The organism is Pseudomonas sp. GV047 (genome assembly GCF_003058245.1).
Classification (GTDB): domain Bacteria; phylum Pseudomonadota; class Gammaproteobacteria; order Pseudomonadales; family Pseudomonadaceae; genus Aquipseudomonas; species Aquipseudomonas marginalis.
On the sequence record NZ_QCWA01000017.1, the window covers coordinates 1 to 55,914 of the forward strand.

Sequence of the window (55,914 nt, forward strand, 5' to 3'; positions counted from 1 at the left end):
CGCCACTACGACTATGACGCCTTCGGCAACCTGATCCGCGAACGGCGTGGCCGTGGGCACGCACTCGTCACCGAATACCGCTACGACTGCCAGCACCGGCTGATCGGCATCACCCAACCCAACGGCCAAACCGCCAGCTATCGCTATGACCCGTTTGGGCGGCGCATCAGCAAAACCGTGGACGGCATCACCACGGAGTTTTTCTGGCAAGGCGACAGGCTGATTGCCGAACACCATGCAGACCGCCATCGCAGCTATCTCTACGAACCCGACAGCTTTCGCCCGCTGGTTTTGTTGGAAGGCTTCGGCCCAAAAGACACCAAGCCCTATCACTACCAACTCGACCACCTCGGCACACCGCAGGAACTCACCGACCCCGACGGCGAAATCATCTGGTCCGCGCACTACCGCGCCTACGGCCAGATCAGCCGTCTCGACAAAGGCACAATCGACAACCCGCTACGTTTTCAGGGGCAGTACTTTGATCAGGAAAGCGGGCTGCACTACAACTGCCATCGCTACTACAATCCGGATATTGGGTGTTACCTGACGCCTGATCCGGTGAAGTTGGCGGGTGGGATCAACGCGTATCAGTACGTGCCCAATCCTACGGGGTGGATTGATCCGCTGGGCTTAAGCACCTGCCCTGGTGACGAATGCAAGCCTAACGCTCCTCCTATTTTTCCGAAGCCTAGCGTTAATGAAGGCGCGCCCGCTCTACCTCAACTGCCGAGCACTCAGCGACAGGCGAGAATAGATGAACTGACAGAGGTAAATGCAAAACAAAAAGTACTGGGTTGGGAACAGGAATACGATATGCACTCGGTTGAAAAGCATGGCCCAGAGATACCAGACAACGCTTTAAGGCAACGATCTATTGATGGAACGAATCCAACCACAGGGGAGAGGGAAACTATCAGTTCCAGCTCCCAATTTAAAACCTGGAGAATGCAGCTTCACGCTCTAAACAAAGCCATGGGTAGGATGCAAAGCAATTCACCATCTCCTACAGGTCTTGATGGAGCGGGTAACCCAGTAGTTATAGTCGAGCTACCCGGAGCTGGACGAGGCTACAAACCTAACCGGCGGGACGCAAACGATCCTAAGTACATTGAAAATATGGACAGAGCGGAGGTCAGATTTGATATAAACAATCCAACTCGGCCATTTACCGCATTCCCTAAGTGAGCAGAAAATGCTGAAATGCCCATTCATGAATACACCTTACATTCCTAACATTTCTCATATATTGGGAGCCTTATCGATATACGACCTTGAGGATACAGTTGGCAAAGAACTATGGAAGTACGACCCTAACAATGAGAAAGACAGAGAGATAATTATTATTTCTTTTGTCCTGAAGAAACTTATGCATTTGTCATACAGACATCGCTTCGTATTGATGTCTGCACTCCGAGATGTGCTAGACAAACCCGACTTTGACTTTTCGAAAGAATTCGAAAGCGATTACGACGAATACATAACTATGGCTTGGGACGAAACAGAAATCGCCGACCCTAGAGGCTTCTTCGCCGATATCTACCGTTTAGCCAATGAGGTCTGGAAAGACGACCTGCAAAAAGCCAGCCTCGAAGACCAGTCAACGTGGTAGCGCTACCATTCTCCCTGACACCCCAACGCCCCCTGTGGCGAGCGAGCTTGCTCGCGTGGGGCCGCGAAGCGGCCCCAGTCAAGGCAATACGGTGTTTCAGGTAGATTGGCGGTGTCTGGTTTAGGGCTGCTACGCAGCCCAACGCGAGCAAGCTCGCTCACCACAAGTGTTCGCTCACCAGGGGGGGGTTACGTTGCCCTTAGATCCCAGCCAACGCCAAGTCCATAGCAAAGTAAGTAAAGATCAAATCCGCCCCCGCACGCTTGATCGATCCCAACGTTTCCCGCACAACCCGATCCTCATCGATCGCTCCCGCCTGGGCGCCGAACTTGATCATCGCGTATTCGCCGCTGACCTGGTACGCCGCCACCGGCAGGCGCGAGGCTTCGCGGATGTCGCGGATGATGTCGAGGTAGGCACCGGCCGGCTTGACCATCAGTGCGTCCGCGCCTTCCTGTTCGTCCAGCAGCGATTCGCGCACGGCTTCGCGGCGGTTCATCGGGTTCATCTGGTAGCTTTTGCGGTCGCCCTTGAGCGCGCTGCCGCCGGCTTCGCGGAAGGGGCCGTAGAGGGCCGAGGCGAATTTGGTGGAGTAGGCCATGATCGGGATATGGGTGAAGCCGGCCTCATCCAGCGCACGGCGGATGGCCTGGACCTGGCCGTCCATGGCGGCCGAGGGGGCGATCACGTCGGCCCCGGCGCGGGCGGCGGCAACGGCTTGTCTGCCGAGGTTGACCAGGGTCGCGTCGTTGTCGACATGGGCACCGTGCATCACGCCGCAGTGGCCGTGGTCGGTGTATTCGCAGAAGCAGGTGTCGGACATTACGATCATGCCCGGCACCGCGTCCTTGATGATCGAGGACATCCGCGAGACCAGGCCGCGTTCCTTCCAGGTGTCGCTGCCGTTGGCGTCCAGGTGGTGGGACACGCCGAAGGTCATCACCGACTTGATACCGGCACGGGCATAGCGCTCGATCTCGGCAGCCAGCTTCTTTTCCGGGATGCGTTGCACGCCGGGCATGCTGGTGATCGGCACGAAGTCGTCGATGTCTTCTTCGACGAAAATCGGCAGCACCAGGTCGTTGAGGGTGAACTCGGTTTCCTGGAACAAGCTGCGCAGCTCCGGGGAGCGGCGCAGGCGGCGTGGACGGGCTTGGGGGAACTGGCTGGTCATGGCTGTCCTGAAAAAGTGGCGGGAAATCTTTGGGGCGAAAGCTTATGCCCCAAGGCCCCGGCAGCACAAATGCCCAGGGGCCAACAGTGTATTGCGGGGGTCGTAATAATGTATTGATCTAGAGCTGTAGTCGCCCGTCGATGCACACCGCGACAGCGCCACCGACCCAGATTTCATCACCCTGGCGTTCGACCCGAATCCGCCCCGCACGCCCCATGGCCGTGCCCTGGCTGACCACGTAGCACTCAGGTGCGAGTCCTTCGCTGAGCAGCCATTGCGCGACGCCGGCATTCAGGCTGCCGGTGGCCGGGTCTTCCTGGGCCCCGTCGCCTGCGACAAAGGCACGCACCTCAAACTGCGCGTCCACGTCGTCAGCCGGGTTGCAAGGCGCAATCACGCCGACGGCCAGTCCCAGCAGCTGCGAATAGTCCGGCTGCAAGGCCAGGACCTGATCACGGTCAGCCAGCATCACCGCGAGCCACCCCGCGCCATTGTCGACCCACTGGCTGCGCACAATGGCCCCCGGCACCAGGCCCAATCCCAGGCGAACGCGCTCCAGCAACGCGGAGTCCACAGCGCCGGCGCGCATCAACGGCGGTGCAATAAACGCCAGTTCATCGCCTTGACGCCGAATACGCACCAGGCCGATTTCACACTCCTGGATAATCTCCTCGCCTTGGGGCACCCCACCGGCCTTGAGCCACGCATGGCAACTGCCCAGCGTCGGGTGCCCGGCGAATGGCAGCTCCTGCAAGGTGGTAAAGATCCTCACCCGGTAGTCCGCCCGAGCATCGCGCGGTGTCAGCAAAAACGTGGTTTCACTGAGGTTTGTCCATTTGGCGAAGTCAGCCATCTGTTGGTCGCTGAGGCTGTCGGCACCCAGCACGACGGCCAGCGGATTGCCCTTGAGCGACACGCTGCTGAATACATCCAGTTGTTTGAAATCGAAAGTCGGCATGTGTCAGCTCGGAATATTCAGGCCACGGATGACCGCCGGCCGGGCGACAAAGCCGTCCAGCGCGCGCAGTACGTTAGGGAAGTCGGCAATGCCCACCAGATCGCCCGATTCATAGAAACCGATCAGGTTGCGAATCCAGGGGAAGGTGGCGATGTCGGCGATGCTGTAGTCGTCGCCCATGATCCAGGTGCGGCCGAGCAGGCGTTTTTCCAGCACGTCCAGCAGGCGACGGGATTCCGCGGCGTAACGGTCGCGGGGGCGCTTGTCTTCGTAGTCCTTGCCGGCAAACTTATTGAAGAAACCCAGTTGGCCAAACATCGGACCGATGCCCCCCATCTGGAACATCAGCCATTGAATCGTTTCATAACGTGTCGCCGGATCTTCGGAAAGCAACCGGCTGGATTTTTCCGCCAGGTAGATCAGGATTGCGCCTGACTCGAACAGCGCCAACGGCTGGCCCGCCGGGCCGTCGGGGTCGATGATCGCGGGAATTTTGTTGTTGGGGTTCAGGGACAGGAACTCGGGGGAAAACTGGTCCTGGGTCTCGAAACTGACCTTGTGCGCCTCATAAGGCAGGCCCAGCTCTTCGAGCATGATCGAGACTTTTACCCCGTTGGGCGTGGGCAACGAGTACAGTTGCAGGCGCTCCGGATGCCGGGCGGGCCATTTGCTGTTGATCGGGAACGCGGCGATCGGGTTCATCGGGAAACTCCCTGGCGGAAAGCCCCCATGATAATCATCTGACCCACGTCCTGCATGGGTCATCAATGCGCAACATCAGCGGGCTATTATCCCCCGTGGGCGAACCAATACGCCCGCGTGCACTCTTAAGTGCGCTCAAACGGTGAATGGAGGCACCTCGCTGTACCGACACGGAATACCCGCAGGACGCCCCAGGCGTCATTGGGGCCAGGCTTGTCCGCCTTAACGTGACGCACGAAGACTCGAACCCATAATGACGATCAAGCCTCTGCGCCTTGTGCAACGACTGCAACACTACGCCTACATCCTGTTACCCCTTTTGCTGGTGAGCGGCGCCATGGTTGCCGCCCTCGACGCCCGTGAAAGCCGCGCCCAACCGGTGGACGGCGTACAAACCCTGGTGTTCCTGCGCCACGCCGAGAAACCGGCCGGCGGTCTGGGCCAACTCAATTGCCAGGGGTTGAACCGAGCAATGAACCTGGCCACCCTGCTGCCGGAAAAATTCGGCAAGGCCAACTTCGTGTTTGCCGCCAACCCGACGCGCAATGTCGAGGAAGGTGAGCTGGACAATTCCTACAGCTATATTCGCCCGTTGATGACCATCAGCCCCAGCGCCATCAAGCTGGGCCTGCCGGTGAACATCAAGTTCTCGGCCAACGACACCAGCGACCTGGCCGACGAACTGGTGGAAGACAAATACCACAATGCCACCATCTACACCGCGTGGTCCCACGGCTACCTGCCGGAGTTGATCAACAAGGTGGCCAGTGAGGCCTCCGGCGAAAAACACACGATTACCGACGACTGGTCCGGCAGCGACTACGACACGCTGTACGTACTGACGCTGACCTGGCACAACGGCAAAGCCTCGCTGCTCAGCCGCAACTACAAGCAAGGCCTGAACGACGGTGAAGAAACCTGCCCGCAGCCAACACAGGTGAGTGCCGATAGCTGAGGGCGTATGATGCACCGCTATTGACTCATCTGCGGACCCTCCTCCATGCCCAACCTCGCCTCCACCCAGCCCGTCCGGGGCTGGTCGTTCTGGTGGAAACCTGCCCTGTTCCTACTGGTAGCCTGTGTCGGCCTCTACTACGTGAAGTGGTCGCCCTACTACTTCAAGGCGTTTGTTGCCGCTGACAACCACAGCATCGGCGCCTCGATCCTCAACGATCAACAAAGCTCGCCATTGGCAGCAGCGCTGGCCTACGCCCAGGTGTATTTCCTGGCGATCTGGAAGGCTGCCGTACTGGCGGTGATCCTCGGCTCGCTGCTGCAAGTGCTGATCCCCCGCGACTGGTTGCTGCGCCTGTTTGGCCGTGCCGGCCTCGGCTCGACCTTGCGCGGCGGGCTGTTTGCCTTGCCGGGGATGATGTGCAGTTGCTGCGCGGCGCCCGTCGCGGCAGGTATGCGCCGCCAGCAGGTGTCGGTGGGCGCGGCACTGGCCTTCTGGATTGCCAACCCGGTGCTGAACCCGGCCACGCTGGTGTTCATGGGCTTTGTGCTGGGCTGGGGCTTTACCGCCTTGCGGCTGGTGGCGGGCATTGTGCTGGTGGTCGGCGTGTCACTGGTGGCACAACGCATCGCACGGCCGGACCAGGTGCCGGAAGTTGCCTTGGACGCGGTGGCCGAGGCCAGCCAGGTCGAAGCACAACCCTTCTTCAGTCGCTGGCTGCGTACCCTGTGGCAGCTGTTCTGGAGCACCATACCGATCTATATCCTGGCGGTGCTGGTGCTCGGTGCCGCACGGGTGTGGCTGTTCCCCCACGTGGACGGCGCCATGGCCAACAGCCTGGTGTGGCTGGTGCCCCTGGCGATTGTCGGCACGCTGTTTGTAATCCCTACAGCGGCAGAAATCCCCATCGTACAAACCATGATGACCCTGGGCATGGGCACCGGCCCGGCCGTGGCCTTGCTGATGACCCTGCCCAGCGTGAGCCTGCCGTCGCTGTTGATGCTGCGCAAGGATTTCGATGCGCGGGTACTGGTGACGGTGGCCGGGCTGACCATGCTGGTGGGCGTGGTGTGCGGGTTGATCGGCGCGCTTATTCTCTGAGGGCGCGCTCGCGCAGATAGGCCGTGACTGCGCCCTGCTCTCCCGCAAACTCGATGCGTGCGCCTTTGCTTTCACGCTGGAAGGCGTACATCGGGTCGTAATACTCGCGCAACAGCCCCTCAATCCAGGCGCGATGCAGGTCCACGGCGCCGCTGCGCAGCTGTTCCGCCAGGGCATCCTGCATGATCGCCTGCAACCGCTGGAAGCGCTCGCCGCCCAGGCGCTTGTGGATATTGGCCAGGCTCTGGGTCAGGCGCTCGGCAAACAGCGCCTGGCCCTGCTCACCAAACACCGCGATGAATTCTGCGCACAGGTCAATCACGTAATCGCGCAGGATGCGCTCGACACGGCCTTCGACGCTGTCTTCCAGCCACACCATCGGAAAGGTCTGCATGCCCTTGTGCAACGGCAACGGCAGCGCGCAGCTGCCGATCATGCGGCTTTCATCCTCGACCACGAACTGCTCGATACCGCCCGCACGTTTTTTCAGCAGGTCCACCGCCAGGCGGTTTTCGAAGTCGATAGTGGAGGGTTGCGCCGTGGCGCGTTTGCCGAAGCTGGAACCGCGGTGGTTGGCATGGCCCTCCAGGTCCAGGGCGTTGCGCAACTGGCCCAGCACCTCGGTCTTGCCGGTACCGGTCATGCCGCCCAGCAGCACGAAATCACATTGAGCGGCCGCCTGGTCAAGGGTCTCCAGCAGGAAGGTCCGCATGGCCTTGTAGCCACCGCCGACCCGCGGGTACTCGATGCCGGCTTCGGTCTTCAACCATTGCTGCACGATCTGCGAACGCAGCCCGCCCCGGAAGCAATACAAGTAACCATCAGGATTGGCCTGGGCAAACCTTGCCCATTGTTCGATGCGTTCAGCCTTGATCGCCCCCGATACCAGCTCATGCCCCAGCACAATCGCGGCTTGCTGGCCCTGCTGCTTGTAGCAGGTGCCGACGCGTTGACGCTCGTCATCGGTCATCAGCGGCAGGTTGATCACGCCGGGGAACGCGCCCTTGGCGAATTCGACCGGCGCGCGGGTATCCATCATCGGCCGGTCGTTGAGGAAAATGTCGCGGTAATCGGTGATGTCAGTTGCCATCAAACCACCTCTACCGCGTGGGTCTGTCGCTCAACCAATTGGCCGATCGGCTCAAGGCTCAAGCCCAATTCAGCCGCCGTCGCGCGGAACTCGGCGTCGCCTTCAGGCGTGACCGCGATCAGCAGGCCACCGCTGGTCTGCGGGTCGCACAGCACGCGTTTGTGCAATTCCTGCAGACGCCCGACCTTGCTCGAGTAGCTGTCGAAGTTGCGCAAGGTGCCACCCGGCATGCAGCCCTGGTCCAGGTAGTCCTCGATCCCGGGCAGACGTGGGACTTTGTCGTATTCGATGCGTGCGGTCACGGCGCTGCCGTCCGCCATCTCCACCAAATGGCCCAACAGACCGAAACCGGTGACATCCGTCATTGCCGTCACACCGGCCAGCTTGCCGAAACGGCTGCCGGGTTTGTTGAGGGTGCACATCCAGTCACGGGCCAGGCCGATATCCGCCTCACGCAACTTGCCCTTCTTTTCGGCGGTGGTGAGGATGCCGATGCCCAACGGTTTGGTCAGGTACAGGCGGCAGCCCACGGTGGCGGTGTCGTTGCGCTTCATATGGCGCTTTTGCACGATGCCGGTGACGGCCAGGCCGAAGATCGGCTCGGGCGCGTCAATGGAGTGCCCGCCCGCCAACGGAATACCGGCTTCGTCGCACACCGAGCGGCCGCCACGGATCACTTCACGGGCGATCTCCGGCGCCAGCACGTTCACCGGCCAGCCAAGAATGGCGATGGCCATCAACGGGTCGCCGCCCATGGCGTAGATGTCACTGATGGCATTGGTGGCGGCGATGCGGCCGAAATCGAAGGGATCATCGACAATCGGCATGAAAAAGTCAGTGGTAGAGACCACGCCGCGCTCATCGTCGATGGCATACACCGCCGCGTCGTCGCGGGAGGCGTTGCCCACCCACAGGTTGGGGTCAAGGTTCTGCGCGCCGCTGCCCGCCAGGATCACTTCCAGCACCTGGGGCGAAATCTTGCAGCCACAACCCGCGCCATGGCTGTACTGGGTAAGGCGAATCGGCTCGTTCATGGTGGACCTCAAGCTATCAAGTGGGCGGATTCTAACAGACAGCAAAAGGCCGGCAGGGCTCTTGTGAGCACAGCCGGCCTTTGGGGTTGCAGCGTTACTGCCGGGCAGCGAGCAGACGCTTGTGACGGTTGCGCCGAGCGATGTTCAGGCACTCGATGGCCGCCGAGAAGGCCATGGCCGCGTACACGTAGCCTTTAGGCACATGGGCGCCGAAGCCTTCGGCGATCAGCGTCATGCCGATCATGATCAGGAAGCCCAGGGCCAGCATCACCACGGTCGGGTTGTCGTTGATGAACTTGGCCAACGGCTCGGCCGCCACCAGCATCACGATCACCGAGGTCACCACGGCGATGATCATGATCGGCAAGTGCTCGGTCATGCCCACGGCGGTAATGATGCTGTCGATGGAGAACACCAGGTCAAGCAACAGGATCTGCCCGATGGCCGCAGCAAAGCCGATGGCCACGACATTGCCAGCGCTGGCTTTCTCTTCAGGCTCCGGGTCCATGCTGTGATGGATCTCGGTGGTGGCCTTCCAGACCAGGAACAGGCCACCGGCGATCAGGATCATGTCCTTCCACGAGAACGCCTGGCCGAGCACTTCGAACACCGGCGTAGTCAATTGCACGATAAACGCAATGGTGCTCAACAGGCCAAGGCGCAACACCAGTGCCATGCTGATACCGATGCGTCGCGCCTTGGCCCGATGTTTCTCCGGCAATTTGTTGGTGAGGATCGAGATAAAGATCAGGTTATCGATGCCCAGCACGATTTCCATCACGATCAAGGTGGCCAGGGCAATCCAGGCGGTAGGGCTGGCGGCCAGTTGTAAAAGGTAATCCATAGGTCAGTCCTGACGTTGTGCTGGGGAGATTAGGTTTCTTTGGTGTTCGATTCAGACTCGTTTTCTTCCTGATCATCCTTTTTTTGTGGATTGATCAGGCCATTTGTCGCTTCACTCAACGCCTGCTCGGCAGCTTTCTGGGTGTCATCGATGGCTTGCTTGGCCGACTCGGTGGCCTTGCCCATGACCTGTTGCGCGCTTTTTTCGACCTGATCGCAACCGCTGATCATCACCAATGAAAGCGCAAGCAACGATGCCGCGCCCAGGGAATTGAGTTTCATGATGTCTTCCTCGTTAGAACCATTGGGTCCAAATAGTGGCCCCGCGATAGCGAGGCATTCTATGCAGGCAAACAGTTCAGGAAAATTCGTATTTTTCTCGCGTATACTTCGGTTTTTACGAAGTGATGATCATCATGCTCAATTACCGACAGTTGCATTACTTCTGGGTAGTGGCCAAGACCGGCAGCATCGTGCGCGCCTGTGAGCAACTGAACCTCACGCCCCAGACCATCAGCGGGCAGATCAGCCTGCTGGAGCAAACCTACGGGATTGCGCTGTTTCAGCGGGTAGGCCGCCAGCTTGAACTCACCGAAGCCGGGCGCCAGGCCCTGCCCTATGCCGAACAGATGTTCCAGACCGGCAATGAACTGGAGGCGATGCTGCGCGCGCAGCCCAATGAGCAACAGATCCTGTTTCGGGTCGGGGTGGCGGATGTGGTGCCCAAGTCCATCGTGTACCGGCTGATCGCGCCGACCATGGAATTGAGCGAGCCCCTGCGCATTACCTGCCGTGAAGACAAACTCGAGCGTTTATTGGCCGACCTGGCGATCCAGCGCCTGGACCTGGTGATCTCCGACAGCCCCATGCCCTCGCACCTGGATATCAAGGGCTACAGCCAGAAACTGGGGGAATGTGGGATCAGTTTTTTCGCCACCCAGGCATTGGCTGACAGGTACGCCGGTGACTTCCCACAGTGCCTGCACGGCGCGCCCCTGTTGATCCCCGGCGCGGAAACCGTAGTGCGCAGCCGTTTGCAGCGCTGGTTTGCCGAGCAGCAGATCCTGCCCAGGATCATCGGCGAGTTCGATGACAGCGCCTTGATGCAGGCCTTTGGCCAATCCGGCAGCGGGATCTTTATCGCGCCCAGCGTGATCGCCGATGAAGTAGTGAGCCAGTACGGGGTGGCGTTGATTGGCCAGACCGATGCCGTCACCGAGTCGTTCTACGCGATCTCGGTGGAACGCAAGGTCAAGCACCCCGGCATCGTGGCGATTACCGAAGGTGCACGGCGTGAGTTGTTTACCGCCCTGCCCTGAGCGTTCAGGCGTTGGACGCGACCGCTGGCCTGGCGGTCATCAGCCACAGCGCCAGCAGCATCGACACCAGGATAAACCCGGAAGCGGCAAAGCCCAGGCTGCCGAGGCCGAGGGTGTCGATCACATGCCCGCCGACCATGGCCCCCAGGCCAATGCCCAGGTTGGCCCCGGCGATATTCAACGACGCCGCAAACGCCGGCGCATGGGGTGCGGCCTTCATCAACCGCACATGGCTGACCAGGAACAGCGCCGCCTGGGTCACGCCCCACACCGCCATCGCCGCCGCCAGGCCGACCGTGGAGTGGATCGCCGGTACCAGCGCGACCATGCCGGCGATCATGAAACCGCAGAACACCATGGAAGCGATCAGCGGGTGACGGTCCACCGCACGCCCGCCCAGGGAGTTGCCGATCAGCCCCACTGCGCCAAAGCCCATCAGGCACCAGCCCACCAGCGTGCCGTCGAAACCGGCCAGGCGCTCAAGGATGTCCGCCAGGTAGGTATACGCCGTGAACATGCCGCTGAATACCAGGACCGACAACAGGATATGGCCTTGCATCAGCGGGTTGCGCAGGATCTTGAACTGCGAGCGCAACGACACCTGGTCGTTCTTCGGTTGGGTCACCGGCAGGTAGATAAACAGCAGCAAGGCCTTGGCCAGTGCGACCACGGCGAGGATCGCAAACGCGGCGCGCCAGCCGAACATATCGGAAATCAGCGTGCCCACTGGAATCCCGAACACCGTGGCGCAGACGATGCCGAAGCCGATCTTTTCGATGGCGCGCCCGGCGTATTCGGGGCCGACGATATCCACTGCGGTTTCACTGGCCAGGGCCCAGAACACCGGCAGGCCCAGGGCCGGGATCAAGCGCGCCAATGCCATCACCCAGATATTCGGCGCCAATGCGGCCACGGTATTGGCCACGCCGAACAGGAGCAGGATGCTGATAAACAGACGCTTGCGGGGGAAACGGGCGCAGTAAGCCGTCAGAAACGGACCAAAGGCCGCCACGGTAAACGCAAACAAGGTCACCAGCAGGCCGGCCTGGGACACGCTGACGTTGAGGTCCCGGGCAATGGACGGCAACAGGCCGACGATAACGAATTCTGTGGTCAGCACGGTAAAACCGGCGGCCGACAGCAGCAGGATGGGAAACAGCATGAAAACTCCAGAAACGGCGACATCAACGACAGCCCGAAGGGCCCGCTGACGGAGAGGAAAGGTGAGAGGGCAGAATCTTAACAGAGTATGTCCGGCTTTTGCGAAGCCCCGGCGACCCAATGCCGCAGCGGCCGGGACAGGTCCAGCGGCATGCTAGACTTCGCGCCCTGCTTCCTACAGCCCTTTCCGCCTGCATTGCTGTGCCCTTAAAAAAACTAGAGACAACCTTCATATGACTGCTGCCCCTTCCCTTTTCCAACGCCTGGCCCGCATCAGCCTGGTCACGCAAATCGTCATCGGCTTGATCGCCGGCATCCTGCTGGCCCTGCTCTTGCCGGAGGCGGCCAAGGCCACCGGGTTTATCGGCAAGGTATTTGTTGCCGCGCTCAAGGCCGTGGCGCCGATCCTGGTGTTTGTGCTGGTGATGGCGTCGATCGCCAACCATAAACACGGCCAGGAAACCCATATCAAGCCGATCCTGTTCCTGTACCTGCTGGGCACCTTTGCCGCCGCCGTGGTGGCGGTGATTGCCAGCATGTGGTTTCCCTCATCGCTGGTGCTCGCTACCCATGACGCCACCGTGAGCGCTCCCGGCGGCATCGGCGAGGTCTTGCAAAGCCTGCTGTTGAGCGTGGTGGACAACCCCATCAGCGCACTGATGAACGCCAACTTCATCGGCATCCTGGCCTGGGCCATCGGCATGGGCATTGCCATTCGCCATGCCGGCGAAACCACCCGCACGGTGCTCGACGACCTGTCCAACGGTGTGACCCTGATCGTGCGCGTGGTGATCCGCTTCGCCCCGCTGGGTATCTTCGGCCTGGTGGCCTCGACACTCGCCACTTCGGGCTTCGGCGCCCTGCTCGGCTACGCCCACCTGCTGGTGGTGCTGATCGGCTGCATGCTGTTCGTGGCACTGGTGGTCAACCCGGCCATCGTGTTCTGGAAACTGCGCCGCAACCCGTTCCCGCTGGTGCTGATGTGCCTGCGCGAAAGCGGCATCACCGCGTTTTTCACCCGCAGCTCCGCAGCGAATATCCCGGTGAACCTGGCCTTGAGCAAACGCCTGGGCCTGCATGAAGACACCTACTCGGTGTCGATTCCACTGGGTGCCACGATCAACATGGCCGGTGCTGCGATCACCATCACCGTGTTGACCCTGGCGGCCGTGCATACCCTCGGCATTGCCGTGGACCTGCCGACCGCCGTGCTGCTCAGCGTGGTCGCGGCGATCTGTGCCTGCGGCGCGTCGGGTGTGGCCGGCGGCTCGCTGCTGCTGATTCCCCTGGCATGCAGCCTGTTCGGTATCCCCAGCGAAATCGCCATGCAGGTGGTGGCCGTAGGCTTCATCATCGGCGTGTTGCAGGATTCGGCGGAAACCGCGCTCAATTCGTCCACCGATGTGCTGTTTACCGCGGCCGCGTGCCTGGGCAAGGAAGAGCAGTCGGCTTAAGCGCCAGGCGTAAAAAAGCCCGGGGTGGTTCAGGAATGAACCACCCCGGGCTTTTTTTCGAGCCTTAGAAAGCGCCCATGTAGTCACGCTTGCCCACTTCCACACCGTTGTGACGCAGCAAGGCGTATGCGGTGGTGACGTGGAAGAAGAACTGCGGCAGGCCGTAGGTCAGCAGGTAGGACTGGCCGCTGAAGCGCTTCTCTTTCGGCGTGCCTGGGCGGGTGATGATCTCGATGCCTTCCTTGCCGTCGACTTGCTCGGGCTTGATGGTGTCGACAAACGCCAGCACCTTGGCGATCAGCGCTTGCAGGTCGGCGAAGGTGACTTCGGTATCTTCGTATTTCGGCACTTCGATCTCAGCCAGGCGTGCGGAAACGCCCTTGGCGAAGTCGACGGCGATCTGCACCTGGCGCACCAGTTGGAACATGTCCGGGAACAGGCGTGCTTGCAGCAAGGCGTTGGGTTCGATGTTCCTGGCGGTGGCGTGGGCTTCGGCTTTGTTCAGCACATCGCTCAGGGCGCTGAGCATTTGCTTGAAGACGGGGATGGAGGCGGCGTACAGGGAAATAGTCATGGCAGTCTCATGGGTAATGGCAGGGTTGGAACCAGCGGCGATTATAGACACGCCAGGCGCTTGTCTTTTATTTTTTCCGGCTTAGGCTAGGCGGGGGCGTTCTCAATTAGTTTCCCCGCCGCGCTGGGGAAACTAATTGAGAGCGCTCCCATTCACAGCATAGGGAAAGCGCGATGACCGCCGAGCACGACACCGACACCCCTGAGCCGCGCCTGAACAGCACGGAAATTCGCGTCCTGGGTTGCCTGATCGAAAAACAGGCGACCAACCCGGAAACCTATCCCCTGACCCTCAACGCCCTGGTCCTGGCCTGCAACCAGAAGACCAGCCGCGAGCCGGTGATGAACCTGAGCCAGGGCCAGGTTGGCCAGAGTCTGCGTGCGCTGGAAGGCCAAGGCTTCACGCGCCTGGTGATGGGCAGCCGCGCCGACCGCTGGGAGCATCGCGTGGACAAGGCGCTGGAACTGGTGCCGGCCCAGGTGATCCTGACCGGGCTGATGTTCTTGCGTGGGCCGCAGACGGTCAACGAACTGCTGACCCGCAGCGGGCGCATGCATGACTTCGAGGATGCCGAGCAGGTGGTGCACCAGTTGGAGCGCCTGATCGCCCGCGGGCTGGCGCTGCTGGTGCCGCGCCAGGCAGGGCAGCGGGAAGATCGTTATACCCATGCGCTGGGGGATCCGGCGGACATCGAGGTGATTATCGCGGCGCGGGGAAGCCCGGTGGAGCGCTCTGCCGGCGCAGTCTCGCTGGATCGTATCGAAGAGCTTGAAGCACGAATTGCAGCTCTGGAAGAGCGATTGGCGCAGCTGGAACAGGCCTGACACGGTCAACCAGTGTGGGAGGGGCTTGCTCCCTCCCACATTTAGAGCAGCAGCGGCCTTCAGTTGCGGGCGAAGGCTACGGCCGCCTGGAACTGTTCATCCGTAGGCCGCACGCCGGTGTACAGCACGAATTGCTCCAACGCCTGGATCGCAATCACCTCCAGCCCAGTGATCACCCGCTTGCCTTTGGCCCGTCCACGCACGATCAGCGGCGTTTCGGCGGGAATCGCCACCACATCGAAGACAGTGTCCGCGGCATCCACGGCATCCGCGTCGAACGCCAGGGCATCCGCCTCGGCCCCGCCGGTCATGCCGATGGGGGTGACGTTGATCAGCATCTGTGGGCGCAAATCGCCCAGTTCCGCCTGCCACTCATACCCCAGGTTGTGCGCCAGCGCCCGGCCTGCCGCTTCGTTACGCGCCACGATCACACCATTGGCGTAACCGCCATCCCGCAAGGCGCTCGCCACGGCCTTGGCCATACCGCCGCTGCCACGCAGGGCGAAGGTCGAATCCTGCGGCACGGCGTGTGTCTTGAGCAATTGTTCGACGGCGATGTAGTCGGTGTTGTAGGCCTTGAGATGGCCATTGGTATTGACGATGGTATTCAGGGAGTCAATGGCTTGAACCGAATCGTCCAGTTCGTCCACTAAGGCAATGGCGGCCTCCTTGAAGGGCATGGACACCCCGCAACCCCGGATGCCCAACGCGCGGATACCACCTATCGCGCCGGGTAAATCCTGGCTGCTGAAGGCTTTATAGTAGAAGTTCAGCCCCAGCTGTTCGTACAGGTGGTTATGAAAACGCAAGCCAAAATTCCCAGGGCGGGCCGACAGCGACATGCACAGTTGGGTGTCCTTGTTGGGGTGCATCTGCATGGATAACTCCTTTGAGTAAGCAAATCGGTACAGACCTTACACAACCTTTACCTAGCGGCCGTGCTGTTTTTCAGAAATACGTTGTCTTAAAAGTATCCCCGCGACATTACTTGAGTCTATTGATTGCAGACCACAAGCGCAGGGGCTAACCGAGGAATGACCATGATTCGTACAATCCCCAAGATCGCCTTGCTGGTAGGTGCACTCGCTATGGCAGGCCAAGCCTCCGCCCATGGTGGTGGATGGGGTGGCCCAGCCGTCTTGGGTGCCCTGGTCGGCGCCGCCGTAGTGGGCTCCGTGGTGGCCAGCCAGCCCCGTGAGGTCTATGTGCAGCAGCCGGTCTACGTGCAACCGCAGCCGGTGTATGCCGCGCCGCCGCCCGTCTACTACGCACCACCGCCACCGGTGTACGTGCAGCAGGAGGTTTATTACCGCCCGGCGCCGGTCTATTACGGCCCACCGCGTGGCTACTATGGCCCGCCCCACGGCTATTACCGCCGCGGCTGGTAAGTCTCAACCGTCAGCTATGCAACAGGCCTCGCCCACCCGCGGGGCCTTTTCTTGTGGGTAACGTCCGGATTTATCCTGCCAAGGTCGCTCTGAGGACAATGACCGGGCTGCAATCCCACATGATTAAGGTCGAAAGTCTACTTGCCCGAACGGGGCTCACGCTGTCATGTTTGTGTCACGCCACACTCCCACTATCAATCCTGTCCACTCCATAACAACAAGGACGACTGACCATGCCCACACAAAATCCGCACCGCACCGCTGGCCTGTGTACGTCCAGCAAGGTCTACAGCGCCCTCACGGAGCTCAAGCACCTGGAAGGCCACCGCAGCGCCAAGTTCCTCGCGCTGCTGGCGGAAAACCTGGTGCACAAAGGCCTGCTTAATGAGCAGGAAGTGGTGAGCATGCTCGATCAAGTGGTCGACTGAGGCCTTTTGTTGATGTCGACTATCGAGCCAGATGATTTTTCCTGAGCGCCTGTGCCCCGTAAGGTGACCTCCATAGCGATTGGAGGTCCTTATGCCCACTGTTCAAATCATGTCCGTCATCGGCAGCGCCGTCCCTGCCCCGCTTCGAGAGCTGGGTTTGCTGGCGTGCTGGTACGTGGTGCGCGACGGCGAAGCCATCAGCGGCCCGCTCACTTCCCTGTCTGACGCCGAAAAACAACTGCAGCAAGCCTCGAACTTCCGCCTGCACGCCTGAGACTCAAGGCAACGGCAACTTGACCCGCGGCTTGCTCTCGACAAACAACGCCCAGCTGGACATGAACAGCGCCGCCACCAGCGGCCCGATCACGAACCCGTTGAGGCCGAATACCGACAGGCCGCCCAGGGTCGAGATCAGGATCAGGTAGTCCGGCATCTTGGTGTCCTTGCCCACCAGGATCGGGCGTAATACGTTGTCCACCAGGCCGATCACAAACACGCCGAACAGGCCCAGCACCACACCCTGCCAGATCGAACCGCTCAACAGGAAGTAGGCGGCCACCGGCCCCCACACAATGCCCGCGCCCACGGCCGGCAGCAGTGATAGAAACGCCATCAGCACCGCCCAGAGCAACGCACTGGGAATGTCCAGGAACCAGAAGATCAAACCACCCAGCGCCCCCTGGGTTACGGCCACCAGCACATTGCCCTTGACCGTGGCGCGCACCACCCGATTGAACTTGAGCTGCAACCGACGCTTCTGCGGCTCGGCCAGCGGCACCGCCGTGCGGACCTTGCGCACCAGTTCCGGGCCGTCGCGCAGCAGGAAAAACAGCAGGTACAGCATGATGAAAAAACTCACCAGGAAATCAAACGTGCCCTGGCCGAAGCTGAACGCCTGGGTCGCAAAGAACTGGCTGCCCTGCATCGCACTCTTGACGATCTTCTCGCGCAGCCCTTCCAGGTTGCCCATGCCGAAGCGGTCCAGCAGGTGCTGGAAGTACGGCGGCAGGAAGTTCTTGAACTGCTCGATATAGCCGGCCACGTCCAGCTTGCCGCTCTCGACGTTTTTGTACAGCGTGGCGCCCTCTTGCACCAGCAACGCGCTGGTAATGATCACCGGCAGGATCGCGATCACCAGGCACACCATCAAGGTGGCCAGGGACGTCAGGTTGCGGTTCCAGCCGAAGCGCTGCTGCAGGCGACGTTGCATCGGCGCAAAGATGATGCCGAGGATCACCGCCCAGAACACTGCACCGTAGAACGGCAGCAATATCCAGATAAAGGCGATGGTCACCAGGGCCAGCAGGAGCAGCAGGGTCTTGAATTGCAGGTTGGTTTGATTCATGTCCGATCCATGTCAGAAAAGCAGGCCGCGCGTGTGCGTCCAGCTGCTTAGTCCACCGCAAATCCCGGGAGTGCCATCTTTGTTGCGGTAAGCGTAGACCCAGATCAATAAAGCCCGGTACATGTTGGGCTACGCTCGCGGCCTTTTGCGACCCGATCCCCATGCCTCTCGTCCTTGCCCCCGAACTGCTCGCCCCCGCCGGCACCCTGAAAAACATGCGCTACGCCTTCGCCTACGGCGCCGATGCGGTCTACGCCGGCCAGCCGCGCTACAGCCTGCGGGTGCGCAACAACGAGTTCGACCACGCCAACCTCGCGCTCGGCATCCAGGAAGCCCACGCGTTGGGCAAGCGGTTCTACGTGGTGGTGAACATCGCGCCACACAATGCCAAGCTCAAGACCTTCCTCAAGGACCTCGCCCCGGTGATCGCCATGGGCCCGGATGCGCTGATCATGTCCGACCCGGGCCTGATCATGCTGGTGCGCCGGCACTTCCCGATGATGCCGATCCATCTGTCGGTGCAGGCCAATACGGTGAACTGGGCCAGCGTCGAGTTCTGGCAGCAGCAAGGGATTTGCCGGGTGATCCTGTCACGGGAGCTGTCCCTGGAAGAAATCGACGAGATTCGCCAGCAGGTGCCGGCCATGGAGCTGGAAGTGTTCGTCCACGGTGCCTTGTGCATGGCCTATTCCGGGCGCTGCCTGCTCTCGGGCTACATGAATAAACGTGACGCCAACCAGGGTACCTGCACCAATGCCTGCCGCTGGAAATACCAGGCCACCCCGGCGGTGGAAAACGCCACGGGCGATATTGTCCAGGTGTATCAACCGGAACCCACACTGGGGATCGGCGCGCCCACCGACCAGGTGTTCCTGCTGCAGGAAGCCAACCGCCCCGACGAACAGATGCCCGCCTTCGAAGATGAACACGGCACCTACATCATGAATGCCAAGGACCTGCGCGCCGTGCAGCATGTGGAGCGCCTGACCCACATGGGCGTGCATTCGCTGAAGATCGAAGGCCGCACCAAATCGCATTTCTACTGCGCCCGCACGACCCAGGTGTACCGCCAGGCAATCGATGATGCCGTGGCCGGTCGTGCGTTTGACCGCAACTTGATGACTGACCTGGAATCCCTGGCCCAACGCGGCTACACCGAGGGCTTCCTGCGCCGCCACGTGCACGACGAATACCAGAATTACCAGAACGGCAGCTCAGTGTCCGAGCGCCAGCAGTTTGTCGGCGAATTGACCGGCGAGCGCCGCGGCGAACTGGCCGAGGTCAAGGTGAAGAACCGCTTTGCCGTGGGTCATCACCTGGAGCTGATGACCCCCGCCGGCAACTTCCACTTTGACCTGGCCAGCCTGCACAACGCCAAGGGTGAAGCCATCGATGTGGCGCCGGGAGATGGACACACGGTGTATGTGCCCCTGCCGACCGAAATGGACCTGCGCTTCGGTTTGCTGATGCGCGACGTCTAACGGGTCGCAGCGCAGAACCGGTGGATCGCCTCGCAGGCCTGGCGCAACGAGGCGTCGTCCAACGCGTAGGCGATGCGCAGGTACGGCGCCAGCCCGAACGCACTGCCGGGCACCACGGCCACATGGGCTTCGTCGAGCAAGGCATCGGCCACGTCTTCGTCGGTATGCAGCCGCTTGCCGGCCGGCGTGGTGCGGCCCAGCAGGCCGGCGCAGGACGCAAAGGCATAGAACGCACCGTCCGGGTTCATGCATTCCAGCCCCGGGCTGGCGTTCAGCAAGGCCACCACCAGGTCACGGCGCTGCTCGAATACCGCCCGTGACTGCTGGATAAAGTCCTGCGGGCCGGTCAATGCAGCAATCGCGGCCTGCTGGGAAATCGCACTGGCCCCCGACGTCTGCTGGCCCTGGAGTTTTTCCATGGCGGCCAGCAACCAGCGCGGGCCGGTGGCGAAGCCGATGCGCCAGCCGGTCATGGCATAGGCCTTGGACACGCCATTCATGGTCAGCACCCGTGGCGCCAGGCGCGGCTCGACTTGCGCCAGGGTGTGGAAGGTTTGCCCGCCGAACAGCAAGTGCTCGTAGATATCGTCCGCCAGCACCAGCACATGGGGATGTTTCAACAGCACCTGCGCCAGGGCCTGCAACTCCAGCCGGCTGTACACGGCGCCGGTCGGGTTGGACGGTGAGTTGAGGATCAGCCAGCGCGTGCGGGGGGTGATCGCCTGCTCCAGCGCCGCCGCGGTCAGCTTGAACCCCTCCTGGGCGGCGCACGGCAAAATCCTTGCGGTACCGCCGCACAATTCGACCATTTCCGGGTAGCTGACCCAATAAGGCGCGGGCACGATCACCTCGTCGCCTGCATTCAAGGTGGCGGCCAGGGCGTTGTAGATCACATGCTTGCCGCCGTTGCTGACCAGGGTGTCCTGCCAGGTGACGTCCAAGCCGTTTTCGCGACGGAACTTCTGCGCCACGGCTTCACGCAACGCTCGCACTCCGGCGACCTGGGTGTAACGCGTATGGCCGTTGCGGATCGCATCGATACCTGCCTGGCGGATGTGTTCCGGGGTGTCGAAATCCGGCTCCCCGGCACACAACGAGATGATGCTTGCGCCCTCGGCGCGGCGTGCGGCCACGCGGTCGATGATACGGTAGGTGGCAGACGGTCGGGCCTGGGCCAGGCGCGTGTTCAGGCGTTCAATGGTCATGCGTCCTTCCTCTGCAAGGTGTGATAGCCCAAAGACTCACGCGCCTGCCTGAGTGTCCTGCCGGCCTCGATCTGCGCGCGGATCCGGGCTTCCACCGCCTCGATCTGCCGGGCCGTACGCGCGACCTCCTCGGCACGGGCACGCGGCACCACCAGTACGCCATTGGCGTCGGCCACCACAATGTCCCTTGCACACACGCGCGCGCCGCTGATCGCCACCGGCTGGTTCACCGCCAGCACTTCCACACGGTCCTTGCCGGTGCGCATGTAGCGGCCCTTGGTGAACAACGGATAGCCATCGCCGAGGGCTTTGCTGACATCCCGGCACACCCCGTCGATCACCGTAGCGGCAATGCCCCGGCTGCCTGCGTACTGGGTCATGATGTCACCCCACACCGTGCAATCGCTGCGCCCGGCGTTGGCGATAACCACCACATCCCCCGGCAGCACGTCTTCGATAAAGTCACCGACCGAGCCCGGCGGCATACTCGCCGGGACGTATTGCACGGTAAACGCCGGGCCCACCACGGTGCCCCGGTAGTTATCCAGCGGTGCGATGCCCAGGCATTGGCCGGCAATCCCGAGTTTATCCATGGCATCCGACACACCCGGTGTATCGAGCCCGGCAAACAGGGCGACAAGGTGTTGATCGTTCATCGGGCAGGCTCCACGCGGATGGCTTCGAAATGGCTGTCGTGCATCACATCGGCCACCGAGCGGCCGCTGCGCACGGCCTCGACCATGCCGGCTTCACGGGCGGCGATGCGCTCAGCCAGGTCCAACACCTGCTCGATAACGGCAGCGGGGATGAACACCGTGCCGCAGCGGTCGGCAATCACGAAGTCGTCCTCCGACACGTTCACACCGCCCACGCTGACAGTGACGCCGGAATCGACCTGCACCACCCGGTTGCGCGCGCTGATCATGGTCACGCCACGGCCATAGACCGGGTAGCCGATGGACGCACTGCCGTCGATATCGCGACTGCAACCGTCGATCACCGAGCCACGAATGCGCCTGGCCACGGCGGCATTGGCGATGATGTCGCCCCAGCAGGAGATCCCCTCCAGCCCACCGGCGATCACCAGCACACGGTCGTCGGTGGTGATCGCGTCGATCACCGGGGAAATCAGGTGCACGGCGGGCGCGGCGTCAGTCTTGGGCGCCAGCTTGACCGTGCTGGCCCGGCCCACCACCTTGGGGCAGTCCCACAATGGGCGGATGCCCACCACTGCCCCCGGCAGTTGCAGGAAATCCAGTGCGTCGGAGACCGTATTGGTGTCGAGTTCAGCCAGGCGCTGAAGCGGGTCGGGAAGTGGCATGAGGTGAGCCCCTGTGGTGAGTGGGGCTCAAGTCTCACTGAGGGGCGGTGATAGGTATATTCGTATTAACGGTGGATAACCATACGCTCAACCTATGAGAATCAGATCCTGAACTGGCCGACCAATTGGCCCAAGCGTTGGCCCAGGTCCGCCAGACTGCGCGACGTCTGGGCGCCCAACTGGGTTTCATCGGCCACGCTGTCCACCGCCACGGCGATCTGATGCACACTGCGGTTGATCTCTTCGGCAACGGCAGTCTGTTCTTCGGCGGCGCTGGCAATCTGCGCGTTCATCGAGTTGATGGTGCCGATCAACTGGGCCATGGTGTCCAGGGACGCCCCGGCTTCGTTGGCCTTGGCCGAGGTGCCGTCGCCGGCATCGCTGGAGCGGCGCATGGCATCCACGGCCGCCTCGGTGCCTTTTTGCAGGCGGTCGATCATGCCCTGGATTTCCTGGGTGCTGGTTTGCGTGCGGCTGGCCAGGGCGCGCACCTCGTCGGCGACCACGGCAAAACCGCGCCCGGCCTCCCCTGCCCGCGCGGCCTCGATCGCCGCGTTGAGGGCCAGCAGGTTGGTTTGTTCGGCAATCGAGCGGATCACGCCGAGCACGCTGACAATCGACGACACGTCCTGCTGCAGGCTGTCGAGGGACACACCGCTGCTGCGGATGTCATTCACCAGCGCATGGATCTGCGCGATGCTGCCGTCCACCACGCGCTTGGCGGCCTGGCCTTCGGCGTCGGTCTGTTGCGCGGCCACGGAGGCGCCCTGGGCACTGCGCGCCACTTCTTGCGCTGCGGAGGACATCTGGTTGATGGCGGTGGCCACCTGGTCGGTCTCGTGACGCTGGCGTTCCATGGCCTGCTCCGAGCGCTGGGCCTGGTCGGACACCTGGCTGACCAGGCCGGTAAGTTGGGTGGTCATCTCGGTGATCTGGCGCACCAGGCCGTGGATCTTGTCGACAAAGCGGTTGAACGCGCCGGCCAGGTCGCCCAGTTCGTCCTGGCTGGTGATGGCCAGGCGGCGGGTCAAATCGCCTTCACCGGCAGCGATGTCGTCGAGGTTGGCTTTCATCAAATGCAGCGGGCGCAAAATGGTGTTGGCCAGCAGCATGCCGACGGCGGCGATCACCAGCAACACCACCACGGCCACGCCGAGGATGCTCAGCAGCACGCCTTCCATGCGCGTTTTCACTTTGGCTTCGACCACCGCCACCTGGGCTTCGATGCCATCCAGGTTCACCGAGGTGCCGATGACCATGTCCCACTTGGGCAGGTATTCGGTGTAGCCCATCTTGGGCACCAGTTCGGTCTGGCCGGGCTGGGTCGAGCTGTATTGCAGGTAGTGGGTGCCGTCCTTGCCGACCTTGACCAGGTCGCGGTTGACGTAGACACCGTTGGGATCACGGTTGTCCTTGAAGCTCTTGCCCACGCCGTCGGGGCTGTTGCCTTTGAACAGGCGGATGGTCTCGGAGTCGTAGCCGAAGAAGTATCCGTCCTTGCCATAGCTGGTGTTGGACAGCAGCTTGACCACCTCGGCCCGCGCCGCAGTATCGCCGGGGGCGGCCGCGTCATAGAGCGGCTTGATGGTGGTCATGGCCACTTCCACATAACTTTGCAGGGTGGCCTTGGCGTTGTTGAGCAGGCGCTGGCGGGTTTCATCCACCTCGTTGCGCGCCTGGCCCTGGAGGATCCACACGGTGGTCAGGCTGATGACCACGGCGAACAGCAACACCGGCACAACGGCGAGGGACAGGACTTTGGCCTTCAGGCTCAGACGCATGGCTTTTCTCTCTTATTGGGCGACTTGAGAGGTTATCGGCCAGCGCCTGTGAATCTGTAGATCAGAGCGTCATCGCCGCCAGCCAGCCAAACGCCAGCAACGGAAGGTTGTAGTGCAGGAACGTCGGCACCACGGTGTCCCAGATATGGTGATGCTGGCCGTCGATATTCAGGCCGGAGGTCGGGCCGAGGGTGGAGTCCGAGGCGGGCGAACCGGCATCACCCAGCGCCCCGGCAGTACCGACGATGCACACGATGGCCAGCGGGCTGAAGCCCAGTTGCACACACAGCGGCACGAAAATCGCCGCCAGGATCGGCACCGTGGAAAACGACGAGCCGATGCCCATGGTCACCAGCAGCCCCACCAGCAACATCAACAACGCCCCCACCCCACGGCTATGGCCGATGAACGCCGCCGAGGTTTCCACCAGCGAGCGTACGTCGCCGGTGGCCTTGAGCACTTCGGCAAAGCCTGACGAGGCGATCATGATGAAGCCGATCATCGCCATCATCTTCATGCCTTCGGTGAACAGGTCGTCGGTGTCGCGCCAGCGCACGATGCCCGAGACCGAGAAGATCAGGAACCCGGCCAGGGCACCGATGATCATGGAGTCCAGCCACAACTGGATGATGAACGCCGAGGCAATCGCCAGGCCGGCCACCAGCAGGGTCAGGGGGTTGTACTGCACCGCCACTTGCTCGACCCGCTCGATTTTCTCCAGGTCATACACGCGCTTCTTGCGGTAGCTGATAAACACCGCCACCAGCAACCCGACCACCATGCCCAGCGCCGGCAGGCTCATGGCGTGGGTGACGTTGACCTGGCTGATGTCCACGCCGCTCTTGGCCACGTTGGCCAGCAGGATCTGGTTGAGGAAGATATTGCCGAAGCCCACCGGCAGGAACATGTACGGAGTGATCAGGCCGAAGGTCATCACGCAGGCGATCAGGCGGCGGTCCAACTGCAATTTGGTCAGCACATACAGCAGCGGCGGCACCAGCAACGGGATAAACGCGATATGGATCGGCAGGATGTTCTGCGACGCAATCGCGACCACCCACAGCAGGCCGATCAGCAACCATTTGACGTGGTTGCCGCCGCTGGCTTCCTGACGGTCGACCAGCAGCAAGGCCTTGTCCGCCAGGGCGTGGGCCAGGCCGGACTTGGCAATCGCCACGGCGAAAGCGCCGAGCAAGGCGTAGGACAAGGCCACGGTCGCCCCCCCTCCCAAGCCACCGTTGAACGCCTTGAGCGTGGCCTCGATGCCCAGGCCACCGGTCAGGCCGCCCACCAGGGCGCCGACAATAATGGCGATGACCACATGCACGCGGGACAGGCTGAGCACCAGCATGGTGCCGACCGCGGCGATGACTGCGTTAATCATGGTTACCTCAAGCAGAAACATACAAAACAGGCATGCCCGCGCCCGGGCGGCCATCGGATGGCAGCCGGCGTGCAGGCTTGAAGGTGGTCTTATTAGAGGGCGCGCACTGTGCAGCAGGTCGCGTCCCATGTCAAAAAACGGCGCCGCTTTCAGGTTTAAATTGATCGTTTGAATAAAGAAAATGCCAGATCGGCCGATAACCGGGCTCTATGTGTTTTCAGGTAAGGATGTACCGATGTCCCTCAGACAGCTCTCCATTCAATGGAAAATCACCCTGCTCGCCGGCCTGTGCCTGCTGGGGATCGTGACCCTGCTGGTGGGTTTGTCGTTGTACCGCATGGCGCAGAGTTCCGAGCAGGTCAAGGCTTCCAGCATGCAGATGCTCGATGAAGCGGCCCAGGCTCGCATCGAGGCCCAAGGTGAGGTGCAGGCCGCGGGCATCCGCCGGCAATTCATGGACGCCTACCAATATGGGCACGGGTTTTCCCGCCAGGTCCTGTTCCTGCGTGAGCAAGCCGAAAAACGCTTCCTCGACGCCTTCGACACCCGCGAAGACCTGACCCGCCAGGTCAAGGCCGCCCTGCAGGCCAATCCGGAACTGCTGGGGCTGTCCCTGGTATTCGAAGCCAATGCACTGGATGGCAAGGATGAGTTGTTCGCCGGCCAGGCCGAACTGGGCAGTAATGACAAGGGCCGCTTCGCCCTGTACTGGTCGCAGCCGACGCCGGGCACGCTGACGTCGATGGCACTGCCGGAAAGCGACATGTCCGACACCCGCGTCGGCCCCAGCGGCGAACCGGCCAACGCCTGGTTCACCTGCCCGCGCAGCACCCTCAAGCCGTGTGTGATCGAACCGTACTTTTATGTGATCGACGGGCAAAACGTGCTGATGACCAGCATCGTGTTTCCGTTGACGGTCAATGGCAAGGTGATCGCTTCGCTGTCGGTGGACATCAACCTCAACAGCCTGCAGGCCGTGAGCCAGCAGGCCAGCCAGAAGCTGTATGACGGCCAGACCCAGGTCAGCATCCTCAGCCCCACCGGTTTGCTTGCCGGCTACAGCGCGGACGCCAGCCAGTTGAGCAAACGCCTGGATCAGGTCGATACGCAAAACGGCGCGCAATTGATCAGCGCCCTGGCCGGAGGGACACAGACCCGCAGCCTGCGCACCGACCATCAGCTCAAGGTGCTGGCGCCGTTCGCGCCGATTCCCGACGGCAAGCCATGGGGCGTGTTGCTGGATGTGCCGGAAAAAGTCCTGGTGGGGCCGGCTGAAGCACTGAAGGCCCAGATGGACGCCGATAATACCCGCGGCACCCTGCTGGAACTGGGCCTGGGCCTGCTGGCCGCCGTGATCGGCCTGATCCTGGTCTGGCTGATGGCCCGCAGCGTGACCCGACCGATCCTCGGCGTGGCCCATATGCTTGAAGACATCGCCAGCGGCGAAGGCGACCTGACCCGCCGCCTGGCGTATGACAAACAGGACGAACTGGGCCAGCTCGCCGGCTGGTTCAACCGTTTCCTCGACAAGCTGCAACCCATCATTGCCGAAGTCAAACGCTCGGTGCAGGACGCCCGTGGCACCGCCGACCAGTCCGCCGCGATTGCGACGCAAACCAGCGCCGGCATGGAGCAGCAGTACCGCCAGGTCGACCAGGTGGCCACCGCCTCCCACGAAATGAGCGCCACCGCCCAGGACGTGGCCCGCAGCGCCGCCCAGGCGGCCCATGCCGCGCGGGATGCCGACCAGGCTACCCGCGACGGCCTGACAGTGATCGACCGCACCACCACCAACATCGGCCAACTGGCGGCCGATATGAGCACCGCCATGGCCCAGGTCGAAGGCTTGTCCGCCAACAGCGAGAAGATCGGCTCCGTGCTCGAAGTGATTCGCGGCATCGCCGAGCAAACCAACCTGCTGGCGCTCAACGCGGCAATCGAAGCCGCCCGCGCCGGTGAGGCCGGCCGCGGGTTTGCCGTAGTCGCCGACGAGGTACGCAACCTGGCACGGCGGACCCAGGAGTCGGTGGAGGAAACCCGCCTGGTGATCGAACAATTGCAGAGCGGCACCGAAGAGGTTGTCGGTTCCATGGGCAACAGCTATCGCCAGGCCCAGGGCAGTGTCGAACAGGTCGGCGAGGCCGTTACCGCCCTGCGCCAGATCGGCGATGCGGTCACGGTCATCAGCGACATGAACCTGCAAATCGCCAGCGCCGCCGAAGAGCAAAGCGCGGTGGCCGAAGAGATCAACCACAATGTGGCGACCATTCGCGATGTGACCGAGTCGTTGTCGGAACAGGCCAATGAGTCGGCGCGGGTGAGCCAGGCGTTGAACAGCCTGGCGAATCAGCAGCAGGGGTTGATGGACCAGTTCCGCGTCTGAGGGTCGCAGGCAGTCCAATGTGGGGGGGCCACAGAAAGCCCCCTGCCACATTTTGATCTACGGTGTGTCAGCCATGGCGCTTGGGTAATTCGATCAGCGCCTTGAGCCCGCCCAGTTCGCTCTCCTGCAACTGCAACACCCCGCCCCACACCTCGACAATGTCGCGCACGATCCCCAGCCCCAGGCCATGGCCGTCGATCTGTTCGTCCAGGCGTGCACCGCGGCTGAAGACCTGGCCACGCTGGGCCTCGGGAATCCCGGGACCGTCATCTTCCACCGCCAGCAGGTAAGCGTGGGGCGTCTCGCTGACGCTCACGCGCACCTCCGCATCCGCCCATTTGCAGGCGTTGTCCAGCAGGTTGCCGAGCAGCTCCAGCAAATCCTCGCGGTCCCAGGGCAATTGCAGGCCCGGCGCGACGTGGTAGCTGAGGTCCAGGTGTTCGCCATGGATCATGTTCAAGGTGGCGAGCAGGCCGGGCAGTTCTTGTTCACAGTCGAACAAGGCACCCGGCAGGGTCTCGCCGGCCAGCCGGGCGCGATTGAGTTCACGGTTGAGGCGTTGTTGCACCTGCTCCAATTGCTCGCGCAGCAGTTTGCTCAGTTCGGGGTGATCCTTGAGCGCCTCGCTCGAGGCGGCGCTCAACAGCACCGCCAGCGGGGTTTTCAGCGCATGCCCAAGGTTGCCGAGGGCATTGCGCGAACGTTTGAGACTGTCTTCGGTGTGGGCCAGCAGGTGGTTGATCTGGGCGACCAGTGGCTCCAGTTCCAGCGGCACCTGGGTGTCGAGTTGCGAGCGTTGGCCTTGTTGCAGTTGGGCGATCTGGTTACGCGCGTTTTCCAGCGGGCGCAAGGCACGACGCACGGTGACTCGCTGCAAAAACAACACCAGCAGCAGTGCCGCCAGCCCCAACACCAGGCCGATCCGACGCATCAGGCGAAAACTTTCCCGCACCGGGGTGTAGTCCTGGGCCACGCTGATGGAAATCGATTGGCCAAAGCGTTTGTAGTCCGAACGCAGGACCAGCAATTGCTGGCCTTCGGGGCCCAATTGCAGGTTGCCCTTGAGCCCGGCCTCGGGCAGTCGGGGCAATTCCTGGTCCCACAGCGAACGGGAGCGCCAGTGAGTGTCGGCAAAATCGATGCGGAAGTAATGCCCGGAAAACGGCCGCTGGTAGGCCGGCGACAGGCGCTGCTCATCCAGTTGCACACCGTTGGGCCCGCGTACCAGGGCGACCAGCAGGTTCTCGGCATCGTTGCGCAACCCGGCTTCCAGGTAGCGTTGCAAACCGGCCTCGAACAACCACAGGCTGGTTTGCGCCAGCACCACGCCGACGATCACCATCACGCTGATCAGGCCCAGGCTCAGGCGGCGCTGAATCGACTTCATGCAGGGCTGGCGCCAAACCGGTAACCCTGGCCGCGCCGGGTTTCGATCACGCTGCGCCCGAGTTTGCGGCGCAGGTGGTTGACGTGCACTTCCAGCACGTTGGAGTCGCGCTCGGTCTCGCCGTCGTACAGGTGCTCGGCCAGGTGGCTTTTCGAGAGGATCTGTTCGGGGTGCAACATGAAGTAGCGCAACAGGCGAAATTCTGCGGCGGTCAGTTGGATCTCGTCGCCATCGCGCAGCACGCACTGGCGGCCTTCGTCCAGGTGCAGGCCGGCAGCCTGCAAGGTGGGTTGGTTGGCCTGCCCGTGGGAACGGCGCAACAGCGCCTGGATGCGCAGGTGCAGCTCTTCGGGGTGAAAGGGTTTGCTCAGGTAATCGTCGGCACCGGCCTTGAGCCCTTCGATACGCTCGGCCCAGGAATCGCGGGCGGTGAGGATCAACACCGGGGTGGCCAGTGCGGCGGCGCGCCATTGCGCCAGCACCTCAAGGCCGGGCAAACCGGGCAGGCCGAGGTCGAGGATGATCAGGTCGTAGGGTTCGCTGCGGCCCTGATACGCGGCGTCACGGCCGTCGGCCAGCCAGTCGACGGCATAACCCTGGCGCTGCAGGCCGGCCAGCAGTTCATCGGCCAGGGGTACGTTGTCTTCCACCAGGAGCAGGCGCATCAGTCTTCCTCATCTTTGATCAGTACACCGTTGGTGGCGTCGAGTTTGATCTCGCGCACCACGCCGTCGGTGGTCACCAGTTCCACTTCGTAGGCATATTGGCCGTGCTTTTTCTCAAGCTCGGCTTCCAGCAGGCGCGAGCCGGGATACCGCGCCATGGCCTGCTGCAACAGTTGCTCCAGAGGCAGGATCACCCCCTGCTGGCGCAGCGCCAAGGCTTCGTCCTGGTTGAGGTCGCGGGCCTGCAAGCCTGAGCAGAACACCACCAGCACCAACGCCACTCGACTGCCGGCGCGTAAATTTACCTTCATTACGTATCCTGATGATTCTTGAGAACCTGCCCGGTGAGCGCGTCCAATTCGACCTCCCATTCAATGCCGTCGGCATCTTGCAGTTCGACTTCATAGACATACTTGCCGTAAGCCTCGTCCAGGTCGGTGTCCAACAACGTTGAACCGGGGTGCAGGGCCTGGGCTGTGGCTTCGAGCTGGTCGAACGCGACAATTGTAACAGTGGCGGGCACGGTCAGTGGTTTGTCGGGGTCCACGGCTCCGGCCTGGGTCGCCGTGGAGGCGATGATAGCGGCGGCGACCAGAGCAGTGAGGCGTTTCATGATGAGTCTCCGTTACACGATGTTTTTCCTACACCGGCCACGGTAGCGGCTGCAACTTAACTGAAACTGAATTGCCACCATGGCAATTTCCAGCAGCCGTGACAGGCTACGATGCTTATTCAGGATTCACGCGGTATCGTTAGCGTTTTTCGCGAGCACGCTTGCACCTGCACCTCGCTTCAACAGAGACCGGTATGACAGCCATCCACATCAAGTTCCCCGCCCTGACCCTCAAGGCCGGCAAACGCGCCTTTGCGCGCATTCGCGAAGAGGGCCTCAAGCCTGCGGATGTCGGCACCCTTCCCGGTGCGGCCGGCGGCCCCAAGGCGCTGGGAATCCAGGGCCTGGACCTGGCGCTGTTCGGCGACTGGCTGCCGCGCGCACCGCGGGAGCGGGCGTTGATCGGCGCATCGATCGGTTCCTGGCGGTTTGCCAGCGCCTGCCTGCCCGACCCGGTGCAAGGCCTGCTGGACCTCGGCCGCCTGTACAACGAACAACGCTTTGCCAAAGGCGTGACCATGGCCGAAGTCAGCCGCAGCTGCCAGCGCATGCTCGACGACCTGCTGGCCGGCCGCGATGCACGGGTGCTGGACAACCCCGACTACCGGCTGAACATCATGGTGGTCAAGAGCCACGGCCTGCTCGCCGATGACCACCGCGGGCGCCTGGGTTTGGGCCTGTCCTCGGTGATTGCCGACAACCTGCGCGGCCGTGCGCGACTGGCGCGGCATTTCGAGCGGCTGATCATCCACGACCCGCGCCAGGCACCGCCGGTGCACCCGCTGAAGGATTTCCCCTCGCGCTTCCTTGCGCTGGACATGGGCAACCTGCGCCAGGCATTGCTGGCGTCCGGGTCGATCCCCATGGTGATGCAAGGCGTGCGCGACCTGCCCGGAGCCGGCACCGGCACTTACCGCGACGGCGGCCTGCTGGACTACCACCTCGACCTGCCCTACCACGGCGACGACATCGTGCTGTACCCGCACTTCACCGACCGGGTCATCCCCGGCTGGTTCGACAAGGGCCTGCCATGGCGGCGCAGCAACCCGCACGGTTTGCAGGATGTGTTGCTGCTGGCGCCATCCAAGGACTACCTGGCCCGCCTGCCCCACGGCAAACTGCCGGACCGCAGCGACTTCAAGCGCTTCATGGGCGACGACCCGAGCCGCAACAAGTACTGGCAAACCGCGATGAGCGAGAGCCGACGGCTGGGGGATGAGTTTCTACAACTGGCCGATAACCGTGGCCTGGGCGAGCGCTTGCAGGCGCTTTGACCCAGCGGTATGCGCGGCATGGGATCAAGCTGTTAAACTCGCCGCCTGCCAGATACCTGACCGAGCTGAAAATACTGTGGAAATCTTCAAAGAGTTTACCTTCGAGTCCGCCCACCGCCTGCCCCACGTACCGGAAGGCCATAAGTGCGGGCGCCTGCATGGGCATTCGTTCAAGGTGGCGATCCACCTGAGTGGCGACCTGGATCCCCATACCGGCTGGATTCGTGACTTCTCGGAGATCAAGGCGATTTTCAAGCCGCTCTACGAACGCCTCGACCACAACTACCTCAATGACATCCCAGGCCTGGAAAACCCCACCAGCGAAGTGCTGGCCAAGTGGATCTGGACTGAACTCAAGCCGCTGCTGCCGGAGCTCAGTGCGATCCGTATCCACGAGACCTGCACCAGTGGCTGCATCTATCGCGGCGAGTAAGCCTGCACTGTTAAAAAACCACTCTTGCGGTTAATGCCAGTCAGTTAAGGAGGAACACTGTAACTGTGGTGAGCGGGCTTGCCCCGCGTTGGGCTGCGCAGCAGCCCTAAAACACAGTCCCGGACCTGCCTGGCACACTGCAGCGCTCTTATTGGGGCTGCTGCGCAGCCCAACGCGGGGCAAGCCCGCTCGCCACAGGTTACTGTTTGCCCGTTCTATCTCTTAACTGATCGGCATTACCCTTGCGGTGGTTTTTTTGTGCCTCCCGTAGCCCCCTTCCACCCTTGCCCTTCTTCGCGGCCGAGGAGATGTCCATGGAAACTACCTGGCTGGCCCAGGCCAAACGCTTGCAAGCCTTGGCCTCCACGGGGCTGCACTTTTGCACCGATGATTTCGAGCGCGAACGCCTGGAAGAAATCGCCGAGATTGCCCACAGCATGCTGGCGCAGCTGGGCAATGTGCCCCTGGAGCGCATCACCGGGCTGGTGTCGGATTTCGCCCAGCGCTATTCGACGCCGATGATCGACGTGCGTGGCGCGGTGATCGAGGGTGAGCGGATTCTGCTGGTGCGCGAGGCCACCGACGGTTGCTGGGCGCTGCCCGGTGGTTATGCCGATATCGGGTTGTCGGCGGCGGAAAACATCATCAAGGAAATTCGCGAGGAAGCCGGGCTGAGCGTTACTGCGCGGGCGCTGTATAGCGTCACCCACAAGGCCAAGGGGTTGTACCGGCCGGATGTGCGGGATTTCTACAAGTTGTATTTCCTGTGTGAACGGGTGGATCAACTGGCGCCGGTGGCCGGGTTCGAGACCACCGAGGTGGGCTTTTTCAGCCTGGACGAGCTACCGCCGCTGTCCCGTGGACGCACCATCGAAAGTGATCTGGAGGCGGCGTTCGCCTTTCATCGCGGCGAGACCACGCAGACGCTGTTCGACTGATCCAATTTGTATCACTGCTGCACCGCTTTCGTGCCCGACTGGGCACAGCGAACACTCCCGCCTGCGTTCCCCGCCTGTTTGGCTATAAATACTGTGCACGGTGCACAGCGGCGACCGTGCGCCTGTCACTGCCGGTGATTTGGCACGCCCGGTGCAACAGGCCTGCGTCACTCATTCAGGGAGCACGCACATGACGCAGCAAGAACCGGGCAACGATTACCCCTTAAGCGAAGTCCCCATGCATGCGCGCAAAGGCCTGGCGTCGACCGCCATGGTGCTGCTGGGCTTTACCTTTTTTACCGCGACCATGTTTGCCGGCGGCAAGCTCGGGGTGGCGTTCAGTTTCACCGAGATGCTCGGCGTGGTGGCCCTGGGTAACCTGCTGTTGGGTATCTACGCCGCAGGCCTGGGTTACATCGCGTTCAAGAGCGGGTTGAACTCGGTGTTGATGGGCCGCTTCTGCTTTGGCGAGGTGGGCAGCAAGCTCAGTGACTTGATCCTCGGGTTCACCCAGATCGGCTGGTACGCCTGGGGCACCGCCACGGCGGCCGTGGTGCTGGGCAAGTATTTCGAGCTGAGCCAGGGCAGCGTGCTGGCGTTGATGGTGCTGTTCGGCCTGGTGTTCTGCGCCACGGCCTACGTGGGTTATCGCGGGCTGGAGATCCTTTCCTACATCGCGGTGCCGGCCATGGGCCTGTTGCTGTTGCTGTCGATGTGGGTCGCCACGGTGAAAGTCGGCGGGCTGGATGGGCTGCTGGCGGTGGTGCCGACCGGCGAGCTGGATTTGTCCACCGCGATCACCCTGGTGTTCGGCACGTTCGTCAGCGGCGCCACCCAGGCCACCAACTGGACGCGGTTTTCCCGCTCGGCCAAGGTCGCGGTGCTGGCCAGCCTGATCGGGTTCTTTATCGGCAATGGTTTGATGGTGCTGATCGGCGCCTATGGCGCGATCGTCTACCAACAGCCCGACGTGGTCGAAGTGTTGCTGCTGCAAGGCTTCGCCATGGCGGCAATGGCCATGTTGCTGCTCAATATCTGGAGCACCCAGGACAACACCATCTACAACTTCGCCGTGGCCGGCTGCAACCTGCTGCGCACCAAGCGCCGCAAAACCGTGACCTTGGCGGGTGCGGTGATCGGCACCCTGCTGGCGTTGCTGGGTATGTACGACATGCTGGTGCCGTACCTGATCCTGCTGGGCACGGTGATTCCGCCGATTGGCGGGGTGATCATGGCGGACTTCTTCTACCGCTGGCGCGGCCACTACCCGCGCCTGGCGGATGCGCGCCTGCCAGCCTTCAACTGGGCCGGGCTGGTGGCGTACGCGGTGGGTACCGTGCTGGCGTTCAACTCGCCGTGGGTCGCGCCGTTGGTGGGCATCGCAGCCGCGTCGCTGACCTACGTCGCACTCACCGCCGTGCTGCGCGTGCCTTTGGCTGATGCCCGGGCATGAGCCTGACCATTGCGGAGGTACTGGCGTTGCCGGGGCTGGAATCCATGCGCCTGCGCGCCGGCGCTGCCGCCCTGGATAACGTCGTGCGTTGGCCTTATGTGGCGGAAAACAGCGGGATCGCCGAGTGGGTGCTGGGCGGTGAATTGGTGTTCGTCACCGGCATCAACCACCCACGGGATGAGGCCAACCTCCTGCAACTGCTGGACGAAGCCTGCCAGCGCCAAGTGGCCGGGTTGGTGATCCTGACGGGAGCGGCGTATATCCAGGCGATTCCCCAGCGCTTGCTCGACGCCGCCGAAGCCGCCGGCATGCCGCTGATCGAGCAGCCCTACTCGCTGAAAATGGTGCTGGTGACCCAGGCGATTGGTTCGGCGCTGATCCAGTCCGAGCAACTGGGACGCTCGCGGCACGACGTGCTGGAGCGCTTGCTGAGCGGGGATTATCAATCCCTGGATTTGCTGCTGCATCGGGCCGTGCAATTGAATATGCCAATGGCCGGGCATTGGCAGGTCGCCCAGCTGCAATTGGAAGGCAGTGAGCTGCTGTTTGCCCAGGGGGACGCGGCACAGGTGGAGGCACAGCTGGCGCGACAACACGACGGTATCAGTCGGCGCTTGCGTCAATTATCGGCGGTACTGCCGGTACTGGGGCGCGCCGGACAATGGACCCTGCTGCTGCCGGCACCGGATGCCGTCACGGCCTTGGCCAACCGCCAGCAACTGGCCAACTGGCTGAACCCGCTCAACCTGCGCCTGGCGCCGCTGAAATTGTTTATCGGCCTGAGCGCCGCTGCACACCCACCCGCGCGCCTGGCCCAGGCGCAGGACGAAGCACGCCAGGCATTGGTGGCGGCACGACGCTTCAGCGAGCGTGCCGGGCTATGCGTGTATGACGAACTGGGCGTGCTCAAGCTGCTCAGCGGTGTCCGTGATCGCGCCCTGCTCGACCAGTTCCTCAATGAACGCCTGGGCCCGCTGCTGCGTCACGACCTGCACCACGGCCCCAGCCTGATGCCGACCCTGGAAGCCTGGTTTCACGAGAATGGTAACCTTGTGGCTGCCGCCCAGCGCCTGGCCTTGCACCGCAATACCCTGACGCACCGTGTCCAGCGCATCGAAGCCCTGTGCGGTCTGACACTGGATAACGCTTATGACCGCCTGGACATCGGCATCGCCCTGATGATCTGGCGGCTGTCTGCCTGATTGTTTTTAGCCAAGAGGAACTTGCCCATGCACATCATCAACGCCCGCCTGCGCAACCGTGAAGGCCTGCATGATCTGCACCTGGAACACGGCCGGATCGCCAGCATCACCCCACACACAACAGCGCCGGCAGTGGGGCCCAATGACCTGGACGCAGCCGGCAACCTGGTGATACCGCCCTTCGTCGAACCGCACATTCACCTCGATGCCACCCTCACCGCCGGCGAACCACGCTGGAACATGAGCGGCACCCTGTTCGAAGGCATCGAGTGCTGGGGTGAACGCAAGGCCACCATCACCGAGGAAGACACCAGGTCCCGCGCCAAAAAAACCATCCAGGCCCTCGCCGCCCACGGCATCCAGCATGTACGCACCCATGTCGATGTCACCGACCCCGACCTCACGGCGCTCAAGGCCATGCTGCAAGTGCGCGAAGAAAGCTCGCACCTGATCGACCTGCAAATCGTCGCCTTTCCCCAGGAAGGCATCGAGTCGTACCGCAACGGCCGCGAACTGATGGAAGAAGCCATTCGCCTGGGCGCCGATGTGATCGGTGGCATCCCCCACTTCGAATACACCCGCGACCAAGGCGTGAGTTCGGTGAAGTTCCTGATGGACCTGGCCGAACGCACCGGCTGCCTGGTGGATGTGCACTGCGACGAAACCGACGACCCGCACTCACGCTTCCTCGAAGTACTCGCCGAAGAAGCCCGCAGCCGCGACATGGGCGCCCGCGTCACCGCCAGCCACACCACGGCCATGGGTTCCTACGACAATGCCTACTGCGCCAAACTGTTCCGCCTGCTGGGGCACTCCGGGATCAGCTTCGTCTCTTGTCCCACCGAAAGCATCCACCTGCAGGGTCGCTTCGACAGCTTCCCGAAACGCCGTGGTGTCACCCGGGTCAACGAGCTGCTGGAGGCCGGCATGAACGTATGCTTTGGCCAGGACTCCATCGTCGATCCCTGGTACCCGCTGGGCAACGGCAACATCCTGCGCGTACTGGAAGCCGGTTTGCACATCTGCCATATGCTCGGCTACCGCAACCTGCAAAGCGCCCTCGACCTGGTGACCGACAACAGCGCCAAGGCCATGGCCCTGGGTGACCGTTACGGCCTTGAAGCCGGGCGCCCGGCCAACCTGCTGATCCTCTCGGCCGACAGCGACTACGAGGTGATTCGCAGCCAAGGGCTGCCGCTGTATTCGATTCGCCACGGCAAGGTGTTGATGAAGCGCCAGCCCGCGCAGGTGGAGTTTGTCTAAGCACCCAGTCAGACGATTGAGTCGAGATCCAGCGGCTGTGCCCTCCCCAGCTCACTCTGCGCAGCGGGAGGGATGCTCGCGACCTGAGGCAACGCCTGGTTTTCACGATGGCGGAACCAGCGCTTGAGACTGGGTTGCAGGTTGGAGCAGTGGCTATGGCTGCCGTAGACATCACGCGCTTCAAGGCGACGCCAGCGCAGGGTTTGCAGGCGTTCGCGACTGGTGTACAGACGGTCGATCTCAGCGTTCAGCGGCTCATGGTATTCATAGGCACGGTCGTTGGCCGGGCGCTGTCGAGTCAGTTCACGCCGCTTGTCTTGCAGTTGCTTGCCCATGGTCGCAAGGGCGTGGTCGAGCAGTTCAAACTCCCGTTGGGTCACCAGAGGACCGTTGCTATCCACAGCCTGTTGCCAGCGACGCAACGTCGCCCAGGCGGCCGGGATGTAGCTGGCGGTCATGAAATGCTGCTTGTATTGCACCAACTGTTTGATCAGGCCTTCGCGATCGGGCATGTCACCGCGCGTTTGCCATGCCCGGTTGCGGCCGGCTTCTTCAATGGACTCGCAGCCCGGCTTCCACAGCACGGACGAATGCGTACCGTCCGGGAGCACGATCGGCATGAAGTGCTGTTGATCGCCGTGGTGTTGGTAGGGGTTGCCGCCAATACGCACCAGGCCGGCGGCGAACAACAGGCCCCCGGCCATGGGGGCGCTGAATAGCGTGACGGCACCGGGGATCCAGAGTTTGGCGGTGGTGTTCATCCAAGGCGCCGGGACGCTGGGGACCGGGTCGTTGTGGTTGACGATGCGGTGGTGCACCAACGCGGAAGCGCCGGCAGTGAACTCGGCATCGGCGGCGCGGGGGGCGCCGTAGGTGTAGAGGAGGATGTTGTAGTTACGCTCAGGAATACGACGTAACGCTTCTGCCAGTAACAACGCAATTGCGCCGCCCAAGCTATGACCGCAAATGACTATTCGTTGATCTATGTGAAATTGACTGAGGTAACGCAGTACGAAGTCACGCACAGCCCGGTAAGCCTGATAGAAACCTTCGTGTGCCTTGCCGACCCCGTCGGCGAATGCAACCTGATGGGCGTTTGCATCCCGTAGTGCGTCGGCCGTGCTGAACGTTCCGCGCACTGAAATCAGGATCACCTCATCGTGATGGGTGATGAACGCCTGGGTGTCAGTGCCGTCTTTTTCGTCATCAAAGAAGTGCAAGCTTGCGGGATGTTCCTGTTTCTCGCCCAACTCCGGGCGATTTTGCAGGTACAACTCAGGGTCGAAGGGCAGGATTTCGAAGCGCCTGGAATAAGGGACATCTTCATAAAGAGGGAAAAATCGCCGGGTTTGCTCGGGATCAACTCGCCAGGCTTCACGGTATCCAGACAGTTGCTTGCCAAACAGATTCCCAACGCTGGGGTCCAGCGGGAAATGGACTTTATCAACGGGTTTCTTTGAGGGTTCCTGCCCAAAATCGCAGTAACTCAACGCTGCAAACAAAGCCAACTGATACAGGTTCAAAGCACAGAACTCATCTTCAGTGGAGAGCATCGGGCGCAAGGCTCGCAGCGGTCGGACTTCGAGAACGGTATGCTGGCTGGGGAACAGCACGATACCCGATAAGGTTGGCTGGGGCGGGCCAAAGCCCAGGTCGGACATCATTTTTAGTGCGTGGCGCTGGGGGCGGTGGGGTGTTTTTTCCACAGGGGGAAGATGGGCGATATGGCGAACCAAGTCGCTCACTTCAACTTGGTAAAACCGATCTGAGCTCTGTCGTGAAGGATTAGTCTCCGTTCGCCGACCAGTAGTATTTGTAAAGCGCGTTTTTTCAGCACGAATCTGAAGTTCTGAGATAGGCAATTGGTAAGTCCGGCGAGTCCTCAGTTCCCGGTACGGTTCTTCTTTTCCAGTGTATTGATCATCCAACATAAGAACTGCCGGACCACAATAAAGACCTTGTAGTTTGGCAAACCCGTCTCCATCTAATCGTCCCTCATACCGAACTCCTGCGCTGTCATAGATCGTAAATGGAAGGCCGCCGTATGGCTTTCCACAACCTGTTTCATCCACCAAGCAAAAGCTCACCCAAACGCCTCTCAATGAGCACGCGGGCATCTTGTCACTGAAAAAAGGTTGCTTCCATGCGTCCTGAGCCATGATTTCACTCCTTATTACTGCACGTTGGATAGACATCACATATGCGCCCATCCGGCATTTTCACGGGCTTGAAGTCCGTAGTATTACCGTCACAATAGGCGAACACGTCCTCGAAACTTTCACCTTTACAACGTTTCCACCCGCCCGGAAAAGCTATCCACCTATCACCGAAAGCAGGTTGCTCCTTGTCAGTTAATACGAGTACCAACCTGAGTTTTTTCCCCGGTAGCTGATCTCGTCGTGCAATTCCACCTGCTAGCGTTTTTTGCAGCTGACCCGCAGCATCCAAAGAATTGCATTTAAGTATTTTTATAATTGTCTGCTGTGGCCCTGCAGTCCGGAACAACCATTGACATTGCCCAAGCAACTGCTGAATTCCCGTGACTGGCATCTCTGGCACATCAGTGTCAAAACGATCCCTAATGGAAATCCCCCCTATATCCCCCCCAACGTCCGAATCCCGCTTGCCCCACTTCGCATAAAGATCAAAATCCACACTTCGCAGCACCAACGGACACCCCTGTACCGTCTCACTCAGAGGCAACTCATAACTCGCACGACTCGCCACCGGCTTGTACTCGGTAAAAAAGACCTTCCGCTCCGGCCTCTTGCCTCGGCGCCTTGGCAAGGTGCAGGTCTCACCCGTTGCAGGCCCATAGTTGGCGGCCGTTTTAAGTTTAAATTCCGCTGGTAAATCCACCTCCAATGTAAAGTGATCTACCGGTTTCATCGCACACCCCGAAAGTCCCGCCATCGCCAGTGCAAGCAGCACGCCCCATACACGCTTACTCATCCTTGTTCTCCAACATGAGCCACTGCTGCTTAACTCGTTCAAAGTGATCCTGCGGTGTTTCTCCAACCGTCGGCTGCCAACGAATCCCACTGCTGCGAGTGGCCTCTTCCAACCGTCGCACGACCAGAAACTCCAACTGTTCCGGCTGGCTCCATCGCCAACTGCGAGCCTGTTCCAACACTTGGGTCAGCCAGACCCTGGGGTCTTGGAACTCAACCAATGCCGCCAGATCTTCACTATGTTCAGCCAGCAGATAACGCAGGATATTGGCGTGCAGGATGGCGCTGGCATTCGGGTTGGGCGTGTTCAGCCAGGGGGCTGGCTCGGGCACCGGATAGTCACCGGGGGCAGGGTTGTCGCCACAGTGCCAACTGCCTTCATGCCAGTAGCACACACTGATCAGTGGGCCGAGGAATGCTGGCCAGTGTTCAAGGCCCAGATGGTTCAGTGCGCGCGCCAACGTACGATTGTCGTGAAGGCGGTACAGCGTCCGGTTATTCTCCGGTCCGACCAGCAGCCGGTCGCGCCAATGCCGGGACATGTCCGTCAGGTCCGCGTCTGGCAAGCTGCCCAGCCAGCCCCAATTCATCTCTGGTTCTTGCAGAAGATCGAGCAACGCGGGCTCCCCTACCTGATCCAGCAACAGGATCACGGGGCCAGCCATGGCCATTTCCGCCAGTGGGGTTTGTGCGTAGAGGCGGCAGTACGCTGGAAAACCGCGTGCCGCCAACATTGGCTGGCACGCTGCGTGATTTCCCTCAAGCATCAGGCACAGCCTGTGCCCCGCCTGTTGCTGTTGGCTCATCCATCGGCTTGGAAGGTTTTCCATCAGGCCGCCCTCCCGCCGACAGTGCAGAGGCCTTCGCGGCAGTCCTCGCATAGCGGGCAGAAGTCCGCATCCAGTTGCCTGGCCAAGTGCATGATGGCGCCCTGTGTGGCGGAGATTTTCGGGCTCTGCGCAACCAACAGGGCGTTCGCCGACCTGGTCGCGGACGGGGTTCCACCGAGGGTGATGGGCCGACTGCTGAAAATGCCGCCTGCCTGGATCACCAGGTGCTCTCCGCCGGCCTTGAAACTCAGTTGTACGCCCGCGTCGATAACCAGGCTGGCGCCGGCCTTGAGATGCACCTGTTGCCCGGCTTCAATCATCAGGGTTTGCCCGACATAGGTCCGGCTGTCGCCCTGCACGTCCAGATGATCGCTGGCGTTGAGTGCAACCTTGCGGTCACCGGTGACGTGACGATGCTCCTCGCTTTCCAGGTGCGCCGTACTTAACCCTCGAATGATTTCACGCCGCTCACCGGCCACTTCCAGGCGACTGTCATGCCCCACCTGCTGCTCCAGGTCCCGCTGGGCACGAAGGTAGATGAGCTCCTTGCCACGGCGGTCTTCCAGGTGCAATTCGTTGCCGCCGCCTCCGCCCGGGGTGCTGCGACTGCGCAAGACGCTGCGGGTCTTGTGTTGCGGCAAGGAATAGGTCGGCATGTGCAACGCATTGGCCAGGCAACCGTTGATCAGCGGCTGGTCCGGGTCGCCCTCCAGGAACGTCACCAGCACTTCCATGCCCACCCGCGGGATCATCGTTGCGCCAAACCCGTCTCCGGCCCAACCCGATGCCACCCGCACCCAACAACTGCTTGTGTCATCGCTCTTGTCCAGTCGGTCCCAGTGAAACCGTACTTTCACCCGGCCGTATGCATCGCAATGCACCTCCTCGCCGGCAGGCCCGGTCACCGTGGCGGTCTGGGTGCCGTGGATGGTCGGCTTGGGGTACTTGAGAGGGGGTCGATACGGCGCACTCCAGGGTGTCGCGGTGAAACGGTTGCGATACCCCTGGAATGCATCCACCTCCTCACCAGTCGCATCCTCCAGCACCTGCGGTTGATAACCCTCGTGACGGATCGAAGTGATCAACCATAAATCATTGCAGGCCGGATCCGGATGGTCGTGCAGCTCAAGGAAGTGCCCACTGCGCAGCACCGCTTGGTCGCTCTTGCCCAATGCACGATATCGGCCGATCTGAAGGCGCTCCAACCCCCTGCGCGCCAGGCGAGCCCCCCGTGCATGGCCGGTAAACCCAGCCGGGTAGCGGTAGTCCTCAAGGGGTTGCGCTGAGGCAGAACCCGCGCTGTCTTGCAGGCATAAGGACGGATGCTCGAAGTCATGATCACGACGCACCGTTCGCTGGCTGCGGGTCGCCAGGCGTACGTCGAAACGCTGGATAACCCGTGTCTCGGCCAGCGGGCCGCCGGCAGCTGAATAACGCTGCGCAGGCAGGCGCTGAAATACGGTCTGGTCGTCGCCAAACACCAGCACATGCTGGTGCTCGCTGTGACGGAAGTGGTAGTGAATGCCCTCCTCTTCACACAGCCGCTGGATGAAATGCAGGTCGGTTTCCGCGTATTGCACGCAGAACGTCCGCGGCGGGTAGACCACCGGCCCCAACTCAAAGGCGTAGCGGTCGGCCAGGATGCCGTGGTGTTCGAGGACTGCCGCGATGATCTGCGGAACACTGCGCTGCTGGAAAATCCGCTGGTCGCGTCGATGGGCAAGGTAGGCGAGACTCGGCGCCAATGTCAGGTGATAGCGGGTGAGCCGCCGCCCGGGGTCGTCGCGGCCAATCGCGTAAACCTGCCCGTGCAGGCCTTCATTCGCATCGCCAAAAACCAGGTAGGCAGGCTGGTGGAGCAGTGACTCCAGGTCCAGCGAAGGGTTTTCGCTGACCACCTGCACCTGGATGAAAAACGGCTGATCAAGCACCTCCTGACCGTTGAACGCCAGTACTTGAAAGTCAGTCTTTATGCCTGGAAGGATTAATTTGAAACGTGACGAAACAAACGCGTTAACCATCCGTTGTTACCCGCCAATATCGATAGTTATTACCGGACTGAGATACCTCCCCCGCCAAACATGAAATAAGTTGCCGAGGAAAAGCGCCTGAACGCCTTGAAGCTTAGCGTTTCCAGGAAAAAATCGGCCCCGAAAAAATAAAAAAGAAGTTTCGTACGACTGAGATTGAAGTGTCTTTTACAAAATAATAAATCGAGTCAATGAGCCACTTCTTAAACATAAGAAATGCCCTACACCAACTTTTGTCTGATCAATTAATCAATAGCGAAACAGCTGACACCCACTCAGGGCGTCAACTGCTCAAAAGACTTCATGCCCGAGGCAGTGCAGTCCCGAACAGACTGACGCTCAGCAGCGTATCGACCTGGGTATGCAAACGTACCGGCGCAGTGCCACCCGGCATCACCACCGCGACTTCACCCCCCTCAACCCAACCCGCTCGCCACGCCGCACAGGCGACGGCACTGGCGCTGGTGCCGGAGGACGCCGTGGGGCCCTCTCCCCGCTCGAACACCCGGGCAACCACCCGGTTGCCGGATTGCCTGGCGACCCATTGCAAATTGACGCCGGCCAAGCATGGCTCGCCGCTTCCTGCCGGGGGGGCGAAGGCAATTGCCTGCAACGGTTCGAACAGCGCTGGCTGTTGCATCTGCAGATTGTCCGGCAAGGCTGACAGGTGTTCGACCAGGGTCACACAATGAGGATTGCCCACACGCACAAACTGACTGTGCGCCCACTGTGGGTTGATCGCCGCCAACGCCTTCACATGGCTCAGTTCAATGTCGCCTTGGAACACCTGCTCAACCCCCTGCGCCCCCACGGCCGACGGCCCGAACCCGGGCAAACCCAATGCCAGCCAGAATCCAGAGCGGTGCCCATAGACAGCAGGCTCGACCCGAGTCACCAACGGCGACACCCCGTCAGGCTGGTCATGATGCACGCGCAAATCACAGGCCTCGGTCATCAAGCCCTGGTCAGTAAGCGCCTGGGCAAAAATCGTCAACCCATTGCCACTGCGCTCGGCCAGGGAGCCGTCGGTGTTCACGATCAACAGGTCAAACGGCGGCTCGGCCTGGAACGGGCCCACCAGCAAGCCATCGCAGCGGTGAGCCTTGGCATCGACCGGGCGCGGTATCGAACCCCACTCGCATTCGGAGCTTATGGCTGATGCAGCCCAACCCTCGCGAGTCCTCGCGGCCTGTGCGGCGTTATTGGGCACCTCGATACCCTGCTTTCGTAAAAACGCCGGGCTGGCGACCCCGTAAATGTTGCCACGTGCGTCATAGAACTGGGTCATGGCGCCACTTGCCTTGCAATCTTCATCGGTGCGTCCGCTCGGTTGCCTACAGGGTTGGACCAGCAGCGTATTACACAATGCAGGGTATGTGGGAGGCGGCCTGGAAGGTGGTAATCCACCGTGCAAAACCCGGGGGTTCACCAGTTCCCACAGGGATTACACACCTTCCAGAACGCCTTCTGCAAAGACACTTCGTGTGTGGTTGCCAACGCCCATGGCGTTCCCGAATTGCAAAAAGAAATCATCGCCGCTGATCTCGGGGGGAACCCGGCTCGCCCCCAAGGGCCTGATGTGCAAGGATATCGCGCCGGACATCGTTCGCTGAACGCAAAACCAAGGATTTTTTCATGACTGCCATCCCCACCTCAGCACCCGTGGTTCCCGGGCGGCTGGAACAAATGTCGACCCGTATCGCATTTTTCATCGCCGGCTTCGGCATTGCTGCCTGGGCGCCGTTGGTGCCATACGCCAAAGCACGCGCCGAACTGAGTGAAGGCACCCTGGGCCTGCTGCTGTTGTGCCTGGGGGTGGGGTCTATCATCGCCATGCCGGCCGCCGGTGCGCTGGCGTCTCGTTATGGCTGCCGACGTGTGCTGAGCGCCGGCACGATCATGATCTGCCTGGCCTTGCCCATGCTGGCCACGGTCAGCTCGATTCCGTTACTGATCGCCGGATTGTTCCTGTTTGGCGCGGGCCTTGGCACGGTGGACTCCACGGTGAACCTGCAAGCGGTGATTGTTGAGCGCGCCAGTGGCAAAACCATGATGTCGGGCTTCCACGGCTTGTTCAGCCTGGGAGGGATCGTCGGCGCGGCCGGGGTTGCCGGGCTGCTGGGGTTGGGTCTGTCACCTCTGCAGGCGACCCTGGTGGTGATCGTCATCATGGCGCTGGCGCTGCTCAAGGCCGGGCCCCATTTGTTGCCCTACGGCAGTGAAAGTTCGGGTCCGGCATTTGCGATCCCCCACGGCGTAGTACTGTTCATCGGCTGTCTGTGCTTTATCGTGTTTTTGGCAGAAGGCGCCGTACTGGATTGGAGCGCCGTGTTCCTCAGTGCCGAACGCGGTCTGGACGAGGCCTACGCCGGCCTGGGTTACGCAGCCTTCGCCCTGACCATGACTGCCGGGCGCCTGACCGGCGATGCCATCGTGCGGCGCCTGGGCGCAACCCGCGTGATCGTGATCGGTGGTGCACTGGCCACTGCTGGCATGTTGCTGGCAACGTTATTGCCAGCCTGGGAAACCGCATTGCTGGGGTATGCGCTGGTAGGTGCCGGTTGCTCGAATATCGTGCCGGTGCTGTACACCGCCGTCGGCAAGCAAACGGTGATGCCGGAACATATTGCCGTGCCTGCCATCACGACCTTGGGGTATGCCGGGATTCTTGCCGGCCCCGCAGTGATCGGCTTCATTGCCCATGGCAGCAGCCTGAGCAGTGCCTTTGTGCTGATCGCAGTACTGCTCGCCGGTGTATCCCTGAGCGGCAAGGTCCTCAAGGTATGACCCCCGCACATCAGCGCGCTTTGCGGGCCTTGTCCTGTTCCAGCCAACGCTCGAGGCTTTTGTTACTGAGCCAGCCGTCCTTTTGCGGTGGACCAAACAATCGTGTGCCGTTCGCACGTACCAGCGAAGGCAGCAGACCTGGCCGCTCAAGAATGTTCTTCGCCGTGTAGACACAGAGCTCGCTGTACCTGGGCCGGGGCATGCCGGAGGAAGGATCCAGCACAGGCGCACCCTCTTGATCAACGGCATGCGGGTCCTGCATGACGGCCTTGAGCGTGGCGATTTCAACGTACTGGTGTTGTTCAAAGAAGAACGTCCGATCCTGCGATTTATCCCTCAATTGTTCGAACTGGCCCTGCAGGGCCAGCACCACCTGGGTATTGCCCTGGGCATGGAACGGGTCCTGGCTGAACACACTTGGCGAGCTGTTCCCCTGTAGCGTTTGGGCGGCCGCCCTGAGACTGTCCCGGGTGATATCGCCGTCGCGGCTCAAAATTGCATCGCTCAACCGCGGGCGCTTGAGAATCTCGCTGACCACTTGAATCGTCCGGTCCAACTCCTCGCTTTTCCCCATACGTTCGTCTGCAACACGCTGCAATGACGAGCAGGTCAAACGCCCGTCGTTCAGGAAGGGGTACAGCCTGCCAAAATCCTTTTCCAGGGCCAACGCCAGTTGGCTGTCGGTGGACGTTACGCCGGGCTGGGCGAGGTTCGCGCGCGTAGCAGCGGGCAGGTTCTGCAGCGCTCGCTGGCGCAGCACCGACGTTGTCCCGCGCAGCACCAGAGGCACCCGCGACACGCCGTCGGGGCGCGCAGGAACAGCCCCCTGCCAGGTTCCAGAGGGCGTGAGCGGCGCTGGCACTGTAGACCGTAAAGCCGGCTCGTCCAGTGCCAAGGGCAGACCATGAGGGGGTACACCCTCGATCGTCATGGGTTTTCTCCAACGCGTTTCCGATACATACCTGCCCGGTGATCACCACCCCCAGACGGAATCAGCGAATGGATTCCACCGGCAAGTACCCCATGTGTGGTTGGACAAACACAACAGTTCCGGACAACCGATGAATACCAATGACAGCATGTAAACAACGACCAGAAGGTACGGAGATTCCCACCCTTACCGACGCAACCAGGTCGTCAGGCTATTGATCAGCCTGGAATATCTGGGGGCCTTGGCGTCATCACTCGCGACCTGCCCGGTCGCGAGCATGCCCCGGGAAAAGTCTTCCTCGACCGGCGCCTGGAATTTGCGCTGACCGGCAAAAGCCCTCATGCGCCTGGCTTCGACAGCATGCACATCGGCCGGGGCCGGGGGCTCGTGCGCAACGATGTCACCCGTGGGTACAGTCGGATCGCCATCATCCGTATTGCGAAAGAGCTCATGACAGCTGGGCTGGGGCGGGTGAAACGAGCTTGACGTCATTTGCTAGCCCTCCACACGGAATCTGAAAGCCGACCGGTTTGATCAAGGCCGGTGCCTATGAACTATGTGGTCAGTCGGCGTAAACAGTTCCTGACAAAATTGAGCCAGGCACGTCATTCAATGGCGGCGCCTGGCGGGCGGTCAGCGGGAAAGCTGATAAAGCGCTTGCCAACTGATCCGGCCGTCATCATCACGACCGGCGAGATTGTCCATTTTCCTCAACACGTCACTGCGCTTGAGCATTTCCTGGGACAGTTGGATCAGATGATCCATGGGCGAATCGCCTGTCTGCTCCTGGGCCGCCAGGCTCCTCAGGTGGTTGAAGCTCAGCTCCCGCTCCCAGGGATTACGTTTCAACTCGCCGAAATGCTCAAGCATTTCACCGGCCATTTCCTTGTCGGTCTTGTACTTGAAGTAGTTTTCCCCCTTGACCACGATGTTCACATTTTGCCGGTCGATCAGGCCATCCAGTGCACCGGTAGAAGAGTGCCGGTCCAGGGCGCCCAACACTTCCGGACGTCGTAGCAATTCGTTGGCCAGGCGAATGTTCGCGTTCGTGACCGGATTGGGAGACCAGGTTTTTTTCGCCATCCCATAGATACTGTCAACGCTGACATACCCAGGGTTGCTGCGGTCCCTGAAGGCATTGAAATTGTCACGTAACTGTTGCGCCAACTCGTCATTGCTTTTCAGCGAGTACGTCGGATCAGGCCAGCCCGGCGCGGGTGGATACGGTTTACCCACGCTAGGATAGGGGCGTGGTGGCGGATTGCTGCAGCCAGGACTCGGCCTCGGCGGCGGACTGCAGCAGCCAGGATTCGGCCTCGGCGGCGGATTGCAGCAGCCAGGACCTGGTTGTGGGCGATTCCAGCCAAACCAAGGGCCCATCCAGTGTCTGACCGTATTCATCAGGCCCTGCGCAGCCGGCACGCTGGAGTGACGCATCACGTTGTCAGCAGCACTCTGACGGGGGGCCTGCGAAGAGGGCGCGCCGAACACGGGCCCCCTCTGGTTTTCCCGAGGCAGGAAGCTGACGTTTGCAGCCGTTTGGCCGTTGGAGGCAGTCGCTGGCCGAGGGGCTTTGACCTCAGGCCTGGAAGTGGCCTGCAAAAGGTCAGAGGTTGATGAGGTAGAGGCCTGTGTATCGGACACCAATACCGACATAGTTTTCTCCATTACAGTGGGCGCGATCTTCAGCTTGCCGCTCCAACGCAACGTCGAAGCCCTTTAGCTTTCCCATGTGTGGCAATTCTGTCGGAAACGGTTCCTGAACCAGCCGCAATATGCGCTGCGAGGATGTAAGAAACAGGACAAACGATCGCAGCCTCTTGCAAGACTGCGACTTTTCCAAGCCGATAAAGGTCAGAACCCGACGCTGGCCTGTACAAAAAACGTACGCGGCTCGCCCAGGTACAGCCCGGCATTGTTGTCGCTGGAGCGGGTGTAGTGCTGCTGGTCAAAGACGTTTTTCACCCCCACCCCCAGCTTCAGGTTCGACAGTTGTTCGCCAAAGTCGTAGCCACTGCGCACGTTGACCGAGACATAGCCCGGGATATCACCGTACTGCCCATCGGCGGTGCCCTGGGTAATGTAGGTGCTGGTGGTACCCGGTGCACGCTGTCCGGACTGGGCGTACACATCCAGGTTGTGGGTCCAGTGGTTGACGTCGTAGCGCAGGCCCAGGGTTGCCACTTCCCGGGAATACAGTGGCAGGTCGCGCCCTTTGAACGGTACGTCACCTTCGGCGGTAGCCTTGGTGTAGGTGAAGCCGGCGTTGGCGGTCAGGCCGTCCAGGCGAGGGTCCAGGTTCGACAAGTCATAGTGGGCCGACGCTTCGATGCCGGTGTGCTTGGTGGCGCCAAGGTTGGTCCAGCCCACGGCATTGCTGACGTATTGCAGCTCATCCGAGAAGTCGATGTAGAAATACGTGAGTTCCCCGCCCCACACACTGTCGTTGTAGCGCGTACCGACCTCATAGGTCCTGGCTTTTTCCGGGTTCAGGCCGCTGGCGGTCTGGTCGCCGCTGCCGCCTTGTCCGAGTTGGAAGTACTGCAGGCTGCCGAAGGAGGTTTCGTAGTTGGCGAACAATTTCCACGCATCGGAAAGGTGGTACATCACGCTCAGTGCCGGCAGCGGTTCCCGGCTATGGACCTCGCGGCGTTTTTCCTGGGTGCGGGGCCCCGTAAGGGGGATGACCGGACGGTCGTGCCATTCGGTGCGGATGTCTTCAAAACGGATGCCCGGGGTGACGGTCCACTTGCCGATATCGATCTTGTTGTCCACATAGAAGGCGTTGGCCTCGGTGCCACCGGTGCGATCCTGGTAGACGTGACCATCGCTGCGGCCACCCGGCGTCGGCACGTTGTTGATCAGGTTCAGGCTGGTGGCCTGCTCGTGCATGCCTTCCTTGAGGTAGCGGTAACCGACGCTGACTTCCTGGGTGCTGGGGCCCACGTCGAATACATGGGACACCCGCGGCTCGATGCCGAAGGTGTAGTAGGTGCGCGGGTAGGACCCGAGGGTCGCGAGGTCGCGGTTAGCGATGTTACTGCCGCGGAAACTGTCGGAATAATAAGTCAGCACTTCGGCCTGGGTCCGGTCGTCGATCTGCCGGATGTACTTGAAGGACACGTCTTTGCGACGCCCGCTGAAATTGTCCCAATCGCGCACCGACTGGTACGGGTTGGCATCGAACTGTTTCTGGGTCAGCCCGCCGGGCATGTCGGCGCTGGCGTCGTAATAGTGGAAGTTCAGCGAGAAGTCGTCCTGGTCGGTCGGCGCCCAGTGGGTCTTGAAGATCACGTCGTCGATGTCGTTGCCGTTGTTGCTGTTGCGGTAGCCGTTGCCATTCACTCCGGAGTACAACAGCGCAGCGCCGATGCCGTTTTCGGCAGTGCCGCCGATAAAAGCGCTCTCGATGTGCTTCCAGCCACCATGGGCTGAAGTTTGCAGGGTGGTGCCGACTTCACCGGAGAATTTCTCGGGGATCGCGCGGGTCACGAAGTTGATCACGCCACCGACGTTCTGTGGCCCATAACGCACGGAACCGGCGCCGCGTACCACGTCGATGCTGTCCAGGTTGCTGGCGGTAATCGGCGCCATCGACAGTTGTGGCTGGCCATAGGGCGCGAATGCCGCCGGCACCCCGTCGATCAGCACGGTGGAGCGTGGTGACAGACGTGATGTCAGCCCGCGTACGCCGACATTGAGGGAAATATCGCTGCCACCTGTGCCGTTGGATTCCTGCACCTGGACCCCAGGCATACGACGCAGCACATCACCGACATTCATCGCGCCCTGCTCCACCATGGCTTCGCGACGAATCACCGTACGCGCGCCCGGGTGGTTCTGCACCACTTCGGTATTGGCATCCCCAAGCCAGTCGCCGACCACCCTGATGTCGGTGGCACCCAGTTCCAGGGGCGAACCGGCGTCACCGGCGCCGCTGCCGAGCGGGCGCAGGGTCACGGAACCGGCGTCGATCTGATAGTCCAGGCCACTGCCTTGCAGCAATTGGCGCAGGGCCTGTTCCGCCGACAGGTTGCCATCTACTGCGGGGGCCTGCTTGCCGGCGACCAGGTCGGGGCTGAAAAACACTTGCAGGGACGTCTGCTGCCCCAGTTGGCTCAGCGCGCTCCCCAGGGGTTGGGCCTGGATATGGATAGCGTCGCCAGCATAGGCTGCCGGCACTGCGGCACTGACAGCGAGCGCAAGGGCAAGCGGCGCCCAGCGGGAGATTTTATTGTTGTGAACGGCACAGTTTTTCACGTCGACCCCAGTCCTGTAATCGCAAGAGTATGCGGCTGTTAATGCAAACCAGTTGCAGCTGCAGGAGAAGACGAAGAACTCGGAAAAAACCTGAATCTCAGCGCGAAATAATTTCCTGGCTGCCATCCGGCAGGGTTCGCAGGGCCACGGGCAGGATATGGGGCAAAGCCTTGAGCAAGGCATCGGTATCATTGGCCTTGAACACACTGGTCAGTCGCAGGTTGCCAACGGCGGGTGTGCTGACGCGCAACGGGCGCTCGCGATAACGCGACACCTCACGGGCGACTTCACCCAGGGAGGCGTTGTTGAACACCAGTTTGCCGCTGCGCCAGGCCGTCAGTTCCTCGGTATTCACTGCGTAGGACGCTGCCACCAGGCCTTGGTCATTGATATGGGTCCCCAGCCCCGCCGTCAGCGTCACCCCCTCGTTCGGCGAGCGCCCCTGCACCTTCACCGTACCGGCCTCGACCACCACACGGGTCTGGTCATCATCGCGACGCACATCAAAGCGCGTTCCGGTGACCGTCACCTGCCCTGCACCGGCGGCGACCACAAAGGGACGGCGGGTGTCATGCTCGACACTGAACATGGCCTCGCCCTGCTTGAGTTCAACACTGCGGCGGCCTTTTTCGTAGTGCACCGAGACAACACTGCGGCTGTTCAAATCCATCGTCGAGCCGTCGGGCAATGCCACCTGGCGATGCTCACCCAGGCGCGTGCTGAAATCGGCCCGGTAGGGCTTCGGATGATCAAGGCCGCTGAACAAGCCGAGCCCCAAGGCCACGGCGACCACACTGGCCGCGACGGCGTAACGCAACACGCCGCGACGTTTTGGACGCTCGGCCGACGCCTCGCCCAACGCCTGCAAGCGGGCCTTGGGCACCAGGTCGGCGGCGCTCCACAGGCCTTGCAGCACATCGAATTCATATTGGTGTTCGGGCTTTTCACTGCGCCACGCATCGAAACGCTCGCGCTCGGTGGCGTCCAACCCAGCGTCTTGCAGGCGTACAAACCATTGCGCGGCTTCGTCGCGGGCACGGTTATCCATCATGGAAGGTCCTGTTTCAGAGCGAGCGTGTGTCATGGGGCCATCGCGTCCAGGCGCTCACGCAAATGCCGCAGGGTGCGGATCATATACTTTTCCACCATGTTCTTGGACAAGCCCAGGCGCTCGGCGATCTCCTGCTGGGTGAGGCCCTCGATCTTCTGCCAGATAAAGATCCTGCGGCAGTTGAGCGGCAACTCGGCCAATGCCCGCTCGATGGAGTCCGCCAGCTGGATCGCGTGCATGAAATGCTCCGGGTCACCGCCGTGGGGCTGGCTCTGATCAAAGGCTTCCAACGCCATGGCTTCCCGCCGGTCTTCGCGTCGGTAGGCATCCACGGCGATATTTCGCGCAGTTTGATGCAGATAAGCGCGCGGTTGCTCTACCTGGGAGGCGGTTGTCTCCAGCACTCTCACAAAGGTGTCATGGGCCAGGTCCTCGGCCTGCTGACGGTTTCTCAGGCGGCGTGTCCAGGTGCCGATCAACTCTTCGTAGTGCTCGAAAAAGCCTGTTCTGCGGGGCGGCTGAGGGATCATCGCGAGGGCACTGGGGAGGCGGGGCGTGAATAGTAATGTTTCCTATTAAGTGGAGCAATTGCTACCCGTCGACCGCGACATTGCCTGGCAACTAAAGCGCCTGTTTAAGGCGGCTCAATTTCTCCCGGCTGCCGCACACGCTCATCTGGCACCATTTGCGCAGCTTGTTCTTGGAAATATCCAGGAATAGCCAATCGCAGTCGGTGGCCGTGCAGCACTTCAAGGCACGAAGATCACCGGACACCAGCAATTGCGTGGCCTCGATCGCCAGGCGTCCGATCAACATTGCACTCAGTTCCTGGGCAGAGGTGCAGGTTTTCCACGCCCAGGCCGGCGTCCCGTCAACCGTGCGCAGCACTCGCCAGGCGGTGCCTTGCTGGAAATTCAGGTTGATCTGCTGCAAGGCGTCATCGGCCGCAGCCTGGCGCAAGGACAACGGGTAAAACACGGCATACAGGCATTCGCGGAACGCAATGATGGCGTCCAGATCCGGCTGGTAGGAAATAGGCGACTCAAACACCATGGCCTTGTATTCAGCGAACTCCTGGGCGGAGATCAACGAGGCGTGCAGCGCCCATTCAAAGAAAAACTGAAAACTGGTGAGCCGCTCTTCCATGACCTTGAGCGGCGACCCAGGACGGCGGCCGTTGGTGGTATTGATGAAGTCCAACACCTGGGCCCCGCCGATCAGACGGATGGATTTTGCAGTGCCGGTGAAATGCGTCATGCCTGCTCCTGAAAAAACGCGGTATGCCTGCGATGGCGCAGATTACCTTGTTTTCCGAAGGTGCAGGCACCGCCACCGCGGCGCCAAGACCAGCGGCTATGTGCGCTCGTCGTTACGGGCCATCCAATCGAGAATAGTCGCGACAGACTGTTCGACCGACAGCGCCTGGGTGTCCACGTGCACTTCCGGAAAGATCGGCACGTCGTAGTTCGAATCAATCCCGGTGAAATGTTGGATCAGCCCCAGGCGGGCTTTTTTATACAAGCCTTTAGGGTCACGTTGTTCCGCCGTTTCCAGCGGCGCATCCACATGCACCTCGACAAAATGCTCATTGCCGACAATGGCGCGCGCGTAGTGCCGGCTGGCCGCCGACGGTGAGATCAGCGCCACGATCACCACCAGCCCCGCGTCCAGCATCAAGCGCGCCACTTCGGCGACCCGCCGGATATTCTCATCGCGGTCGCTGTCGGTAAAACCCAGGTCGCGGCACAGGCCGTCGCGCACCGAGTCGCCGTCAATGATGCAGGTCAAGCGCCCCTGTGCCTGCAAGGCGCTGTCCAGCGCATCGGCAATCGTCGACTTGCCGGCCGCCGAGATGCCCGTCATCCAGATGACCAAGGGCTTCTGCCCCATACGCGAGCGTTCCGCGCCGAGATGGCTGAACGCAAACGCATGCAAATTCCGCTCTGGACGTTCCGCAAAATGACTCATGGCCGCTCACCCTCCGTCCCCGCCACAGGCGGTTTACCCAACAGGAACACCATCACGCATTGCACGAACAGCAACAGCGCAACCACCCAGTAGACGGTTGCGAACGAGCCGGTCAGGTCCTTGGAGAAACCGCCCAGGAAGTTGCCGCACACGCCCCCCAGGCCGATCAGCACATTGGCAATGCCGAATGCCTGGGTCAGTCGGCTGACTGGCACGATTTGTCCGATGTAGCTGGGGACAAGCCCGAAGATGGGGTAGAACGCCAGCGCAAACAAAAATGCCGCCAGGTAGAACAGCGGGAGGCTGTTGAAACTGAACACCAGGGTGGCGGCCAGCCCCGCACTCAGAAAGCACATGGCCAGCGACGCCCTGACGCCCACCTTGTCGGCGATCCACCCCACCAGAAAGCCCGAGGCCATGCCCACCGCACCGATGGTGGTCCAGACAAACCCGGCGTCCTGCACCGACACTCCCAACTCGTCCCGCAGGAACGGAGCCAGGTAAGTCTGGAATGGCAACAGCGCCATCCCGTTCAAAAACGCAATGGCCCAGGTCAGGTACAGCGAGCGACTCAACCAAGGTGCATGACTCTCGAACGCCGTCGAATGCTGCCCGGAAAAACCGGCGTCCTTGTCCGCCACCAGGTTGCGCAGCAGAAACCAGGCCACCACGCACAGGGCCACCGAGATCAGGCCCGCAGTGAGCCAGATCGAGCGCCAGCCGCCCTGCAGGGTAAGGAACGACACCAGCAAGCCATTGATGAACACGCCGTAGCTGGTGCCGCTGGAAATCAACCCCATGACTCGCGAGCGATTACCCGGGCTGAAGCCCTTGGTGACAATCTCCGCCAACGGGATGTATACCGAGGCCGAGCAGCCGCCGAGCAAAATCAACAGCGCCCCGGACAGCCAGATACTGTTGCTGACACTCAGCCCCAACAGCGCCAGGGAGGTCATCAGCGTCGACACCAGGCTGATTTTCCAGCCTTCGAAAAAACGGCTGATGTAACTGGTGACCGATGAAAACAGCAGGAAGCCGATCTGCGCACCGCCGGTGATCAGGCCCACCGTGGTGTAGTCGAAACCGATGTCACGGCGCATGTCCACCACCAGGTTGGCGAACAGGTAGACGCCAAACCCGTAGGTACTGGCCACGAACCCGGTCAACACCACCGCCAGCACGACGCTGTCCAACGGGCGCGCGCTACTGTGTACCAGTGTGCTCATCAGGTACTCCTTAAACGGCGCGTGCGGTGTGGATGACAAAATCACAATTCATCATGTCGTAGTCACGCTGGAAATCCCCGTAACTCTCATGGGCGCAAAATCCGGACTTGAGCACCTCCCCCTTCAACTCGCCCGGCAACAGCGGATAGACCTGCAACCGGTACTGCTCGGCGTTATCGAACGAGTAGATGAACTCACACACGTGCTCATCCACCTGCCCCAGGCCGACGGATGCCTGCGTGCCGCAGTAATAGTAATGACCGCTGGATTTGAACTTGCCTGCGCGAATGGCAAAGAAGTTACGTTGATCCACAATCAGCAAGCCACCCGGATTGAGCAATGCCCTGAATTTCTCCAGCACCGCCAACCGTTCATGGGCTGCAAACACATGGCACAGCGAACTGCCCAGGCACACCACGGCATCGAAGCGCCCCAGTTCGGCGGGATCGAGGGCCTGCCAATCCCGATAGTGCGATTCGATCGCCAACCCGCGTTGCCGAAAATTCTCCCGGGCCTTGGTCAACATCGTGCTGCTGCCGTCCGTGGCGACGACATCGAACCCCGCCTGCTTAAGCTGGACCGCATGAAAACCACTGCCCGTGGAGACGTCGATCACCGACTTCACGCCGTGCTGCTTCAGCAGGTTTTCAAAGAACCCGTTCTCCCCCGCCTTTCTTTTTTCCCAATCGATCAAGTCATCCCAGCGCTCGACGAATTTTTTCGAGTATTGCGTGGCGTAACTGGCGACTTCGCTGTGCTTGTGCCGCGACATTTGATTCATCACACACCTACCAGGTTGAATGTTTGAAAGACAGGTATTTGCTCGACAGCTCGCGGGCAAATTCGGCGGACTGTTCGATGGACATGGTTTTCTTCGAGTACCCCAGCATCGCCTGCATCACGGCCATGCATTGCGGGTTATAGGTGACCGAACCATCGCAATGAATTTCATCGATACCATCCTGGCTCTGGCAGATGGTATTGATGCGCACCGCTTCGTCCTGGGGGCAGTCGGCGCTGAACTGCACCTTGATCTGCCCCTCCTGCAGCCACACCGGATAGCCGCCCGGCAACCCCAGCGGGCCGGGCGCGTGCACCAGCACCGGCGTGGGCGAAAACAACCCCTCGATCACGG

General features: G+C 61.5%; 56 protein-coding genes and 2 pseudogenes (1 of these 58 only partly in view). 21 read left to right on the plus strand and 37 right to left on the minus strand.

What is annotated here, in order from left to right; all coding sequences use genetic code 11:
- Both C8K58_RS29150 and C8K58_RS29155 read left to right on the plus strand, forming a co-directional pair.
- Positions 1-1,188 (plus strand): RHS repeat domain-containing protein (locus C8K58_RS29150; RefSeq protein ID WP_146188257.1); only part of this gene is annotated, 1,188 nt, incomplete at its 5' end.
- A 25-nt stretch (positions 1,189-1,213) separates the two neighbouring features.
- A complete protein-coding gene (locus C8K58_RS29155; RefSeq protein WP_315899086.1) occupies positions 1,214-1,612 on the plus strand; it encodes a hypothetical protein in 399 nt (132 codons plus the stop codon).
- 199 nt (positions 1,613-1,811) lie between these two features.
- Here the strand turns inward: C8K58_RS29155 and hemB are convergent, their stop codons facing one another.
- The 3 genes from hemB to C8K58_RS29170 form a co-directional block, all read right to left on the minus strand.
- Positions 1,812-2,786 (minus strand): porphobilinogen synthase, encoded by a 975-nt coding sequence (gene hemB, locus C8K58_RS29160; protein ID WP_108574779.1) that lies wholly within the window; start codon positions 2,784-2,786, stop codon positions 1,812-1,814.
- Between the two features lie 118 nt (positions 2,787-2,904).
- On the minus strand, positions 2,905-3,744 hold the full coding sequence (locus C8K58_RS29165) for a PhzF family phenazine biosynthesis protein (protein WP_108574780.1): 840 nt from the start codon (positions 3,742-3,744) through the stop codon (positions 2,905-2,907).
- Between the two features lie 3 nt (positions 3,745-3,747).
- The gene (locus C8K58_RS29170) at positions 3,748-4,446 is read right to left on the minus strand and encodes a glutathione S-transferase N-terminal domain-containing protein (RefSeq protein WP_108574781.1); all 699 of its coding nucleotides are present in this window, start codon (positions 4,444-4,446) and stop codon (positions 3,748-3,750) included.
- A 253-nt stretch (positions 4,447-4,699) separates the two neighbouring features.
- Here C8K58_RS29170 and C8K58_RS29175 point away from each other — a divergent pair, with 253 nt between their 5' ends.
- Together C8K58_RS29175 and C8K58_RS29180 are read left to right on the plus strand one after the other, a co-directional pair.
- Entirely contained in the window at positions 4,700-5,401 is a 702-nt protein-coding gene (locus C8K58_RS29175) for a hypothetical protein (RefSeq protein WP_027603165.1), read from the plus strand.
- Positions 5,402-5,446: 45 nt separating this feature from the next.
- Entirely contained in the window at positions 5,447-6,502 is a 1,056-nt protein-coding gene (locus tag C8K58_RS29180; RefSeq protein ID WP_027603164.1) for a permease, read from the plus strand.
- Here C8K58_RS29180 and mnmH read toward each other — a convergent pair.
- The 4 genes from mnmH to C8K58_RS29200 form a co-directional block, all read right to left on the minus strand.
- Positions 6,492-7,592 carry a tRNA 2-selenouridine(34) synthase MnmH gene (gene mnmH / locus C8K58_RS29185; protein ID WP_108574782.1) on the minus strand — a complete coding sequence of 367 codons (1,101 nt, stop codon included), beginning with the start codon at positions 7,590-7,592 and terminating at the stop codon, positions 6,492-6,494. The two genes, C8K58_RS29180 and mnmH, sit on opposite strands and share 11 nt — an antisense overlap.
- Positions 7,592-8,626, minus strand: a complete 1,035-nt coding sequence (gene selD, locus C8K58_RS29190) for a selenide, water dikinase SelD (protein WP_027603162.1) — start codon at positions 8,624-8,626, stop codon at positions 7,592-7,594. Before selD ends, mnmH begins: the two co-directional genes overlap by 1 nt.
- A 94-nt stretch (positions 8,627-8,720) precedes the next feature.
- Positions 8,721-9,470, minus strand: a complete 750-nt coding sequence (locus tag C8K58_RS29195; RefSeq protein ID WP_027603161.1) for a TerC family protein — start codon at positions 9,468-9,470, stop codon at positions 8,721-8,723.
- 29 nt (positions 9,471-9,499) lie between these two features.
- Entirely contained in the window at positions 9,500-9,751 is a 252-nt protein-coding gene (locus C8K58_RS29200; protein WP_027603160.1) for a hypothetical protein, read from the minus strand.
- 134 nt (positions 9,752-9,885) lie between these two features.
- Between C8K58_RS29200 and nhaR the strand changes: the two genes are divergently transcribed.
- The gene (gene nhaR, locus C8K58_RS29205) at positions 9,886-10,788 is read left to right on the plus strand and encodes a transcriptional activator NhaR (protein ID WP_027603159.1); all 903 of its coding nucleotides are present in this window, start codon (positions 9,886-9,888) and stop codon (positions 10,786-10,788) included.
- 4 nt (positions 10,789-10,792) lie between these two features.
- Here the strand turns inward: nhaR and C8K58_RS29210 are convergent, their stop codons facing one another.
- The gene (locus tag C8K58_RS29210) at positions 10,793-11,950 is read right to left on the minus strand and encodes an MFS transporter (protein ID WP_027603158.1); all 1,158 of its coding nucleotides are present in this window, start codon (positions 11,948-11,950) and stop codon (positions 10,793-10,795) included.
- Between the two features lie 232 nt (positions 11,951-12,182).
- Between C8K58_RS29210 and sstT the strand changes: the two genes are divergently transcribed.
- Entirely contained in the window at positions 12,183-13,403 is a 1,221-nt protein-coding gene (sstT, locus tag C8K58_RS29215; RefSeq protein ID WP_027603157.1) for a serine/threonine transporter SstT, read from the plus strand.
- 64 nt (positions 13,404-13,467) lie between these two features.
- On the opposite strand, the gene C8K58_RS29220 is transcribed toward sstT, so the two are convergent.
- Complete coding sequence (locus tag C8K58_RS29220) at positions 13,468-13,977, minus strand: DUF1993 family protein (RefSeq protein ID WP_027603156.1); 510 nt, start codon at positions 13,975-13,977, stop codon at positions 13,468-13,470.
- A 173-nt stretch (positions 13,978-14,150) separates the two neighbouring features.
- Between C8K58_RS29220 and C8K58_RS29225 the strand changes: the two genes are divergently transcribed.
- Positions 14,151-14,801 carry a YceH family protein gene (locus tag C8K58_RS29225; RefSeq protein WP_027603155.1) on the plus strand — a complete coding sequence of 217 codons (651 nt, stop codon included), beginning with the start codon at positions 14,151-14,153 and terminating at the stop codon, positions 14,799-14,801.
- A gap of 59 nt (positions 14,802-14,860) precedes the next feature.
- On the opposite strand, the gene C8K58_RS29230 is transcribed toward C8K58_RS29225, so the two are convergent.
- On the minus strand, positions 14,861-15,679 hold the full coding sequence (locus tag C8K58_RS29230; RefSeq protein ID WP_108574783.1) for a shikimate 5-dehydrogenase: 819 nt from the start codon (positions 15,677-15,679) through the stop codon (positions 14,861-14,863).
- A 156-nt stretch (positions 15,680-15,835) separates the two neighbouring features.
- Between C8K58_RS29230 and C8K58_RS29235 the strand changes: the two genes are divergently transcribed.
- The 3 genes from C8K58_RS29235 (at position 15,836) to C8K58_RS29245 (ending at position 16,891) form a co-directional block, all read left to right on the plus strand.
- A complete protein-coding gene (locus C8K58_RS29235; protein WP_027603153.1) occupies positions 15,836-16,189 on the plus strand; it encodes a hypothetical protein in 354 nt (117 codons plus the stop codon).
- 233 nt (positions 16,190-16,422) lie between these two features.
- Entirely contained in the window at positions 16,423-16,617 is a 195-nt protein-coding gene (locus tag C8K58_RS29240; protein ID WP_027603152.1) for a hypothetical protein, read from the plus strand.
- Between the two features lie 91 nt (positions 16,618-16,708).
- Positions 16,709-16,891: a hypothetical protein gene (locus C8K58_RS29245; protein ID WP_027603151.1), complete on the plus strand. Its 183-nt coding sequence runs from the start codon at positions 16,709-16,711 to the stop codon at positions 16,889-16,891.
- Positions 16,892-16,894: 3 nt separating this feature from the next.
- Here the strand turns inward: C8K58_RS29245 and C8K58_RS29250 are convergent, their stop codons facing one another.
- Positions 16,895-17,962 (minus strand): AI-2E family transporter, encoded by a 1,068-nt coding sequence (locus C8K58_RS29250; protein WP_108574784.1) that lies wholly within the window; start codon positions 17,960-17,962, stop codon positions 16,895-16,897.
- 161 nt (positions 17,963-18,123) lie between these two features.
- Here C8K58_RS29250 and yegQ point away from each other — a divergent pair, with 161 nt between their 5' ends.
- Positions 18,124-19,443: a tRNA 5-hydroxyuridine modification protein YegQ gene (gene yegQ, locus C8K58_RS29255; protein ID WP_108574785.1), complete on the plus strand. Its 1,320-nt coding sequence runs from the start codon at positions 18,124-18,126 to the stop codon at positions 19,441-19,443.
- Here yegQ and C8K58_RS29260 read toward each other — a convergent pair.
- The 6 genes and pseudogenes from C8K58_RS29260 to C8K58_RS29280 all read right to left on the minus strand — a co-directional run bounded on the left by C8K58_RS29260 (position 19,440) and on the right by C8K58_RS29280 (position 25,131).
- Entirely contained in the window at positions 19,440-20,648 is a 1,209-nt protein-coding gene (locus C8K58_RS29260) for a pyridoxal phosphate-dependent aminotransferase (protein WP_027603148.1), read from the minus strand. The genes yegQ and C8K58_RS29260 overlap by 4 nt on opposite strands.
- Positions 20,645-21,304 (minus strand): RraA family protein, encoded by a 660-nt coding sequence (locus C8K58_RS29265; RefSeq protein WP_027603147.1) that lies wholly within the window; start codon positions 21,302-21,304, stop codon positions 20,645-20,647. The genes C8K58_RS29260 and C8K58_RS29265 overlap by 4 nt, the downstream gene beginning before the upstream one ends.
- On the minus strand, positions 21,301-21,969 hold the full coding sequence (locus C8K58_RS29270; RefSeq protein ID WP_027603146.1) for an RraA family protein: 669 nt from the start codon (positions 21,967-21,969) through the stop codon (positions 21,301-21,303). Before C8K58_RS29270 ends, C8K58_RS29265 begins: the two co-directional genes overlap by 4 nt.
- Before the next feature lie 101 nt (positions 21,970-22,070).
- Positions 22,071-22,892, minus strand: a complete 822-nt coding sequence (locus C8K58_RS33260) for a methyl-accepting chemotaxis protein (RefSeq protein WP_371856068.1) — start codon at positions 22,890-22,892, stop codon at positions 22,071-22,073.
- A 36-nt stretch (positions 22,893-22,928) separates the two neighbouring features.
- Positions 22,929-23,750 (minus strand): annotated as a pseudogene (locus C8K58_RS33265) (cache domain-containing protein); the annotation flags it as partial.
- Positions 23,751-23,811: 61 nt separating this feature from the next.
- A complete protein-coding gene (locus C8K58_RS29280; protein ID WP_166655334.1) occupies positions 23,812-25,131 on the minus strand; it encodes a Na+/H+ antiporter family protein in 1,320 nt (439 codons plus the stop codon).
- A 1,381-nt stretch (positions 25,132-26,512) separates the two neighbouring features.
- On the opposite strand from C8K58_RS29280, the pseudogene C8K58_RS33270 reads away from it, so the two are divergent.
- Together C8K58_RS33270 and C8K58_RS33275 are read left to right on the plus strand one after the other, a co-directional pair.
- Positions 26,513-26,659, plus strand: a pseudogene (locus tag C8K58_RS33270) (HAMP domain-containing protein); the annotation flags it as partial.
- A gap of 102 nt (positions 26,660-26,761) precedes the next feature.
- Complete coding sequence (locus C8K58_RS33275; RefSeq protein WP_371263343.1) at positions 26,762-27,517, plus strand: methyl-accepting chemotaxis protein; 756 nt, start codon at positions 26,762-26,764, stop codon at positions 27,515-27,517.
- 67 nt (positions 27,518-27,584) lie between these two features.
- Here the strand turns inward: C8K58_RS33275 and C8K58_RS29290 are convergent, their stop codons facing one another.
- The 4 genes from C8K58_RS29290 to C8K58_RS29305 are packed head-to-tail and all read right to left on the minus strand — an operon-like array spanning position 27,585 to position 30,182.
- Entirely contained in the window at positions 27,585-28,904 is a 1,320-nt protein-coding gene (locus C8K58_RS29290; RefSeq protein ID WP_027603142.1) for a sensor histidine kinase, read from the minus strand.
- Entirely contained in the window at positions 28,901-29,569 is a 669-nt protein-coding gene (locus tag C8K58_RS29295; protein ID WP_027603141.1) for a response regulator transcription factor, read from the minus strand. The genes C8K58_RS29290 and C8K58_RS29295 overlap by 4 nt, the downstream gene beginning before the upstream one ends.
- Positions 29,569-29,880: a PepSY domain-containing protein gene (locus C8K58_RS29300; RefSeq protein ID WP_027603140.1), complete on the minus strand. Its 312-nt coding sequence runs from the start codon at positions 29,878-29,880 to the stop codon at positions 29,569-29,571. Before C8K58_RS29300 ends, C8K58_RS29295 begins: the two co-directional genes overlap by 1 nt.
- Positions 29,880-30,182 (minus strand): PepSY domain-containing protein, encoded by a 303-nt coding sequence (locus tag C8K58_RS29305; RefSeq protein ID WP_027603139.1) that lies wholly within the window; start codon positions 30,180-30,182, stop codon positions 29,880-29,882. Before C8K58_RS29305 ends, C8K58_RS29300 begins: the two co-directional genes overlap by 1 nt.
- A 194-nt stretch (positions 30,183-30,376) precedes the next feature.
- Between C8K58_RS29305 and C8K58_RS29310 the strand changes: the two genes are divergently transcribed.
- From C8K58_RS29310 to codA, 6 genes are all read left to right on the plus strand, one after another.
- Positions 30,377-31,456, plus strand: coding sequence for a hypothetical protein (locus tag C8K58_RS29310; RefSeq protein ID WP_027603138.1), 1,080 nt, complete (start codon positions 30,377-30,379; stop codon positions 31,454-31,456).
- A gap of 76 nt (positions 31,457-31,532) precedes the next feature.
- Positions 31,533-31,889 (plus strand): 6-carboxytetrahydropterin synthase QueD, encoded by a 357-nt coding sequence (queD, locus tag C8K58_RS29315; protein ID WP_003237990.1) that lies wholly within the window; start codon positions 31,533-31,535, stop codon positions 31,887-31,889.
- Between the two features lie 314 nt (positions 31,890-32,203).
- A complete protein-coding gene (locus tag C8K58_RS29320; RefSeq protein ID WP_027603137.1) occupies positions 32,204-32,827 on the plus strand; it encodes an NUDIX hydrolase in 624 nt (207 codons plus the stop codon).
- 190 nt (positions 32,828-33,017) lie between these two features.
- Positions 33,018-34,280 carry a cytosine permease gene (gene codB / locus C8K58_RS29325; protein ID WP_065939378.1) on the plus strand — a complete coding sequence of 421 codons (1,263 nt, stop codon included), beginning with the start codon at positions 33,018-33,020 and terminating at the stop codon, positions 34,278-34,280.
- Positions 34,277-35,482, plus strand: a complete 1,206-nt coding sequence (locus tag C8K58_RS29330) for a PucR family transcriptional regulator ligand-binding domain-containing protein (protein ID WP_027603135.1) — start codon at positions 34,277-34,279, stop codon at positions 35,480-35,482. The genes codB and C8K58_RS29330 overlap by 4 nt, the downstream gene beginning before the upstream one ends.
- A 27-nt stretch (positions 35,483-35,509) precedes the next feature.
- Entirely contained in the window at positions 35,510-36,745 is a 1,236-nt protein-coding gene (codA, locus tag C8K58_RS29335; RefSeq protein ID WP_108574786.1) for a cytosine deaminase, read from the plus strand.
- 8 nt (positions 36,746-36,753) lie between these two features.
- On the opposite strand, the gene C8K58_RS29340 is transcribed toward codA, so the two are convergent.
- From C8K58_RS29340 to C8K58_RS29360, 5 genes are all read right to left on the minus strand, one after another.
- Positions 36,754-38,904, minus strand: a complete 2,151-nt coding sequence (locus C8K58_RS29340; RefSeq protein ID WP_108574787.1) for a lipase family protein — start codon at positions 38,902-38,904, stop codon at positions 36,754-36,756.
- A gap of 4 nt (positions 38,905-38,908) precedes the next feature.
- Entirely contained in the window at positions 38,909-39,697 is a 789-nt protein-coding gene (locus tag C8K58_RS29345; RefSeq protein ID WP_108574788.1) for a hypothetical protein, read from the minus strand.
- Positions 39,690-40,526: a DUF4123 domain-containing protein gene (locus C8K58_RS29350; protein ID WP_108574789.1), complete on the minus strand. Its 837-nt coding sequence runs from the start codon at positions 40,524-40,526 to the stop codon at positions 39,690-39,692. The genes C8K58_RS29345 and C8K58_RS29350 overlap by 8 nt, the downstream gene beginning before the upstream one ends.
- Entirely contained in the window at positions 40,526-42,547 is a 2,022-nt protein-coding gene (locus C8K58_RS29355; RefSeq protein ID WP_098479951.1) for a type VI secretion system tip protein VgrG, read from the minus strand. The genes C8K58_RS29350 and C8K58_RS29355 overlap by 1 nt, the downstream gene beginning before the upstream one ends.
- Before the next feature lie 310 nt (positions 42,548-42,857).
- A complete protein-coding gene (locus C8K58_RS29360) occupies positions 42,858-43,844 on the minus strand; it encodes a diaminopimelate epimerase (RefSeq protein WP_108574790.1) in 987 nt (328 codons plus the stop codon).
- 347 nt (positions 43,845-44,191) lie between these two features.
- Between C8K58_RS29360 and C8K58_RS29365 the strand changes: the two genes are divergently transcribed.
- Positions 44,192-45,343: an MFS transporter gene (locus tag C8K58_RS29365; protein WP_027603128.1), complete on the plus strand. Its 1,152-nt coding sequence runs from the start codon at positions 44,192-44,194 to the stop codon at positions 45,341-45,343.
- 10 nt (positions 45,344-45,353) lie between these two features.
- Here C8K58_RS29365 and C8K58_RS32850 read toward each other — a convergent pair whose 3' ends face one another.
- The 3 genes from C8K58_RS32850 to C8K58_RS32855 all read right to left on the minus strand — a co-directional run bounded on the left by C8K58_RS32850 (position 45,354) and on the right by C8K58_RS32855 (position 47,357).
- Entirely contained in the window at positions 45,354-46,274 is a 921-nt protein-coding gene (locus C8K58_RS32850; protein ID WP_227432274.1) for a type III secretion protein, read from the minus strand.
- Between the two features lie 186 nt (positions 46,275-46,460).
- The gene (locus C8K58_RS29375; protein WP_098480019.1) at positions 46,461-46,616 is read right to left on the minus strand and encodes a type III secretion effector protein; all 156 of its coding nucleotides are present in this window, start codon (positions 46,614-46,616) and stop codon (positions 46,461-46,463) included.
- Positions 46,617-46,907: 291 nt separating this feature from the next.
- On the minus strand, positions 46,908-47,357 hold the full coding sequence (locus C8K58_RS32855; RefSeq protein WP_092359624.1) for a hypothetical protein: 450 nt from the start codon (positions 47,355-47,357) through the stop codon (positions 46,908-46,910).
- 170 nt (positions 47,358-47,527) lie between these two features.
- On the opposite strand from C8K58_RS32855, the gene C8K58_RS32860 reads away from it, so the two are divergent.
- Entirely contained in the window at positions 47,528-47,665 is a 138-nt protein-coding gene (locus tag C8K58_RS32860) for a hypothetical protein (protein ID WP_158277085.1), read from the plus strand.
- Between the two features lie 463 nt (positions 47,666-48,128).
- On the opposite strand, the gene C8K58_RS29385 is transcribed toward C8K58_RS32860, so the two are convergent.
- The 8 genes from C8K58_RS29385 to C8K58_RS29420 form a co-directional block, all read right to left on the minus strand.
- Complete coding sequence (locus C8K58_RS29385) at positions 48,129-50,534, minus strand: TonB-dependent receptor (RefSeq protein ID WP_092359596.1); 2,406 nt, start codon at positions 50,532-50,534, stop codon at positions 48,129-48,131.
- Between the two features lie 97 nt (positions 50,535-50,631).
- A complete protein-coding gene (locus C8K58_RS29390) occupies positions 50,632-51,585 on the minus strand; it encodes a FecR family protein (RefSeq protein WP_043293201.1) in 954 nt (317 codons plus the stop codon).
- A 29-nt stretch (positions 51,586-51,614) separates the two neighbouring features.
- Positions 51,615-52,115, minus strand: a complete 501-nt coding sequence (locus tag C8K58_RS29395) for a sigma-70 family RNA polymerase sigma factor (RefSeq protein ID WP_027603123.1) — start codon at positions 52,113-52,115, stop codon at positions 51,615-51,617.
- 91 nt (positions 52,116-52,206) lie between these two features.
- Positions 52,207-52,842 (minus strand): CGNR zinc finger domain-containing protein, encoded by a 636-nt coding sequence (locus C8K58_RS29400; RefSeq protein ID WP_043293200.1) that lies wholly within the window; start codon positions 52,840-52,842, stop codon positions 52,207-52,209.
- Between the two features lie 96 nt (positions 52,843-52,938).
- Entirely contained in the window at positions 52,939-53,553 is a 615-nt protein-coding gene (cysC, locus tag C8K58_RS29405) for an adenylyl-sulfate kinase (protein WP_027603122.1), read from the minus strand.
- Positions 53,550-54,779, minus strand: coding sequence for a nitrate/nitrite transporter (locus tag C8K58_RS29410; RefSeq protein ID WP_108574791.1), 1,230 nt, complete (start codon positions 54,777-54,779; stop codon positions 53,550-53,552). Before C8K58_RS29410 ends, cysC begins: the two co-directional genes overlap by 4 nt.
- A 10-nt stretch (positions 54,780-54,789) precedes the next feature.
- Positions 54,790-55,560 carry a bifunctional 2-polyprenyl-6-hydroxyphenol methylase/3-demethylubiquinol 3-O-methyltransferase UbiG gene (locus tag C8K58_RS29415; RefSeq protein WP_027603120.1) on the minus strand — a complete coding sequence of 257 codons (771 nt, stop codon included), beginning with the start codon at positions 55,558-55,560 and terminating at the stop codon, positions 54,790-54,792.
- Positions 55,561-55,567: 7 nt separating this feature from the next.
- Positions 55,568-55,914, minus strand: partial view of a hypothetical protein gene (locus C8K58_RS29420; protein WP_027603119.1) — the final stretch only. It continues 790 nt past the right edge of the window; only the last 347 of its 1,137 coding nucleotides appear in the window; its start codon lies beyond the right edge, outside the window; its stop codon occupies positions 55,568-55,570.

What these genes read in the sequence shown, in the direction of transcription:
- C8K58_RS29180 (WP_027603164.1), top strand. Translation starts at nt 5,447, where the DNA reads ATGCCCAACCTCGCCTCCACCCAGCCCGTCCGGGGCTGGTCGTTCTGG.
- C8K58_RS29270 (WP_027603146.1), bottom strand. Translation starts at nt 21,969, where the DNA reads ATGCCACTTCCCGACCCGCTTCAGCGCCTGGCTGAACTCGACACCAAT.
- selD (WP_027603162.1), bottom strand. Translation starts at nt 8,626, where the DNA reads ATGAACGAGCCGATTCGCCTTACCCAGTACAGCCATGGCGCGGGTTGT.
- C8K58_RS29410 (WP_108574791.1), bottom strand. Translation starts at nt 54,779, where the DNA reads ATGAGCACACTGGTACACAGTAGCGCGCGCCCGTTGGACAGCGTCGTG.
- hemB (WP_108574779.1), bottom strand. Translation starts at nt 2,786, where the DNA reads ATGACCAGCCAGTTCCCCCAAGCCCGTCCACGCCGCCTGCGCCGCTCC.
- C8K58_RS29305 (WP_027603139.1), bottom strand. Translation starts at nt 30,182, where the DNA reads ATGAAACGCCTCACTGCTCTGGTCGCCGCCGCTATCATCGCCTCCACG.
- C8K58_RS29195 (WP_027603161.1), bottom strand. Translation starts at nt 9,470, where the DNA reads ATGGATTACCTTTTACAACTGGCCGCCAGCCCTACCGCCTGGATTGCC.
- C8K58_RS29240 (WP_027603152.1), top strand. Translation starts at nt 16,423, where the DNA reads ATGCCCACACAAAATCCGCACCGCACCGCTGGCCTGTGTACGTCCAGC.
- C8K58_RS29300 (WP_027603140.1), bottom strand. Translation starts at nt 29,880, where the DNA reads ATGAAGGTAAATTTACGCGCCGGCAGTCGAGTGGCGTTGGTGCTGGTG.
- C8K58_RS29225 (WP_027603155.1), top strand. Translation starts at nt 14,151, where the DNA reads ATGACCGCCGAGCACGACACCGACACCCCTGAGCCGCGCCTGAACAGC.
- C8K58_RS29320 (WP_027603137.1), top strand. Translation starts at nt 32,204, where the DNA reads ATGGAAACTACCTGGCTGGCCCAGGCCAAACGCTTGCAAGCCTTGGCC.
- C8K58_RS29340 (WP_108574787.1), bottom strand. Translation starts at nt 38,904, where the DNA reads ATGGCTCAGGACGCATGGAAGCAACCTTTTTTCAGTGACAAGATGCCC.
- C8K58_RS29360 (WP_108574790.1), bottom strand. Translation starts at nt 43,844, where the DNA reads ATGACCCAGTTCTATGACGCACGTGGCAACATTTACGGGGTCGCCAGC.
- C8K58_RS29395 (WP_027603123.1), bottom strand. Translation starts at nt 52,115, where the DNA reads ATGATCCCTCAGCCGCCCCGCAGAACAGGCTTTTTCGAGCACTACGAA.
- yegQ (WP_108574785.1), top strand. Translation starts at nt 18,124, where the DNA reads ATGCCTCTCGTCCTTGCCCCCGAACTGCTCGCCCCCGCCGGCACCCTG.
- C8K58_RS29355 (WP_098479951.1), bottom strand. Translation starts at nt 42,547, where the DNA reads ATGGTTAACGCGTTTGTTTCGTCACGTTTCAAATTAATCCTTCCAGGC.
- C8K58_RS29235 (WP_027603153.1), top strand. Translation starts at nt 15,836, where the DNA reads ATGACCATGATTCGTACAATCCCCAAGATCGCCTTGCTGGTAGGTGCA.
- C8K58_RS33260 (WP_371856068.1), bottom strand. Translation starts at nt 22,892, where the DNA reads ATGACCACCCAACTTACCGGCCTGGTCAGCCAGGTGTCCGACCAGGCC.
- C8K58_RS29400 (WP_043293200.1), bottom strand. Translation starts at nt 52,842, where the DNA reads ATGACGCATTTCACCGGCACTGCAAAATCCATCCGTCTGATCGGCGGG.
- mnmH (WP_108574782.1), bottom strand. Translation starts at nt 7,592, where the DNA reads ATGGCAACTGACATCACCGATTACCGCGACATTTTCCTCAACGACCGG.
- C8K58_RS29230 (WP_108574783.1), bottom strand. Translation starts at nt 15,679, where the DNA reads ATGCAGATGCACCCCAACAAGGACACCCAACTGTGCATGTCGCTGTCG.
- C8K58_RS29170 (WP_108574781.1), bottom strand. Translation starts at nt 4,446, where the DNA reads ATGAACCCGATCGCCGCGTTCCCGATCAACAGCAAATGGCCCGCCCGG.
- C8K58_RS29330 (WP_027603135.1), top strand. Translation starts at nt 34,277, where the DNA reads ATGAGCCTGACCATTGCGGAGGTACTGGCGTTGCCGGGGCTGGAATCC.
- C8K58_RS29245 (WP_027603151.1), top strand. Translation starts at nt 16,709, where the DNA reads ATGCCCACTGTTCAAATCATGTCCGTCATCGGCAGCGCCGTCCCTGCC.
- C8K58_RS29290 (WP_027603142.1), bottom strand. Translation starts at nt 28,904, where the DNA reads ATGAAGTCGATTCAGCGCCGCCTGAGCCTGGGCCTGATCAGCGTGATG.
- C8K58_RS29155 (WP_315899086.1), top strand. Translation starts at nt 1,214, where the DNA reads ATGAATACACCTTACATTCCTAACATTTCTCATATATTGGGAGCCTTA.
- C8K58_RS29415 (WP_027603120.1), bottom strand. Translation starts at nt 55,560, where the DNA reads ATGAATCAAATGTCGCGGCACAAGCACAGCGAAGTCGCCAGTTACGCC.
- C8K58_RS33275 (WP_371263343.1), top strand. Translation starts at nt 26,762, where the DNA reads ATGGAGCAGCAGTACCGCCAGGTCGACCAGGTGGCCACCGCCTCCCAC.
- C8K58_RS29390 (WP_043293201.1), bottom strand. Translation starts at nt 51,585, where the DNA reads ATGATGGATAACCGTGCCCGCGACGAAGCCGCGCAATGGTTTGTACGC.
- C8K58_RS29375 (WP_098480019.1), bottom strand. Translation starts at nt 46,616, where the DNA reads ATGAGGGCTTTTGCCGGTCAGCGCAAATTCCAGGCGCCGGTCGAGGAA.
- C8K58_RS29265 (WP_027603147.1), bottom strand. Translation starts at nt 21,304, where the DNA reads ATGAACGATCAACACCTTGTCGCCCTGTTTGCCGGGCTCGATACACCG.
- C8K58_RS29175 (WP_027603165.1), top strand. Translation starts at nt 4,700, where the DNA reads ATGACGATCAAGCCTCTGCGCCTTGTGCAACGACTGCAACACTACGCC.
- C8K58_RS29210 (WP_027603158.1), bottom strand. Translation starts at nt 11,950, where the DNA reads ATGCTGTTTCCCATCCTGCTGCTGTCGGCCGCCGGTTTTACCGTGCTG.
- C8K58_RS29165 (WP_108574780.1), bottom strand. Translation starts at nt 3,744, where the DNA reads ATGCCGACTTTCGATTTCAAACAACTGGATGTATTCAGCAGCGTGTCG.
- C8K58_RS29350 (WP_108574789.1), bottom strand. Translation starts at nt 40,526, where the DNA reads ATGGAAAACCTTCCAAGCCGATGGATGAGCCAACAGCAACAGGCGGGG.
- C8K58_RS29295 (WP_027603141.1), bottom strand. Translation starts at nt 29,569, where the DNA reads ATGCGCCTGCTCCTGGTGGAAGACAACGTACCCCTGGCCGATGAACTG.
- C8K58_RS29200 (WP_027603160.1), bottom strand. Translation starts at nt 9,751, where the DNA reads ATGAAACTCAATTCCCTGGGCGCGGCATCGTTGCTTGCGCTTTCATTG.
- nhaR (WP_027603159.1), top strand. Translation starts at nt 9,886, where the DNA reads ATGCTCAATTACCGACAGTTGCATTACTTCTGGGTAGTGGCCAAGACC.
- cysC (WP_027603122.1), bottom strand. Translation starts at nt 53,553, where the DNA reads ATGAGTCATTTTGCGGAACGTCCAGAGCGGAATTTGCATGCGTTTGCG.
- C8K58_RS29365 (WP_027603128.1), top strand. Translation starts at nt 44,192, where the DNA reads ATGACTGCCATCCCCACCTCAGCACCCGTGGTTCCCGGGCGGCTGGAA.
- C8K58_RS29250 (WP_108574784.1), bottom strand. Translation starts at nt 17,962, where the DNA reads ATGAATCAAACCAACCTGCAATTCAAGACCCTGCTGCTCCTGCTGGCC.
- codA (WP_108574786.1), top strand. Translation starts at nt 35,510, where the DNA reads ATGCACATCATCAACGCCCGCCTGCGCAACCGTGAAGGCCTGCATGAT.
- C8K58_RS29260 (WP_027603148.1), bottom strand. Translation starts at nt 20,648, where the DNA reads ATGACCATTGAACGCCTGAACACGCGCCTGGCCCAGGCCCGACCGTCT.
- C8K58_RS32850 (WP_227432274.1), bottom strand. Translation starts at nt 46,274, where the DNA reads ATGACGATCGAGGGTGTACCCCCTCATGGTCTGCCCTTGGCACTGGAC.
- codB (WP_065939378.1), top strand. Translation starts at nt 33,018, where the DNA reads ATGACGCAGCAAGAACCGGGCAACGATTACCCCTTAAGCGAAGTCCCC.
- C8K58_RS29345 (WP_108574788.1), bottom strand. Translation starts at nt 39,697, where the DNA reads ATGAGTAAGCGTGTATGGGGCGTGCTGCTTGCACTGGCGATGGCGGGA.
- C8K58_RS32855 (WP_092359624.1), bottom strand. Translation starts at nt 47,357, where the DNA reads ATGGCGAAAAAAACCTGGTCTCCCAATCCGGTCACGAACGCGAACATT.
- C8K58_RS29310 (WP_027603138.1), top strand. Translation starts at nt 30,377, where the DNA reads ATGACAGCCATCCACATCAAGTTCCCCGCCCTGACCCTCAAGGCCGGC.
- C8K58_RS29220 (WP_027603156.1), bottom strand. Translation starts at nt 13,977, where the DNA reads ATGACTATTTCCCTGTACGCCGCCTCCATCCCCGTCTTCAAGCAAATG.
- sstT (WP_027603157.1), top strand. Translation starts at nt 12,183, where the DNA reads ATGACTGCTGCCCCTTCCCTTTTCCAACGCCTGGCCCGCATCAGCCTG.